Origin of the sequence: uncultured Psychroserpens sp., assembly GCF_947492715.1 — a bacterium.
Classification (GTDB): domain Bacteria; phylum Bacteroidota; class Bacteroidia; order Flavobacteriales; family Flavobacteriaceae; genus Psychroserpens.
Window position 1 is genome coordinate 57,672 of sequence record NZ_CANLNS010000006.1, and the last position, 57,671, is coordinate 115,342.

Annotated in this window: 60 protein-coding genes (2 of these 60 cut by a window edge); 38 read left to right on the forward strand and 22 right to left on the reverse strand. The window is 33.7% G+C overall.

The genetic code is table 11. The features are described 5' to 3' along the window. The 9 genes from Q0787_RS14475 to Q0787_RS14515 form a co-directional block, all read left to right on the forward strand. Window positions 1-319, forward strand: the end of a protein-coding gene (locus Q0787_RS14475) for a T9SS type A sorting domain-containing protein (protein WP_298903554.1). Its footprint begins 1,118 nt before the window's first position; 319 of the gene's 1,437 nt are visible here — the last part of the coding sequence; its start codon lies beyond the left edge, outside the window; its stop codon occupies window positions 317-319. Between the two features lie 63 nt (window positions 320-382). After that, a complete protein-coding gene (locus Q0787_RS14480; protein ID WP_298903555.1) occupies window positions 383-958 on the forward strand; it encodes a hypothetical protein in 576 nt (191 codons plus the stop codon). 116 nt (window positions 959-1,074) lie between these two features. Further along, window positions 1,075-1,734, forward strand: coding sequence for a hypothetical protein (locus tag Q0787_RS14485; protein ID WP_298903556.1), 660 nt, complete (start codon window positions 1,075-1,077; stop codon window positions 1,732-1,734). 14 nt (window positions 1,735-1,748) lie between these two features. Then, window positions 1,749-2,081, forward strand: a complete 333-nt coding sequence (locus tag Q0787_RS14490) for a hypothetical protein (RefSeq protein WP_298903557.1) — start codon at window positions 1,749-1,751, stop codon at window positions 2,079-2,081. Then, window positions 2,078-2,563, forward strand: a complete 486-nt coding sequence (locus tag Q0787_RS14495) for a hypothetical protein (RefSeq protein WP_298903558.1) — start codon at window positions 2,078-2,080, stop codon at window positions 2,561-2,563. Before Q0787_RS14490 ends, Q0787_RS14495 begins: the two co-directional genes overlap by 4 nt. 104 nt (window positions 2,564-2,667) lie before the next feature. Then, window positions 2,668-3,195 (forward strand): DinB family protein, encoded by a 528-nt coding sequence (locus Q0787_RS14500; protein WP_298903559.1) that lies wholly within the window; start codon window positions 2,668-2,670, stop codon window positions 3,193-3,195. Window positions 3,196-3,219: 24 nt separating this feature from the next. After that, window positions 3,220-4,113, forward strand: coding sequence for a tetratricopeptide repeat protein (locus Q0787_RS14505; protein WP_298903560.1), 894 nt, complete (start codon window positions 3,220-3,222; stop codon window positions 4,111-4,113). Between the two features lie 14 nt (window positions 4,114-4,127). Beyond that, on the forward strand, window positions 4,128-4,976 hold the full coding sequence (locus Q0787_RS14510) for a GNAT family N-acetyltransferase (RefSeq protein WP_298903561.1): 849 nt from the start codon (window positions 4,128-4,130) through the stop codon (window positions 4,974-4,976). 2 nt (window positions 4,977-4,978) lie between these two features. Further along, window positions 4,979-5,380, forward strand: a complete 402-nt coding sequence (locus tag Q0787_RS14515) for an ACT domain-containing protein (protein ID WP_298903562.1) — start codon at window positions 4,979-4,981, stop codon at window positions 5,378-5,380. 4 nt (window positions 5,381-5,384) lie between these two features. Here the strand turns inward: Q0787_RS14515 and Q0787_RS14520 are convergent, their stop codons facing one another. The 5 genes from Q0787_RS14520 to guaA are packed head-to-tail and all read right to left on the reverse strand — an operon-like array spanning window position 5,385 to window position 10,043. Continuing rightward, window positions 5,385-5,615, reverse strand: a complete 231-nt coding sequence (locus Q0787_RS14520; RefSeq protein ID WP_298903792.1) for a DUF3820 family protein — start codon at window positions 5,613-5,615, stop codon at window positions 5,385-5,387. A 4-nt stretch (window positions 5,616-5,619) separates the two neighbouring features. Beyond that, window positions 5,620-6,162, reverse strand: coding sequence for a DUF922 domain-containing protein (locus Q0787_RS14525; RefSeq protein WP_298903563.1), 543 nt, complete (start codon window positions 6,160-6,162; stop codon window positions 5,620-5,622). Continuing rightward, window positions 6,162-6,563: an OsmC family protein gene (locus tag Q0787_RS14530; protein ID WP_298903564.1), complete on the reverse strand. Its 402-nt coding sequence runs from the start codon at window positions 6,561-6,563 to the stop codon at window positions 6,162-6,164. Before Q0787_RS14530 ends, Q0787_RS14525 begins: the two co-directional genes overlap by 1 nt. Further along, window positions 6,560-8,470: a LysM peptidoglycan-binding domain-containing protein gene (locus tag Q0787_RS14535; protein WP_298903565.1), complete on the reverse strand. Its 1,911-nt coding sequence runs from the start codon at window positions 8,468-8,470 to the stop codon at window positions 6,560-6,562. Before Q0787_RS14535 ends, Q0787_RS14530 begins: the two co-directional genes overlap by 4 nt. A gap of 37 nt (window positions 8,471-8,507) precedes the next feature. Continuing rightward, window positions 8,508-10,043: a glutamine-hydrolyzing GMP synthase gene (guaA, locus tag Q0787_RS14540; RefSeq protein WP_298903566.1), complete on the reverse strand. Its 1,536-nt coding sequence runs from the start codon at window positions 10,041-10,043 to the stop codon at window positions 8,508-8,510. A gap of 211 nt (window positions 10,044-10,254) precedes the next feature. Here guaA and Q0787_RS14545 point away from each other — a divergent pair, with 211 nt between their 5' ends. Further along, window positions 10,255-11,229: a cadherin repeat domain-containing protein gene (locus tag Q0787_RS14545; RefSeq protein WP_298903567.1), complete on the forward strand. Its 975-nt coding sequence runs from the start codon at window positions 10,255-10,257 to the stop codon at window positions 11,227-11,229. Between the two features lie 91 nt (window positions 11,230-11,320). Here Q0787_RS14545 and bshC read toward each other — a convergent pair whose 3' ends face one another. Beyond that, window positions 11,321-12,922 (reverse strand): bacillithiol biosynthesis cysteine-adding enzyme BshC, encoded by a 1,602-nt coding sequence (gene bshC, locus Q0787_RS14550; protein WP_298903568.1) that lies wholly within the window; start codon window positions 12,920-12,922, stop codon window positions 11,321-11,323. 122 nt (window positions 12,923-13,044) lie between these two features. On the opposite strand from bshC, the gene Q0787_RS14555 reads away from it, so the two are divergent. Then, the gene (locus tag Q0787_RS14555; RefSeq protein ID WP_298903569.1) at window positions 13,045-15,543 is read left to right on the forward strand and encodes a M14 family metallopeptidase; all 2,499 of its coding nucleotides are present in this window, start codon (window positions 13,045-13,047) and stop codon (window positions 15,541-15,543) included. 70 nt (window positions 15,544-15,613) lie between these two features. Here the strand turns inward: Q0787_RS14555 and argS are convergent, their stop codons facing one another. Continuing rightward, window positions 15,614-17,398, reverse strand: coding sequence for an arginine--tRNA ligase (argS, locus tag Q0787_RS14560; RefSeq protein WP_298903570.1), 1,785 nt, complete (start codon window positions 17,396-17,398; stop codon window positions 15,614-15,616). A 508-nt stretch (window positions 17,399-17,906) separates the two neighbouring features. Between argS and Q0787_RS14565 the strand changes: the two genes are divergently transcribed. Both Q0787_RS14565 and Q0787_RS14570 read left to right on the forward strand, forming a co-directional pair. Further along, on the forward strand, window positions 17,907-19,961 hold the full coding sequence (locus Q0787_RS14565; RefSeq protein WP_298903571.1) for a tetratricopeptide repeat-containing sensor histidine kinase: 2,055 nt from the start codon (window positions 17,907-17,909) through the stop codon (window positions 19,959-19,961). Window positions 19,962-20,000: 39 nt separating this feature from the next. After that, complete coding sequence (locus tag Q0787_RS14570; RefSeq protein ID WP_298903572.1) at window positions 20,001-20,633, forward strand: chromophore lyase CpcT/CpeT; 633 nt, start codon at window positions 20,001-20,003, stop codon at window positions 20,631-20,633. Here Q0787_RS14570 and ctlX read toward each other — a convergent pair. After that, entirely contained in the window at window positions 20,630-21,562 is a 933-nt protein-coding gene (gene ctlX / locus Q0787_RS14575) for a citrulline utilization hydrolase CtlX (protein WP_298903573.1), read from the reverse strand. The two genes, Q0787_RS14570 and ctlX, sit on opposite strands and share 4 nt — an antisense overlap. A 48-nt stretch (window positions 21,563-21,610) precedes the next feature. Beyond that, complete coding sequence (locus Q0787_RS14580) at window positions 21,611-22,006, reverse strand: STAS/SEC14 domain-containing protein (protein ID WP_298903574.1); 396 nt, start codon at window positions 22,004-22,006, stop codon at window positions 21,611-21,613. 117 nt (window positions 22,007-22,123) lie between these two features. On the opposite strand from Q0787_RS14580, the gene Q0787_RS14585 reads away from it, so the two are divergent. Next, complete coding sequence (locus Q0787_RS14585; RefSeq protein WP_298903575.1) at window positions 22,124-23,857, forward strand: M14 family metallopeptidase; 1,734 nt, start codon at window positions 22,124-22,126, stop codon at window positions 23,855-23,857. A gap of 3 nt (window positions 23,858-23,860) precedes the next feature. On the opposite strand, the gene Q0787_RS14590 is transcribed toward Q0787_RS14585, so the two are convergent. After that, on the reverse strand, window positions 23,861-24,442 hold the full coding sequence (locus tag Q0787_RS14590; RefSeq protein ID WP_298903576.1) for an NUDIX domain-containing protein: 582 nt from the start codon (window positions 24,440-24,442) through the stop codon (window positions 23,861-23,863). Window positions 24,443-24,568: 126 nt separating this feature from the next. Here Q0787_RS14590 and pyrE point away from each other — a divergent pair, with 126 nt between their 5' ends. Then, window positions 24,569-25,213, forward strand: coding sequence for an orotate phosphoribosyltransferase (pyrE, locus tag Q0787_RS14595; protein ID WP_298903577.1), 645 nt, complete (start codon window positions 24,569-24,571; stop codon window positions 25,211-25,213). A gap of 33 nt (window positions 25,214-25,246) precedes the next feature. Beyond that, entirely contained in the window at window positions 25,247-25,642 is a 396-nt protein-coding gene (locus Q0787_RS14600; protein WP_298903578.1) for an SRPBCC family protein, read from the forward strand. Here Q0787_RS14600 and Q0787_RS14605 read toward each other — a convergent pair. After that, window positions 25,639-26,370: a biotin--[acetyl-CoA-carboxylase] ligase gene (locus Q0787_RS14605; protein ID WP_298903579.1), complete on the reverse strand. Its 732-nt coding sequence runs from the start codon at window positions 26,368-26,370 to the stop codon at window positions 25,639-25,641. The genes Q0787_RS14600 and Q0787_RS14605 overlap by 4 nt on opposite strands. Before the next feature lie 96 nt (window positions 26,371-26,466). Here Q0787_RS14605 and rsfS point away from each other — a divergent pair, with 96 nt between their 5' ends. The 9 genes from rsfS (at window position 26,467) to Q0787_RS14650 (ending at window position 34,646) form a co-directional block, all read left to right on the forward strand. Beyond that, the gene (gene rsfS, locus Q0787_RS14610) at window positions 26,467-26,838 is read left to right on the forward strand and encodes a ribosome silencing factor (RefSeq protein WP_298903580.1); all 372 of its coding nucleotides are present in this window, start codon (window positions 26,467-26,469) and stop codon (window positions 26,836-26,838) included. A 41-nt stretch (window positions 26,839-26,879) separates the two neighbouring features. Then, entirely contained in the window at window positions 26,880-28,838 is a 1,959-nt protein-coding gene (gene ftsH, locus Q0787_RS14615) for an ATP-dependent zinc metalloprotease FtsH (RefSeq protein WP_298903581.1), read from the forward strand. A 115-nt stretch (window positions 28,839-28,953) separates the two neighbouring features. Further along, window positions 28,954-29,559, forward strand: coding sequence for an LUD domain-containing protein (locus tag Q0787_RS14620; RefSeq protein ID WP_298903582.1), 606 nt, complete (start codon window positions 28,954-28,956; stop codon window positions 29,557-29,559). Next, a complete protein-coding gene (locus Q0787_RS14625; protein WP_298903583.1) occupies window positions 29,560-30,381 on the forward strand; it encodes a phosphatidate cytidylyltransferase in 822 nt (273 codons plus the stop codon). Continuing rightward, entirely contained in the window at window positions 30,371-31,024 is a 654-nt protein-coding gene (locus tag Q0787_RS14630) for a phosphatidylserine decarboxylase family protein (RefSeq protein WP_298903584.1), read from the forward strand. The genes Q0787_RS14625 and Q0787_RS14630 overlap by 11 nt, the downstream gene beginning before the upstream one ends. Continuing rightward, the gene (locus tag Q0787_RS14635; protein WP_298903585.1) at window positions 31,021-31,287 is read left to right on the forward strand and encodes an acyl-CoA-binding protein; all 267 of its coding nucleotides are present in this window, start codon (window positions 31,021-31,023) and stop codon (window positions 31,285-31,287) included. The genes Q0787_RS14630 and Q0787_RS14635 overlap by 4 nt, the downstream gene beginning before the upstream one ends. 23 nt (window positions 31,288-31,310) lie before the next feature. After that, window positions 31,311-32,471 (forward strand): M20/M25/M40 family metallo-hydrolase, encoded by a 1,161-nt coding sequence (locus Q0787_RS14640; RefSeq protein ID WP_298903586.1) that lies wholly within the window; start codon window positions 31,311-31,313, stop codon window positions 32,469-32,471. Between the two features lie 75 nt (window positions 32,472-32,546). Then, window positions 32,547-33,563, forward strand: coding sequence for a tetratricopeptide repeat protein (locus Q0787_RS14645; protein ID WP_298903587.1), 1,017 nt, complete (start codon window positions 32,547-32,549; stop codon window positions 33,561-33,563). Between the two features lie 3 nt (window positions 33,564-33,566). Continuing rightward, window positions 33,567-34,646 carry an NADH:flavin oxidoreductase gene (locus tag Q0787_RS14650; RefSeq protein WP_298903588.1) on the forward strand — a complete coding sequence of 360 codons (1,080 nt, stop codon included), beginning with the start codon at window positions 33,567-33,569 and terminating at the stop codon, window positions 34,644-34,646. 307 nt (window positions 34,647-34,953) lie between these two features. On the opposite strand, the gene Q0787_RS14655 is transcribed toward Q0787_RS14650, so the two are convergent. From Q0787_RS14655 to Q0787_RS14675, 5 genes are all read right to left on the reverse strand, one after another. After that, window positions 34,954-36,720 carry an alanine racemase gene (locus tag Q0787_RS14655; RefSeq protein ID WP_298903589.1) on the reverse strand — a complete coding sequence of 589 codons (1,767 nt, stop codon included), beginning with the start codon at window positions 36,718-36,720 and terminating at the stop codon, window positions 34,954-34,956. Further along, window positions 36,717-37,796 (reverse strand): DUF1611 domain-containing protein, encoded by a 1,080-nt coding sequence (locus tag Q0787_RS14660; protein ID WP_298903590.1) that lies wholly within the window; start codon window positions 37,794-37,796, stop codon window positions 36,717-36,719. Before Q0787_RS14660 ends, Q0787_RS14655 begins: the two co-directional genes overlap by 4 nt. Continuing rightward, window positions 37,786-38,001: a hypothetical protein gene (locus Q0787_RS14665; protein WP_298903591.1), complete on the reverse strand. Its 216-nt coding sequence runs from the start codon at window positions 37,999-38,001 to the stop codon at window positions 37,786-37,788. The genes Q0787_RS14660 and Q0787_RS14665 overlap by 11 nt, the downstream gene beginning before the upstream one ends. Window positions 38,002-38,043: 42 nt before the next feature. Then, window positions 38,044-38,376, reverse strand: a complete 333-nt coding sequence (locus Q0787_RS14670; protein WP_298903592.1) for a hypothetical protein — start codon at window positions 38,374-38,376, stop codon at window positions 38,044-38,046. Window positions 38,377-38,778: 402 nt separating this feature from the next. Then, complete coding sequence (locus Q0787_RS14675) at window positions 38,779-39,339, reverse strand: AraC family transcriptional regulator (RefSeq protein WP_298903593.1); 561 nt, start codon at window positions 39,337-39,339, stop codon at window positions 38,779-38,781. 304 nt (window positions 39,340-39,643) lie between these two features. Between Q0787_RS14675 and Q0787_RS14680 the strand changes: the two genes are divergently transcribed. The 9 genes from Q0787_RS14680 (at window position 39,644) to Q0787_RS14720 (ending at window position 45,270) form a co-directional block, all read left to right on the forward strand. Continuing rightward, on the forward strand, window positions 39,644-39,895 hold the full coding sequence (locus Q0787_RS14680) for a hypothetical protein (protein ID WP_298903594.1): 252 nt from the start codon (window positions 39,644-39,646) through the stop codon (window positions 39,893-39,895). 1 nt (window position 39,896) lies between these two features. Further along, the gene (locus Q0787_RS14685; protein WP_298903595.1) at window positions 39,897-40,400 is read left to right on the forward strand and encodes a hypothetical protein; all 504 of its coding nucleotides are present in this window, start codon (window positions 39,897-39,899) and stop codon (window positions 40,398-40,400) included. Window positions 40,401-40,525: 125 nt separating this feature from the next. Continuing rightward, window positions 40,526-41,173, forward strand: coding sequence for a WG repeat-containing protein (locus Q0787_RS14690; RefSeq protein ID WP_298903596.1), 648 nt, complete (start codon window positions 40,526-40,528; stop codon window positions 41,171-41,173). A gap of 156 nt (window positions 41,174-41,329) precedes the next feature. Continuing rightward, the gene (locus tag Q0787_RS14695; protein ID WP_298903597.1) at window positions 41,330-41,614 is read left to right on the forward strand and encodes a DUF5076 domain-containing protein; all 285 of its coding nucleotides are present in this window, start codon (window positions 41,330-41,332) and stop codon (window positions 41,612-41,614) included. Between the two features lie 119 nt (window positions 41,615-41,733). After that, entirely contained in the window at window positions 41,734-42,324 is a 591-nt protein-coding gene (locus Q0787_RS14700) for a contractile injection system tape measure protein (protein ID WP_298903793.1), read from the forward strand. A 667-nt stretch (window positions 42,325-42,991) separates the two neighbouring features. Continuing rightward, complete coding sequence (locus tag Q0787_RS14705; RefSeq protein ID WP_298903598.1) at window positions 42,992-43,576, forward strand: hypothetical protein; 585 nt, start codon at window positions 42,992-42,994, stop codon at window positions 43,574-43,576. A gap of 160 nt (window positions 43,577-43,736) precedes the next feature. Beyond that, window positions 43,737-44,099 carry a VOC family protein gene (locus Q0787_RS14710; protein WP_298903599.1) on the forward strand — a complete coding sequence of 121 codons (363 nt, stop codon included), beginning with the start codon at window positions 43,737-43,739 and terminating at the stop codon, window positions 44,097-44,099. 17 nt (window positions 44,100-44,116) lie between these two features. Continuing rightward, window positions 44,117-44,809: a nitroreductase family protein gene (locus Q0787_RS14715; protein WP_298903600.1), complete on the forward strand. Its 693-nt coding sequence runs from the start codon at window positions 44,117-44,119 to the stop codon at window positions 44,807-44,809. Window positions 44,810-45,108: 299 nt separating this feature from the next. Then, on the forward strand, window positions 45,109-45,270 hold the full coding sequence (locus Q0787_RS14720; RefSeq protein ID WP_298903601.1) for a DUF1737 domain-containing protein: 162 nt from the start codon (window positions 45,109-45,111) through the stop codon (window positions 45,268-45,270). Window positions 45,271-45,295: 25 nt separating this feature from the next. On the opposite strand, the gene Q0787_RS14725 is transcribed toward Q0787_RS14720, so the two are convergent. Continuing rightward, window positions 45,296-46,996, reverse strand: coding sequence for a DUF2207 domain-containing protein (locus tag Q0787_RS14725; RefSeq protein ID WP_298903602.1), 1,701 nt, complete (start codon window positions 46,994-46,996; stop codon window positions 45,296-45,298). A gap of 34 nt (window positions 46,997-47,030) precedes the next feature. Continuing rightward, the gene (locus Q0787_RS14730; protein WP_298903603.1) at window positions 47,031-47,585 is read right to left on the reverse strand and encodes a LemA family protein; all 555 of its coding nucleotides are present in this window, start codon (window positions 47,583-47,585) and stop codon (window positions 47,031-47,033) included. A 182-nt stretch (window positions 47,586-47,767) separates the two neighbouring features. On the opposite strand from Q0787_RS14730, the gene Q0787_RS14735 reads away from it, so the two are divergent. From Q0787_RS14735 to Q0787_RS14745, 3 genes are all read left to right on the forward strand, one after another. Then, window positions 47,768-48,142 carry a hypothetical protein gene (locus tag Q0787_RS14735; RefSeq protein WP_298903604.1) on the forward strand — a complete coding sequence of 125 codons (375 nt, stop codon included), beginning with the start codon at window positions 47,768-47,770 and terminating at the stop codon, window positions 48,140-48,142. 72 nt (window positions 48,143-48,214) lie between these two features. Next, complete coding sequence (locus Q0787_RS14740) at window positions 48,215-48,973, forward strand: DUF5995 family protein (protein ID WP_298903605.1); 759 nt, start codon at window positions 48,215-48,217, stop codon at window positions 48,971-48,973. A gap of 348 nt (window positions 48,974-49,321) precedes the next feature. Then, a complete protein-coding gene (locus Q0787_RS14745) occupies window positions 49,322-50,068 on the forward strand; it encodes a hypothetical protein (RefSeq protein ID WP_298903606.1) in 747 nt (248 codons plus the stop codon). Between the two features lie 73 nt (window positions 50,069-50,141). Here the strand turns inward: Q0787_RS14745 and Q0787_RS14750 are convergent, their stop codons facing one another. Then, complete coding sequence (locus Q0787_RS14750; protein WP_298903607.1) at window positions 50,142-51,056, reverse strand: dimethylarginine dimethylaminohydrolase family protein; 915 nt, start codon at window positions 51,054-51,056, stop codon at window positions 50,142-50,144. Between the two features lie 63 nt (window positions 51,057-51,119). Further along, the gene (locus Q0787_RS14755) at window positions 51,120-52,406 is read right to left on the reverse strand and encodes a citrate synthase (protein ID WP_298903608.1); all 1,287 of its coding nucleotides are present in this window, start codon (window positions 52,404-52,406) and stop codon (window positions 51,120-51,122) included. A gap of 225 nt (window positions 52,407-52,631) precedes the next feature. Between Q0787_RS14755 and Q0787_RS14760 the strand changes: the two genes are divergently transcribed. Then, window positions 52,632-53,384 (forward strand): DUF481 domain-containing protein, encoded by a 753-nt coding sequence (locus Q0787_RS14760; RefSeq protein WP_298903609.1) that lies wholly within the window; start codon window positions 52,632-52,634, stop codon window positions 53,382-53,384. 9 nt (window positions 53,385-53,393) lie between these two features. Here Q0787_RS14760 and Q0787_RS14765 read toward each other — a convergent pair whose 3' ends face one another. Continuing rightward, window positions 53,394-55,721, reverse strand: a complete 2,328-nt coding sequence (locus Q0787_RS14765; protein WP_298903610.1) for a T9SS type A sorting domain-containing protein — start codon at window positions 55,719-55,721, stop codon at window positions 53,394-53,396. Between the two features lie 28 nt (window positions 55,722-55,749). Then, a protein-coding gene (locus Q0787_RS14770) for a T9SS type A sorting domain-containing protein (RefSeq protein ID WP_298903611.1) crosses the window boundary here: on the reverse strand, window positions 55,750-57,671 show its 3' portion. It continues 841 nt past the right edge of the window; 1,922 of the gene's 2,763 nt are visible here — the last part of the coding sequence; its start codon lies off the right edge, out of view — the gene reads right to left on this strand; the stop codon is at window positions 55,750-55,752.

Here is a 57,671-nt window from a genome sequence, read left to right on the forward strand (position 1 = left end):
TATTGGTGCATCAAGAAATGACGGAAATGGAGATAATTCTGGGCACACCAGAATTTACAATTTGAGCGCATTACTGTCTGTGAACGATTTGATTCAATCCCAAATTAGTATGTTTCCCAACCCCGCTAAAGAAGAAGTTACAATTGAGTTGAATGACGCAACTACATTAAATACCGTAAATATCTATAATAGTTTAGGGAAATTAATTCGTACAGTTAACAACCTGATTATTGATACATCAAAACTTGCTTCAGGCCTTTATTATGTTGAAATTAAAACCAATTTAGGCAAGGCAACTAAAAAATTAGTGATTCAATAAAACTAACGTTCCTTTTATGGTCTTCATTCCGCATACCTTCTAAATGACCTAAACCTTAACAACATGATGTGGACATTTCAAACCGACATTTTAAACGAAGGGACTCTAAAGTTTCAAATTCATAATGATGGTAAAACCATTAGTTATCGTGATTGGATAGATCTCATTCAAAACTCGGTTGAGTTCTGTACATTTTATACAGAACTTTTAAGAACCTGTGATTTTAAAGGCTTCTTTTGGGAAGTGAAGCCAATCAATAAAAATGAACTCGATTTTGATTTCGAATTTGTTCTTGTTGAAGGCTCTAATTTAAAGTATTTGGTTGCCAATAGTTCTCGCTTCGAAAAGTACTTTACGCCACACGAGGATGTTGTTAGCTTTCCTAATCTTAGAGGTGATGCGCAACTGGTTGTACCTACGAAAATTTCAGAAGCAAAACACTACGCACATTTAGCATTATTCTTACGCCATGCACCTAAATCACAGATTTTATCATTCTGGAAAAAAGTAGGAACGACCTTTTCTCAATTTCTTGGAGAAGATAAAAAATGGCTAAGTACAGCTGGTTTAGGAGTTCATTGGCTGCATGTAAGGATAGATTCAAGCCCAAAATATTATAGGCATAAAGATTATAAATAAATTTACTTTAAGTTATTCTTCATTAGAATGACATCTCAATTAAGCTAGATTCTTTGTTTTCTTTTACTAAATTAGTAGCTATAGAAAAGAACGAATAGCCAACATTATAAAACGAAATGATAAACTTCTTCAACAAAAAAAAAGCTAATATCAACTCACTAACAATTCCTGATCTTAATTGGACAAAACAACAAGACAATAAGACTATTAAACAATGGATTAACCCAGAGCAAAGTATTGCGCTGTCTTTACATTTCTTTGACTTAGAACCCGATTTGCCAACGATAAAAAATAAAGATGCTCTTAGAAATTTCTATAGAAATCAAATAGTTCAACACAATGGCGGCTTAGTTTTAGTAGATACAACGCAGCTAAAAACACATTCTGCTGTAAAAACTATATTCAAAATTCCTCAAGAACCTACTGGGATGGTTTATTTAGCATCCTTGACGATTCCTTTTAAGACCTGCAGTTATGTGGTGAAAATACAAGCTCCTGAGATTGGAATGACTGGAATGCGAGACACTGTAATTGTAGATAAACTTCTAGGTGAAGGAAAAATTTCATTTGGAGATGATGGCATTGAAAATTGGTTTTCGGATCCTTACGATAGTTCATTCACCGAAGGAACATTAATGAACAAATCTGAAGACGCTATTTACGATGTCGATTTTCAAAATCATCCATTAACCTTAGCCAGACAATTAATCGCTCAACTAGAAGAAAATATTGGATTTAAACCTGAAATAGAAAAACTCATCCCATTCGGAAAATAATTATAATTTCAACTATGAAAACTTACAAGTCACTATTCTGGATGGCATGCCTTTCTTTTATAATACTATTGTGCTATTTCTATTTACGAAAGTTAGATTACGATTATGAAGTATCTTCAAAGACATGGGATATTCAAAATCATGAATATGACATTCGTATCATTGATGAAATCTTATCTAAATCTGATCAATCGAGGCATCAAATTGATAGTATTTTAAAAGGTCATTATCCGTCTGATGGTGATGGCTTTCGCCACGATGGAGACACCATATTTTTAAGCCAATCCAAACTGATATTTAAAAATGGACAATTAACTAACATCGCTAATCTATACGCTCGAGAATGAACGCAACCAACATAGATATTTACGACTTTAACTTCCTTATTGGAAAGTGGACCGTCCTAAATAAAAAATTAAAAGAACGCCTTAATAATTGTAATGAATGGACTGAGTTTCAAGCCGAAATGCAAACCAAACCATTTCTTAATGGATTAGGTTTGATGGATGAAATGAAATCATCACATTTTGGAGATGATTTTATCGGATTTAGTATTAGAATGGTAAACCCAAAAACCAACTCATGGACGATCTATTGGGCAGACACTGCACATCCCGAAAATTATTTAAAAGAACAGGTTGTTGGCGAATTTAAAAACGGTATTGGTGAATTTTATGGTGAAGAAACTTATGAAGGTCGTTCCTACAAATTACGGTTTACTTGGACAAAACCATCCGAAAATACAGCACTATGGAAACAAGCCTACTTTGATGAGAAAAACAGCCAATGGGAAACCAATTGGATTATGGAATTTACTAAGATGAATTAGGACATACACCATTTAATCAGGCTTTAACTAATTTTAGTAATATTAAATTTAGAAACGTTTGCGATGAATTTTTTATACTAGATTAAATATGCAATAAAGTAACTATGATAACATTCAATTTAAATGAGGCTATTAATATCCTTGAAAGAACTCCTGAAACTGTAAGTTCTTTGCTTAATGGTTTACCAGAATCTTGGATAAAATCCAATGAAGGTGAAAATACTTGGAGTCCTTATGACATTATTGGTCATTTTATTCATGGAGAAAAAACAGACTGGATGGCACGTGCCAAAATTATTTTAAGCACATCCAATACTAAAACCTTTGAACCCTACGATCGGTTTGCACAACAACGTGAAGATCAAAATAGACCAATTTCAGAATTACTAAACACATTCAAAATACTTAGAGACCAAAATCTTATGACGTTAAAATCACTTAATTTAGGTGTCGACGACCTCAATAAAACTGGTATTCATCCAGAACTCGGAGTCGTTACCTTACAACAATTGTTATCAGCTTGGGTTGTTCATGATTTGGCTCATTTAGCACAAATTAACCGTGTTATGGCAAAACAATACGCAACTAACGTTGGCGTTTGGAAAGCCTACATGGGCATACTTAATCAATAAATAATATATATTTAAATAAATAAAATGAAAAAACTCATACTTTTTTTTAGCATCATTGGGCTATCACAATTAGCTTGGTCACAAGATTTTTACAACGAATTTCTAGAACATTGTAAGACCAATGATACGGTTAGTCAACTAAAAGTTCTTAAACAATGGAAAACGTCAAACCCTAAAGACCCAGAACTTTATACGAGTTTTTTTAACTATTATTTTCTCAAATCTAAACAAGAGGTTATTGCATTAACCAACGATAAACCCAATGGAGATGGTTTGGCACTAAAAGACAGCCTTAATCAAACAGCTGGTTATTTAGGAGGTCAGATCATTTATAATGCGAAAGATATTCAAAATGCAATGGAGGCCATTGATAAAGGCATTGCTTTATTTCCTGACCGTTTAGATATGAGATTTGGAAAAGTATATGCTTTAGGGCAAACCAAAAATTGGGCAGCATTTACATCAGAAATTATTAAAACCGTAAAACATTCTTCTCAAAATGATAATCGTTGGACTTGGACTAACGATGAAAACAGAGAAGATGGTAAATCTTTACTCTTGTCATCTATTCAAACCTACCAGGTACAATTGTATAATACTGGAGATGATAAATTACTGAATAACATGAGAACCATTGCCGAAGAGATTTTAAATTATTATCCAAATCATGTTGAGAGTTTATCTAATGTTGCTTTAACTTATATGGTAACGGGAGCATATGATGAAGGTCTTGAGTCCCTCTTTAAAGCTGAAAAGATAAATTCGAAAGACGCTATTGTTTTATCTAATATTGCCCATTGTTATAAATTAAAGGGAGATGCAAAAAAATCTATTGTTTACTATGAAAAGGTCATTGCTTTGGGAGATACACAGTACAAGAGCTATGCAGAGCAACAAATCGCAGAATTAAAACAATAAATAGACCTGTTCTTATGACCATAAATGTTCTAAAAAATATATCAACCAGTCAGCTATTAGCCACATTCAATCTGGCCTTTTCAGATTATTTTATACCATTTCGGCTTACATTAGAGCAGTTACAATATAAACTGCTAGCAGATCATACCGATTTAAATATTTCAGTTGGTGCATTTGATAAAGATAAGCTCGTAGGATTTATATGTCATGGCATCCAAACCGTAGGCACTTCCAAGTTGGTATATAATGGTGGAACAGGTGTAATCCCCGAAAAAAGAGGACATGGCTTAACGGCTAGAATGTACGATTTTATCATTCCTGTTTTAAAAGAAAAAAATGTAGATGCCATTGTTTTAGAAGTCATTTCAACTAATACTCAAGCTATAAAATCTTATGAGAAAGTAGGTTTTAAAACGAAGAGAATGTTGCATTGCTATAAAGGAAATGTTACTATTTCTAAAGTGTCAAATGCTGTTGAAATTAGAGAATTATTATACTATGATTGGGAACTAATGGAATCGTTTTGGGATAGTACTCCCACGTGGCAAAATGCACCTCATGTTTTGAACAAACTAAAAAGCAACAATCATATTTTTGGAGCTTTCATTAACAAAACTCTTGTAGGCTATGTTATTTATAATGCACAAAGTAAACGACTACAGCAAATAGCTGTGAATGCACGTTTCCGAAGACAAAACATAGCATCATCAATTATACTGCATATTTCAAAAACATTTAGTCCAGACTTATCTATTATCAATGTTGATGAGCAATCTAAGTCTACCAATACCTTTTTACAAACCATTGGCCTTAAGCATCACCTAAGTCAGTTAGAAATGAGATTAGACCTTAAAAAGCAATAAACATGTCTGGAGAAACCAATTTAGTTCAACTTATAAAGGGTATGACACCACAACTGCATAAAGGCAATTATGTGTTTTGTACAGTTAAGAATTTAGACCGAATAAAAAGAGACGATACTATTTGTGAATTTCAAGAAATTGAAGGCACAACTGTTGTTCTAGAACAAAGCAAAGCAGACGCACTAGGTCTTAATTATGATTACGTATCTTCATGGATCACATTAATGATACACTCATCGTTAGATGCTGTGGGCTTAACGGCAGTTTTTTCTAACGAATTAGCCCTAAATAATATCAGTTGTAATGTCGTTGCTGGTTACTATCACGATCATATTTTTGTAGACTCTAAGGATGCTAGCAAAGCTATACACGTTTTACAGGAACTTTCTAAAACCTATAAGTGAGACTTTATTTAGGATAGCGTTTCTGAATGTCTCTAATTAAATCTTCAAGACCATTTAATTTCAACTCATATACTTGAGTAAGCATATCGCCTAGTTTCCCTTTTGGAAACCCTTTATTATGATACCATACAATATAATGCTCAGGTAAATCGATAAGGTAGCGACCTTCGTATTTACCATATGGCATTCTGGTATGCGCTAATTTTATAAGAAAGGTTTTATCAGGTTGAAGCATGACCCTACTGAGACTTGAAGTCTTCAAATTTTTTAAGTTCAGATTTCACAAACTCCGACCAAATGGCTTGCTGCTCTTTATTGATTGAATTCTGACTTTGAGTATCGTAGGCATTCTGCATTTTTGCGAGATCTTCATTAGCTTTAACATGAACACGCCTAAGATCTTCTTTAATCTGTTGTGACATTTTAAGTCTTGAAATTTGATAGCGTAATATCCTTACATGCAATTCTGTAATATCAAAGTGTAACTGTTCATGTGCTAAAATATGATCATCACCTTTGGCCTTTATATACCATGATTTTTCTGGGTAAAAATGTGCATTGGCTTGTGCTTTAAAACTCACCAATCTCTTATTACTTTCCTTAACAGAAAATGAGAATGTAATTCCAGAAGCAGTGACTGCGACGGCATCTGTATTGGTGTCTACAGGACCTCTAAAATCAGCCCAGGTTAGTTTTTTTGATTCACTCCACGGAATCTTAACCTCATTGTTTTCGGGGACAATGAGTACACTCAATACAACAATTAAAATTCTTAATAACATTAGTTCCAGTTAAAAGTGATATCCTTTTCGATATCAGGGTGTAAACTGTAATGCACAGGGCAAGTATTTGCTGTACGTTCTAAAATTGTTCTTGTTTTTTTATCAGCTTCGAAAGGGAAGTCTAATACAACTTCAATTTTAGAAATACGTCTAGGATCACTAGCCATTGTTTTGGTGACATGAGCCGTTGTGCCTGTCATATCAACGTTTAAATCTCTAGCTTTTATTCCCATAACAGTAATCATGCAACTTGCTAATCCTGTAGCAACAGTATCTGTAGGTGAAAACGCTTCTCCTTTGCCATTATTGTCTGTTGGCGCATCTGTTATAAAAGAATTGTTTGATTTAAGGTGTGTACTTTCAGTTCTTAAACCACCTAAATAGGTCACTTTTGATGTCATAATTTGGCTTCTACAATAGTTAAATTATCATATTTCACAATATACACAGCTTCGTTGTAATAGCCTCCAAATAGTTTCTTAGAATATCTAAATTTATTCTCTACGTATTCAGTTTCAATATCTCCAGAAGATGCTTGATAGAGGTCATCTGCACTAGCCAGACGTAATAACAAATCTAAAGTTAAATCAAAGCCTCTTACAGCATACCTATTAGGGCTAACATTGTATTGTCGTCTATAAGCTCTTACAAACGCATTTCTCGATGAAGAAATATCTGTTGTCTTGTTAGGAGATGGGTAATGAAATTTTAAATTAGACAAGTGGTAATTAGAAATCTCACGTCCTTCAAATGCTCTATTTTTATCTGTAGTCATTAAGACAACTTCTTTATTATCAGAAATAAAACCGTTAATCATACTAATAACATTAGATGCAAACCCTTCATTATCGGTTTCTAAGAACACGATATTTCTTCCATTTACAAATACATTTTCTAAATCGGTTTGATATACGAAATAAGCCTCTTCGCCTTTCTTATTTTTTCTAGAAAAAATTTGTTTTGCTAACGGAAATTCTTGTTTCAGTTTATCACTAATTCTCTTATGTTTAGAATCTGAAATAATAACAATATGCTTTGACAATGAATCTGACTTTACAAAATTGATAATTGTCTCTTCCAATAAATCGTTTGAAGGAATGGTTTGAAATACATTGTCATATAACTTTTCTGGCATCGTCAATGGCGATAATACAGGAACGTTATCTTTCTTCAACTCTGTGGCTACGCGATCTAGATTTTTAGACAGTAAAGGGCCTATAACGGCATCATATTCAGAAAAATCATTATCATTTAATATTTTAGATATTTCCGAAGGTTGATTTTTTGTATCAAACACTTTAAGATATGTTGATATCCCTAAACGTTTGGCAGAATCTATCGCCATTAAGGCTCCTGCATGGAAATCTAAAGACACTTTAAGTAAGGCATCTTTTCGTATGGCTTTTTTGGCCTCTTTAACAGAATCTACATCAATACGATGTGTTCTATAAGGCATCATTAAAGCAATTTTTTTACCACTAAAATTAGTTAGACTGTTTGATAAATTTGTGTTTTCTACATCTTTTATAACAAGTTCTGTCTTAGCCGTTTGAGGAACTCGCAATACCATGCCTAATTTAAGCCCGCCCGCTTTTAATTCTGGATTCAAGGCTTCTAACTGTTCTTGTGTAACCCCAAGTTTTCTATTGAGTGCCATGTATCCTTCACTCTTTAAAACCGTATAATAATTGTAATTTTCTTCAACAGTTTTTTCTTCATTATCACTAATATTAGGCACATTAACTTCTTGCCCTGGTTGTAAAACGTCTCCTAAATTTGGATTTAGCCCTTCAAGTTCTGGTACTGTAATGCCAAATTTATAAGCCACGCGCCATTTACCTTCCTTTGGTAATACTTTATATTTCTTTACAGTATTGTTAAAAGATACTTGGCTTACAATAGTTTTATATCTTGGGATTTTTATTCTGTCACCTTTACGCAAGTTTTCAGAATATAAGTACGTATTATGCTTTTTTATGTCTTCGATAGAAACGTTATAATCTTTCGAAATACTATATAAAGTCTGTTTACGCTTTACTTTGTGCTTTTTGAAACCTATAACTTCTCTTACGGTTTCTGGTATAGGTTCATTTTTAACTCTTGATGTTGGAATAATCAAAACCGTATTAAGGTCTAGTTTATTTTTAGCATCTGGGTTAAGCGCATAAATATCGAAAGGTGTGACTAAATATATCTTAGCAATATCTTCTATCGTCTCTCCTTGCTTAACTTTATGAGTTTTATAATCTTGTGCAAAAGCAGATATACTGCATAACATGACAAGAACTATTAGAATGATTTTTTTCATTTATAATCTATTTACCTAATCTATATATTGAACGTATTTATTCCCATTCAATTGTAGCTGGTGGCTTTGAACTTATATCATAAACCACTCTATTTACACCTTTTACTTTATTTATAATTTCATTTGAGGTCTTTTGTAAAAACTCATATGGAAGGTTTACCCAGTCTGCGGTCATACCATCTGTACTCTCGACAGCTCTTAAGGCAACACACTTTTCATATGTGCGCTCGTCTCCCATTACTCCTACGCTATTTACAGGTAATAAAATCGCTCCTGCTTGCCATACTTTATCGTATAGATTCCAAGATTTTAAATTATCAATAAACACTGCATCTACCTCTTGTAATATACGAACATTTTCTCTAGTTAGACTACCCAGAATACGAATTGCTAGTCCTGGTCCAGGAAATGGATGTCGTCCTAAAATGTTTTTATCCATTCCCATAGATGCGCCTACACGACGTACTTCATCTTTAAATAGTGCTTTTAATGGCTCTACAACTTTAAGTTTCATAAAATCTGGCAATCCTCCTACATTGTGATGACTTTTTATAGTTGCGCTTGGACCTCCAGTAGCCGAAACACTTTCTATAACATCTGGATAAATTGTACCTTGTGCCAACCATTTCACATCTTTAATAAGATGAGCTTCATCATCAAAAACCTCAATGAACACACGACCAATTGCTTTTCGTTTTAGCTCAGGATCGCTTATATCTTCCAAGGCATCCAAAAAGCGTGCCGAAGCATCAACACCTTTTACATTAAGCCCCATTCCTTCATATTGTTCAAGTACGCTTTCAAACTCATTTTTTCTTAGCAATCCATTATTCACGAAAATACAGTACAAATTATCCCCAATAGCTTTATGTAATAAAATTGCTGCTACAGATGAATCTACACCTCCAGACAACCCTAAAACAACCTTATCGTTGCCTAATTGGTTTTTAAGAGCCGCTACAGTTTCTTCAACAAACGAATCTGGAGTCCAATCTTGCTCTACGTTTGAAATATGAACCAAGAAATTTTCGAGCAGTTGCTTCCCATCTGTAGAATGATAAACTTCTGGATGAAATTGAATAGCATAAGTTGTTTCTCCGTCTATCTTAAATGCGGCATTTTCTACATCGTGAGTACTAGCCAGCAAAACTGCATTTGCAGGCAAGTGCTTTATAGTATCACTATGGCTCATCCAAACTTGACTACCTTTTGAAATACCAGTAAAAAAATCTTCATCTTCTTTCACAAAATTTAAGTTAGCTCTACCATACTCTCTCGTATTAGAAGGTGCCACTTCACCTCCCGAAAAATGAGCTAGATATTGTGCGCCATAGCAAACTGCTAAGAGCGGTTTTTTTCCTCGAATTTGCGATAAATCTGGATGAAGGACATCTTCTCCCCTTACCGAATTTGGACTACCAGATAATATGACAGCTTTAAAACTTTCTGAATCTGATGGAATTTTATTAAATGGATGAATTTCGCAGTAGATGTTTAACTCTCTGACGCGACGCGCAATTAGCTGAGTATATTGCGAACCGAAATCTAAAATTAGGACTTTGTTGTGTTGCATGTGCAAAAGTAATAATTGATTTTAGATTGACGATTTCTGATATGCTATTTTTTGAATATTTTTTTAACATTTAAAGTTGATGTATATGTGTTAATATTTCAACTGGTCTACCATTTGTCCACCTCCATTTTTAGCGCATCTAAAATCTTGATTATAAGTTTACAAGGTCATTAAGTTGACCCACACTTTTAAATCACAAAACCAGCATATTATGAAATCTATTTTAAAAAAAACAGTCTATTTATGCATTCTTTTTTCAACGTTTATCTTATCTAACTCATGCAGTAGCGATGATGGACCAACAACTCCTCCTATAGTTGTTTCCAGTATTAATAACACTATAAACGAACATCCGGAAAATGGAACATTCATTGGTATTATTACAACTGATATGACAGGAACTTTGTCTTTTAGCATTGCATCTCAAACGCCAATCGATGCTTTTAGCATTAACAGTACAACAGGAGAAGTTTTGGTCAATGACAATACAAAATTTGATTATGAAATCAACGCCTCTTTAAATGCAACTATATCTGTAACAAACGGCATGAACACCGCCACAAGTTCTGTAAACGTCATGCTAAACAACATTGATGATATTGCATTCTTCCTTTCTAACTCGCAAGAGGCTTATAATACTGCTGGAGTTGGAGACTGGATAACAATTACTGAAGCTGAATACAACACTTTAGCCACATCTTTAACTGATATCACAAAAACGAGTACTACAGATGAACACTATGATTACGACGTCAATATTAGTACGGCATCAAGTTCAGCCAACGGCATATCATTTGCCAATGACAATGGCGCCACTATCCCAACAAACAGTTTTCTTTTTGCCTTTAAATACTATACCGCTAACGGCCCGATTCCAAATACAACAAAGGTTAAAACATCTACCTCTAGCGCAACTACAGGATATTCCGACTTAGGTTCTGTATTACCAGAAGTGCATCAGACTGGCAACCATTATTTTGTATTAAAAGGAAATGACATCAGAACAAATAACACTGGTTATCTAGGAATATACACCAACTTAAATTTAGGTTTTAGAGTTATTGATGATCCAACCAATTATAATTTCACTTTTAGCGACAACAGTGATCTTGATAATGTAGGAGGTACAAATTCTGCCATAATAATGTATCAAGGTTTGAGTAGTACACAAAAACAATGGGATTAGATTTTAGGAGCGTTATAATCTTAAAAAAAACATTAAACACCTGTTAGTCAAAGAAGTAAATCTTCCTAATCCATAGCTGGAAGGTTTACTTTTATAGTGTTACAATAGAAAATTCTCCATTTAAAGGCTCTAATTCTTCTATTAACTTAGGAATAAGTGTTGCACCATAATCCAAATAGAATTCAGAGAAATTCATATTTCGCTCTTGAAGACTTTGAGAAGGAAATAATTCGTCTTGAAGCTCTGTAACGCGTTCTAAATAATTACTTAATTTTCGTTTTTGAGCTTTAAGCAATCGCTTTTCTAGATGCTCTAAACCTTTAATTTGTTTTCGCTCCTGAGCAGCAACTGCTCCTTTAAACGATTTATCGGTTTGCTCAGCAAGTTTATATAAAGCATCAAATTGCGCTTCTAAATGTGTTTTTTGAGAAGAAAAATCAATATCAATTTCCGATATTTTCTGTGTTACTTTTGTTTTTAAGTCATACTGATTCAAAAACAAATCTTTAATCGAAACATCTAATTTTTGAAGTTTCTCTTTATGCTTATCTGTAATGAGTAATACCGAATTACGCAACAATAACATTGGAAATGTGACGTTCTGCGCTTCAAAGTTTGACTTAAGTTCTAACCAATACGCCAGTTCCCCTCCGCCTCCAATATAGCAAAGGTTTGGTAAAATCACCTCTTGGAATAACGGTCGCATTATCACGTTTGGACTAAAGCGTTCAGGGTGTTCTGAGAGTACGTTTTGTAGCTCACTTTTACTCCAAGAAACATCTGTATTGAGCACCTGATAGTTACCTTCTGTTTCTACAATTCGTTCTCTTATCCCCTCATTAATATAAAACAAATTGATGGCTCTAGGGTTAACTTGAATTTTATAATTACCCTCTAAAGCATGAAGCTGTTCATTAGAATGGGACACTTTATTAAATGATGTTTGATGTATCAATTCATCCTCAACATACGGAATAAACAATCGTTTTAAATCAATATCGTTGCCATCTATAATAACCAATCCATAATCTTTAAATAAGGTATTAACCAAATAACGCATGGCGTCGGTTAAATTTTGATGTTCTATATATGCGTTTTCAAATAATTGCTTCAATTCTAAAGCACTGGTTGTTGAATTCAGCTGATTTGAAAACACTTCAAATACGTGATTCAACCCATCAAGTTGTAACTCTCCAACAGCTCCAGACGCCTCTCTATTCCATTGTACTTTCTGTCCTCTAAAATTAAAATAATTGATTTCATCAAAGTCATGATCTTCGGTCGCCATCCAATAAATGGGTACAAAATTTTGTTCTGGATATGCTTTTTTTAACTGCTTACATAAATTAATGGTAGAAATAATTTTATAAAAGAAATAAAGCGGCCCCGTAAACAAATTGAGTTGATGCCCAGTAGTTATTGTAAATGTGTGGTCTTCTTTGAGTGCATTAATATTACGCTGTGTTACTTCGGAAATATCAACTGATTTATATTGGCGTTCTAATGCTTTAACCAATATAGCTCTTGTATTACTGTTAAACGACTGCTGTTTTTCTTGGATTTGAGCTTTAAAATTCTCTAGCGATGGAAATCGATTGTAAAATGGTTTTAAATCTTCTTTTTCATCTAAATAATCGCACATCAGCGAAGAAAAATAATGGGTTTCTCTAAACGGAATACAGTCTGTTGGCATAGTTATGGTTCAATTCTCGTGTAAAGATAATGCTCTTAACTTTTTTTAAGTCCTAAATTTTAGTTAATTCAATGGCACTTCATATCTTTACTCATTATCACAATCAAATTAGTTAAAAATCTATGATTAAATCATTAGCTTTTCTCGTCACATTTCTATGTTCTGTCACAATTTCTGCTCAAAACCTACAATCTCCTTCTCAATTTTTAGGATACGATTTAGGCACAAAATTCTCAAGACATCATCAGGTAGTAGATTATTTCAAACATGTTGAAAGTCAAAAACCACTACAAGTTAAACTCGAAACATACGGTAAAACCAACGAAGGACGAACTTTAATGTTAGCCTTTGTTTCTTCCGAAGAGAATCTTAAAAACCTTGAAACCATAAGAACAAACAACCTTAAAAACGCAGGTCTGTTAGAAGGAAATCCTAGTTCTAACGATGTCGCTATTGTATGGTTAAGTTATAATGTTCACGGTAACGAAGCATCAAGTACGGAAGCCGCTATGAATACCATATATAAACTGCTCACTGAGAAAAAAGAGTATCTAAAAAACACAGTTGTTATCATAGATCCTTGCATTAATCCAGATGGTAGAGACCGTTATGTAAATTGGTATAATGAAACGGCAAGCCTACCTTATGATATCGATCAACAAGCTAGCGAACATCAAGAACCTTGGCCTAGTGGACGGCCAAATCATTATTTATTTGATCTTAACAGAGATTGGGCTTGGGCAACTCAAGTTGAATCGGCATCTCGATTAAAAGCGTATAACAAATGGATGCCACATATTCATGTTGATTTTCATGAGCAAGGCATTAACGAACCTTATTATTTTGCCCCTGCAGCCGAGCCGTTTCATGAAGTTATAAGTGACTGGCAGCGAGATTTTCAAACGCAAATAGGAAAAAACCACTCCAAATATTTCGATGCTGAAGGTTGGTTATACTTTACCAGAGAGCGTTTCGATTTATTATACCCTAGCTATGGTGACACCTACCCAACCTATATGGGAGCCATTGGTATGACCTACGAACAAGGCGGTCATGGACGCGCAGGACTCGGGATTTTAAACGATGAAGGCGATGTTTTAACTTTAGTAGATCGATTAACACATCATACAGTAACAGGGTTATCTACAGTAGAAATTTCTTCAAAAAATGCTAAAAAATTAAATACGGAGTTCGCTAAATTCTTTGATAATTCTAATCTCAAATATAAAAGTTATGTCCTACAAGGTCATAGAGATAAAATAAACCAACTAACAAAATTACTTGATAAACACGATATTAAATATGGCTATGGTTTAAACAGTAAAGTTAGTGGTTACAAGTACTCAACAGCAGCTCAAGGCCAAATGACGACATCTTCTAAGGATTTGATAGTGAGCACCAACCAACCTAAAGGAAAAATGGTAAAGGTCTTATTTGAACCTAATACTAAATTAAGTGATTCTCTTACTTATGATATTACGGCATGGAGTGTTCCTTACGCTTATGGTTTAGATGCCATTGCAAGTAAAACTCCTGTTCAACAAACAGAGACTGGTTCTATACGCATACCAGCTTCAATAGTAGATCCTTCACCAACGGGTTACGTTTTAACATGGAATAGCTTACAAGATGCTCAGTTTTTAGCCGATTTATTAAAAAAAGGCATCAAAGTTCGGTTTACAGAAAAACCATTTACCGCTCAAGGCGAAACATTTAATAGAGGTTCACTAATTATTGTAAGAGGCGACAACAAAAAGGTTTCTAATTTTGATGCCATTGTAAAAGACGTGGCATCATCCCATGATCGCGTTTATAAAGCGGTGTCTTCTGGGTTTTCTAAATCTGGACCAGATTTTGGTTCGCCAGATATCAAATTGGTTAATCCTCCTAAAATTGCTATGCTCTCTGGAGATTACACTTCATCCTTAAGTTATGGAGAACTATGGCACTTTTTTGAACAACAGTTAAAGTATCCTGTCACATCAATTAATACCGATGATTTAAGTGGTACTAACTTGTCTAAATACAACGTCTTAATCATGCCTAATGGTTATTATGGTGGCCTATTAAATGACAATCTAATGACCAAACTCAAAACTTGGGTGCGTTCTGGAGGAAAACTCATTGCCATAGATGGTGCCCTTAATAGTTTTGCTGATAAGGAAGGTTTTGGATTAAAAAGAAATAAACCAGCAGATGCATCTGAAACCGATAATGAAGATGCTAAACGCATCAAATATGCCGATCGAGAACGTGATTATACTAAAAACCTAATCACAGGAGCTATTTTTAAAACCGATGTAGATAATACGCATCCAATGGCTTTTGGATATGATGATAACTATTTTACCTTAAAGTTAGGAAGTTCATCATATAGCTTATTAGATGGTGGCTATAATGTGGCATATCTTGGGCAAAATCCTAAAAATGTATCTGGTTATGCCGGAAAAGACGCTCTAAAACGACTAGATAACTCATTGGTTTTTGGTGAACAGCGTATGGGTAGTGGAAGTATTATCTATTTAGTTGACAATGTAATGTTTAGAAGTTTCTGGGAACATGGAAAGCTCTTTTTTGTTAACTCCATTTTCTTTGTCAATAATAATTTAGTAGAATTATAAAATTTAGTAACGACATAAAAAAAAAGCTCAAGACTTGTTCTTGAGCTTTTTTTTATATCAACTTTTTAAATTACATACGCTCTGGCACATTAATACCAAGTAAACCAAAGGCATTTTTTATAACATTGGCCACTGTCTTAGATAATTCTACTCTAAATGCTTTTTCGGCAGTCGTATCAGCACCAAGAATTGATACATTCTGATAGAATGAACTAAACTCTTTTACCAAATCATAAGTGTAATTTGCTATAAGCGCAGGACTGTAATGATCCGCAGCATTTTGAATAACTTCTGGAAACAATTCGATTTGTTTAAGTAATTCTTTTTCCTTGACATGTAGAACCAAATCGTTTAGATCTAATGTTTTGTTTGTTTCTATATCAGACTTTCTTAAAATAGACTGTATCCTAGCATATGCCATTTGTATATATGGCGCTGCATTTCCTTGGAAATCGATGGATTCCTTAGGGTCAAATAAAATACGCTTTCTTGGATCGACCTTTAAAATAAAATATTTTAAAGCACCTAAACCAATTGTATTATAAAGTGCTTTCTTTTCATCATCAGAATAGCCATCTAATTTACCTAATTCTTCAGAAATTTCACCAGCTGTTTGTGCCATTTCATCAACCAAATCATCAGCATCTACAACAGTTCCTTCTCTACTTTTCATTTTTCCAGAAGGCAAATCAACCATACCATAGCTCAAATGATATAGGTTGTCCGCCCAATCAAAACCAAGTTTTTTGATAATTAAAAATAAAACCTGAAAATGATATTCTTGCTCATTTCCTACGGTATACACCATACCTCCAATATCAGGAAAATCCTTTACACGTTGAATTGCAGTTCCAATATCCTGAGTCATGTAAACAGCAGTACCATCACTACGTAATACTATTTTTTCATCCAGTCCTTCTTCGGTAAGATCGCACCAAACAGAACCGTCTTCCTTTTTGAAAAACACTCCTGTTTTTAAGCCTTCTGCAACAAATTCTTTCCCGAGCAAATAAGTCTGACTTTCATAATATAATTTATCAAAATCAACACCAATATTTTTATAGGTGATATCAAAACCTTCATACACCCAACCATTCATCATTTCCCATAAGGCAACAATCTCCTCGTCTCCAGATTCCCATTTTCTAAGCATGTTTTGAGCTTCAAGTAATAGAGGTGCATTCTTCTTCGCTTCCTCCTCTGCTTGACCATTTGAGATTAAGTCTTGAATTTGTTTTTTGTACTCCTTATCAAACTTTACATAGTAGTTTCCAACGAGCTTGTCTCCTTTTAAGCCAGATGATTCTGGTGTTTCACCGTTTCCAAAACGTTTCCAAGCTAACATACTTTTACAAATATGAATTCCTCTATCGTTTATAATTTGTGTTTTATAAACCTTTTTGCCAGATGCTTTTAAAATTTCAGAAACGCTATACCCTAAAATCACATTTCGAATATGTCCCAAATGCAAAGGTTTATTTGTGTTAGGTGAAGAATACTCTACCATCACAGCTTTCCCATTAGAATTCGTTTCGGCAAAACCATAAGATTCATTATCCTTTATACTATTGAAAAACTCCAAATAGTAGGCATCGTTAATTTCAACATTCAAGAACCCTTTAACAACGTTAAATCCTTTGACTTCTTGAACGTGATCTACCAAATATTCACCAATCTGTTCACCAATTTGAACAGGGTTTCCTTTTACAACCCTCAGCATTGGAAATACTACTACAGTAATATCGCCTGCAAACTCTTTGCGAGTTGCTTGAAATTCTACCGATTCTAAGTCCGCATTAAAAACAGCTTTAACTGCCTGTTTTACATTGTGTGATAGTGTTTCCTGAAGATTCATTATGATACTTTTTTATAAGTCTGCAAAGATAGGTTTTTTATTAAAATTTAGGGATGCTCCAGAGCTTTAATTGATTCGATCTTAAATCACTGGAAACATCCTATATCTCATTGCAACGCAAAAAAAACATTTACCTACAACGCACTTATAGATTCAATTAGCATAAAATATTGATAATCAATAATTTAAATTTAAATAATCTGTAACATGCATTTCATCGATAAAAGTGTCGTTTTTCTATGTTTTTTGCCGTTTATCTATTCGTCGATAATTTTGTGAATTTCAATAGTCACTTTAACTAATTTATAGGCATTAAAACCTAAAAATTAGGGTTTCAGGCGCTTTTTATTCATTTTTGGTATTGCTATTAATCAAAGTCCCAAACGTTGATGAAACTTAATAATCAATCTTTAATGAGATTGGCATTATTATTTAAACACTCTAACTATCCAACCCTAATGACGGTTTTGTGTGAAAATAGTTTTGCGATTAAAACTCTAATCAAAGTATGAAGCAGTTAATTACATTAGCTGTTTTATGTTCATCGTTCTTCTGTTTTTCACAAGCAAGCGAGATTGATAGTCTTACCCTGCGTTTATCTTTTCAAAAACAAGACTCATCTAAAGTAGACACCTCTTTGAGGTTAGTTAAAGCGCTCTATGAAGCTAAGAGTTACAAAAAGGCACTTACCTACATTGAAAATGCAGAACGTCTATCGAAATCTTTAAATCATACCAAAGGTATTGCAGATATTAATTATTATAAAGCATTAATCTATGCTCAAAAAGATGATTATTACAACGCTATTGACGGTTATAACAGATCAAAGCGTTATTACATGCAACTTGGAGATACTTTAGGTATTGCCAAAGTAAACAACAGCATTGGTTTAATAGAAATTAAGCGTGGGAATTATACTGTTGGTTTAGAAAATTCATTGTCTGCGATTCAAACCTTTGAATCTAGAAATCTAAGAAAAGAATTAAGTTCGGCATATAACAATCTGGCCGAAGCCTATTACAATACAAAGCAAGTAGATAAGTCTCTTGAATTTAATATTAAAGCACTTAACATTAGAGAGCAACTGAGAGACAGTATTGGTATAAAAACATCCACTAGAAATATTGCATCATTGTATTCTGAAAGAAAAGAACACAGAAAAGCAATTGAATACTATGAAAAAGTTCTAAAACTTCTAAACCCAAATACCGATCAAAAGTTAAAAGGTGAAATTCTGCCACGCATTGGCGCAGAGTATCTTCAATTCAAAGATTACGTAAAAGCAAGACAATATTTGGTTGAAGGGTTGACTTTTAATAAGCAAAACAAAAATCTGGACGGTACACTTAGAGCGTTAAACGCTATTGGAGACCTTAACATCCAGCAAAGAAATTATAGAACAGCTAAAGGTCAAATTGATGAGGCCTATGCTATTGCTACGACAATTGACAATAAACTCGAGTTGTTAAAAAACTACAAGCTACACAAAGAGCTAGACTCCATAAATGGTAAATTTCAAAATGCATTCTTTTGGCAGGGAAAATATTTCACCCTAAAGAGTGAACTTGACAAGGAAAATTCGCCTAAACTCCCTGTTATTACACAACCCATTGAAATTAAACCGCTCATTGAAAACCAAGAGGATTTCGATGCATTGGCTAAGCAACAAAAAGAAGATGAGGACGCTATCTTTGAAAAGCGATTGAAGGCAATTTCATATATTCTAGGAGCAGCATTCTTAATAGTATCGACCATACTTTTATTGATTTATCTAAAACGGAAAAACACTCTAAAATTTAATAGAGAACTGCAAGAAAAGAATGAAAAAATTAAAATTCAGAACACAGAACTGTCTAAAAAAACAACGCACCTCGAAGAAGTGAACAGTGTTAAAGACAGGCTTTTCTCGATTGTATCTCACGATTTAAAAGACTCCATATCATCAATTAAAGGGTTTATCGATTTACTCAAAGAAGATGGAATTTCACGTGAAGAGTTCTATGATTTAGTTCCAGAATTAAGTGAAAACGCCGATAGTGCCTCACAATTATTATACAACCTCTTAAACTGGTCTAAATCTCAAATGCAAAATTTAGAGCCTAAGCCAGAACTATTCAATATACAAGAGGTTTTTCAAAATAAAATCAACTTAGTTGAACAAAAAGTTGAACAAAAGCGTATCGTACTTATTGATGAATCGCATCGCGACTTTATTTATGCAGATAAAAGTATGATCGAAATTGTGATTCAAAACTTAATCACAAATGCAGTTAAGTTTACTCGAGTTGGAGATGTGATTACCGTATCTAATAGTGATCATGATGGTAAGAGTTTGATTTGTGTAGAAGACACTGGTGTTGGTATTTCTAGAGAAAACGTAGATAAATTGTTCCAGAATGGCACCTTTAGCACCCGAGGAACAAGTAACGAAAAAGGAACAGGTTTAGGATTAACAATTTGCAAAGAATTAGTAGAGCTCAATAAAGGTAGGATTTGGGTAGAAAGCACACTAAACGTTGGAACAAAATTTTACGTTGAACTTCCAAAAATCAAGCCAGCTTAGTAATCATTTTTTGGTATCTTTCTAAAAAATAAATCAACTATGCTACGTCAACTACTTCTATTACTTATTGCAATATCTCTATTTAATTGTAAAAATGACACCTCAAATTCACAAGACAATTTGTCTTCCGAACACTTGTCAGAACTTTTCGCTCTAATGCAAGGCTCCTATAATTCTGAAATTCAATCCCAAGTAGACTCCACTTATTATAATATCTCACTTCATATGTATCCTATATGGAAAGACAAAGGAAATTTCTTGTATGTAGAACAGGCACTTAATTCTAAACAAGATCAACCTTATAGACAACGTATTTATGAGGTTACGCAATTAAATGATAGTGTCTATAGTTCTGCCATTTATACTATTGAATACGATTCTTTATGGATAGGAAAATGGAAAACGCCAGAAGCATTTGATACGCTTAATTTAGACAAAGTCACCAAAAAGGAAGGCTGCGAAGTGCTATTAAAACGACTGGAATCTAACTTATATCAAGGTGAAACTGGAGAAAAAACATGTGAGAGTACTCTTTATGGCGCATCTTATGCCACAAGTGAAGTAGAAATTATGGAAGATAAAATCATTTCATGGGACAGAGGCTTTGATGACAAAGGTGATCATATCTGGGGCGCCGAAAAAGGAGGCTATATTTTTATAAAACTAGACTAAGCCTTTGGTAAAAATACTTCTGCCATCATACAACGTGCACTCCCACCACCACAAGTTTCGATAGTTTCTAACGAACTTGACAAGATTGGACAAAATTTTTCAATATCTGCAACTTGCTTAGGAGTTAAACTGTCATGAGCAGCTTTACTCATTACAAGATAACGCTGATTATTATGTCCTTTAACCTGCAACATATTACCCGCAAAATGATGCATTTGTGTTTCAGAAATATCTATTATGGCTTTTCCGTCGGTTTTAAGGTGCTTAATAACATTCTTACGTTCCTTTTTATCATCAATAGTATCAAGACATATTACCGAGAATTTTTCAGCTAAACACATCATAACATTAGTATGATAAATGGGTAAGCGCTTACCATCTACCGTTTGATTTGCGGTGAATACAACAGGTGTATACTCGAAATCCTCGCAAAACTCAATAAATAACGATTCATCTGCTCTTGCAGACAAGGCACAATACGCCTTAGCATTCACACGATCTAGAAGTAAACTTCCAGTACCTTCTAAAAAGATGTTCTCATCTTCAGCACTAGTATAATCAATAATGTTTTCAATTCTAAAACCTTCTTTTTCCAAGCGTAATAATACATCTTCTCGACGCTCTCTTCGTCTGTTTTCAGCAAACATCGGGTACAGACCCACATCACCATTTTCATGAAAACTCACCCAGTTATTAGGGAATATAGAATCTGGTGTATCTTGAGAAGCCACATCTTCCTCTACAATAACCTGAACACCAACGGCTCTTAATTTTGCAACAAAATCATCAAATTCCTTTTGAGCCTTAGCATTTATTTCGGCATTTTTTAAATTTAAATCTTCTTGGAAATAATTATTTACAGCCGTTTCTTCATTCATCCTAAAGTTCACAGGACGAATCATTAAAATTGTATTTGTAGTTTGTGACATTTCAAAAAATTAAAGTGCCGTAAAATTAACTAATTTTAATGTAGAATTCTACATCGCACTTTTATTATTTTGATTCATAAGTAACCAGTCTAAAGCATTCTGTCGCTCTCTAAATATTTTAATATTCCAATTGTTATGCTTATTAATATCCATAACAATTTGGGTGGCCATTTCTGCGCTCTGACTATAAACCACAACAGCTCTAAATGCAATAAAATCACTGAATTCGCCCATAGCTATCTGAGCTTCAAATGTATATGAATAGGCATTTTCTTTATTAATGAGAAGAGAAATTGGTTTGTCTTTATCTAAATGAGATTCTAATAATTTTCGGTAAGCTGCAACCATTGACGCGTCAATTAAAACGCCTTCGTTTATAATGACTTCGGCTATGTGAGACTCTAGAATAGAAATCTTTCCGAAGGGTAAAATAAAAACTTTCATTTAGCTATTAGTTTAGAGGGATAATCAAATTTAAGTTAACTTTGAATGCTTTTGATTTTATAGCTATAAAGAAATAAACAACATATTAACAATTGATCTTATTCTTAAAATTTCTGTATGAAAAAAATAGTCGTTCTACTTCTAATTCTAATGTCTTGTTCTTCGGAAAAAGATAAGCAAGATTTTGATTTCAAAACTGTTTTCGAAACGTCAAATGGTACGCAAACAGCAACCTATGACCAGGTTATTTCGTTTTATAAAGACCTAGCCGAAACTTACGATTCTGTATCCATAGAATCAATGGGTTCAACAGATTCTGGACATCCACTGCATATTGTTACTTTAAATCCTGATGAAGATTTTAACTTTACAAACATTAAAGAGCAAAAGCGCATTATTCTCATAAATAATGGTATTCACCCAGGAGAATCTGATGGTATAGATGCCACAATGATGTTGTTTCGCGATATGGCCCAAGGTAAAATTGATATGCCGAAAAAGACAGTTCTTGTCACCATTCCTATTTATAATATCGGAGGAAGTTTAAACAGAAATTCTACAACTAGAACAAACCAAAATGGCCCAGAGGCTTATGGCTTTAGAGGTAACGCTCGTAATTATGATCTTAACCGAGATTTTATAAAATCTGACACAAAAAATGCTAGAGCTTTTCATGGAATATTTAATACTGTACAACCAGATGTCTTTATTGACAATCACGCAAGTAATGGTGCAGATTACCAATATACACTTACGCATTTGTTTACACAACATAATAAATTAGGTGGTGAATTAGGCGAATTTCTTCACGCCAAAATGATGCCTCAACTTGAGCAAAAATTGGCCGATAAAAGCTGGGACATTACACCCTATGTAAATGTATTTAATAGAACACCAGAACAAGGTTTTAATCAATTTATGGATTCTCCGCGATACTCTACAGGGTATACAACCTTATGGAACACCCTTGGTATGATGGTTGAAACACATATGTTAAAACCATATAAGCAGCGTGTTGAAGGCACTTATGAGCTCATGAAAAGTATGATTGAAATTACTGAAGAAGAAGGAGAAACGATCACAAATTTACGCAGAAATGCCGTTGCCGATTTGCGTTCAAAAAAAACATATCCGTTGCAATGGAGCATAGACACAACACGTAACTCTACATTACAATTTAAAGGATATGAAGGTCAAATGATTGAAAGTAAAGTTACAGGTGCTCAGCGCCTAAAATACGACAGAGCAAAGCCTTTCACTAAAGACATCACCTATAAAAACTATATGACACCCACGTTAGAGGTTTCTATTCCAACATCTTATATTATTCCTAAAGGCTGGTGGAATGTCATTAATCGTCTAAAACTTAATGGCGTTGTTATGCATGAACTTGACCAAGACACGACATTAACAGTTCAATCTTATAAAATAAAAAGCTACGATACGAGAAAGCAGGCTTATGAAGGACATTACCCACATTATAATGTACAATTAGAAACTCAAGAAGAGCAGGTTAAATTCTCAAAGGGTGATTATTTAATAAATACGAATCAACGCAGTTTTAGATATCTTATGGAAACCTTAGAACCACAAGGTGTCGATTCGTTTTTTAGTTGGAACTTTTTCGATACAATTCTTCAACAAAAAGAAGGGTTTTCACCATATGTATGGGAAGACAAAGCACAAGAATTACTAGCACGTCACCCTAAATTAAAAATCGATTTTAATCTTAAAAAAACATACGATGAAGATTTTGCTAACAATTGGTATGCGCAATTAGATTGGATTCACAAACAAAGTGCTCATTATGAAAAGGCCCATTTACAATACCCTGTATATCGTCTAATGTAAAGGTTAAACTAAGGCTTTAATATTAGCATAACTATTTTCTAAAGCTTTTTTACTTTCATCGGGTGATAACCACTCTACCCTTGTGATGCCTTCATTTTCTTGAGGGTACAACGTGCCATTAAAAGCAGTAGTCATTTCAAACCAATAGGTGATTTTAATCTTATGTTTACCATTTCGTTTAAAAATATGGTAGGTTGTAGGAAGTGCTTTTGTAATATGCAGATCTTTGACTCCTGTTTCTTCTTCAACCTCTCTAATAGCAGTAGTTTCTATAGTTTCTGTTCCCTCAGTCTTGCCTTTAGGGAGATCCCATTTATCATTTCGGTAGATAAACAAAACATGACCTTCGTTATTAAAAACCTTTCCTCCTCCTGCAATTACATTAGGCAATAGCTTTAAAAATTTCTTTAAAAGATTTTTCTCTTTACGTCCAATAAGTCTTACTTCCTTCAACGATGTCGAATTAAGCTCCTTAATCACCTTACCAATATTAACTTTTGATAATAAATAATTTTTAAAACCATTTTCTTGCTCAACCTTTGTAGTAAGCACAATGGGTTTATCATTGACAAAAACGTGATACATGTATAAAGTCTGTAGGTTTTTCAGTAAGTAAAAATATCATTTTTATAAAGACAAGCCCTATTTTTTCTATTAATTTTATTTAAAATTTTAAAATCTATTATTACCAAAATTGTGTAGTTTTGCAACATGATTTTTGATAAAGAAACCGCTAAGCGAACTGCCGAAGTTTTATTGCAAATTAATGCCATAAAACTTCAACCCAACGATCCCTTTACTTGGGCTTCAGGATGGAAATCTCCAATCTATTGCGACAATAGAATTGTATTATCATTTCCGCCTATTAGAAATTACATTCGAGAAACTATGGCAAAACATATCGAAGTACACTACGGAAAAGTAGATGTGATTGCTGGTGTTGCCACTGGTGCTATTGGCATTGGAATTCTAGTGGCAGAATATCTAGGACTTCCTTTTATATATGTTAGACCAGAAGCCAAATCTCATGGACGTCAAAATCAAATTGAAGGTTTTGTAGAGGCTGGTCAAAATGTTGTTGTTGTGGAAGATCTGATAAGCACAGGAAAAAGTAGTTTAAATGCTGTAAAAGCCTTAGAAGAAGCGAAGGTGAATGTAAAAGGCATGGTAGCTATCTTTTCTTATGGATTTGATATTTCTAGAAAGAATTTCGAAACTGCGAACGTAGCATTACATACGTTAAGTAACTATGAAAACTTATTAGAACAGGCTCTTGAAACCATGTATATTAATAGTAAAGAACAAGAAGTTTTGGCACTTTGGAATGACAACCCGAGTGAATGGAACACTATTTGATTATAGCCAATTATAACATATAATATAAAACACATGAAATTAGAATCACCAAAAACCCTTATCAATAAATCAGCTCAAGAAACTTTTGATTTTTTGTCTGACGTAAAAAATTTCGAAAAATTAATGCCTGAAAACATTAGTAAATTTGAAGTTTTAGAAAATGATAAGTTTTTATTCGCTCTTAAGGGAATGCCAGAAATTGTGTTGAAGAAAAAAGAAGCGATCGCTCCAAATAAAATTGTTTTGGGAGCTGCTGGTGGAAAATTAGATTTTTCGCTTACCGGACTCATTTCTGAAATTGATGCTTCAAAAAGTGAAGTAGAATTAGTTTTCGAAGGTGAATTTAACGCTATGATGGGTATGATGATTAAAGGCCCAATTAGCAAATTTATAGAAACACTAGCTAGTAATATGCCAGCACAAGTTTAATATAAAAGTTTTACAGCTTTCAAATCAAATTCCTTTAGAACATTATCTTCTAGTAATATTCGTAAGTAACCAGCATTTGAAACACCATATATAAAACCTGAAAACATAGAACCTTCAGCATCTTGAAATGTTGAAGGTTTATTTTTTCTGAACAACGCCGCCTCATATAAAGATTTCAATTGGGTTTGTTGTTGGTTTTTTAATTCCTCCATATAGTCCTTTAAATATCCAATTACAGCAGTTAAGACTTCATCTAAATTAAAGGCCTTGCCCGATACTTTTTGCATTGATGTTGCATTTGGTAAATCATCAAAATGAAGTTGATTGACATTGAGTCCGAAACCAATAATAGTAGCTTGCAACTGATTGTTCTTTATGACATTTTCAATTAAAACACCTGAAATCTTTTTTTGGTCTGCCAAAATGTCGTTAGGCCATTTTACTTTCACATTTTTAATTTGAAAACTTTTCAATGCCTTCGATATAGCCAAAGATGTAGCCATACTAATATAAAAACTATCTTCAATAGATAAAAAGGAAACATCTACAAACACACTAACCATAAGGTTTTTTGAAGGTTGAGAGCTCCAAGTTGTTCCCATTTGACCACGTCCTTTAGTTTGAGATTCGGCAACAATTATGGTATAATCTTCAAGAACTTCACTAGTACTTAACTGTCTTAAAAAAGTATTGGTAGAGTCGATGGCACTAAGTTTGATTATACGCATAGTAATGAGTTAAAAAAAATTATATTTTTCTTATGATGAATAACAGTTTATAAGAAGTAAAAAAATAATAACTTTGTACAAAATTAAATCAATTTAATGGCGAAAAAAAATACGAATCCAGATCAACTAATAAGTACGGTTATCGCTGGCATTGAAGATGTAAAAGGAAAAGAAATTACAATTTTAGATTTAAGAGAGATAGAAAACACAGTATGTGACTATTTTATAATTTGTGAAGGTACTTCTAATACCCAAGTAAACGCTATTGTAAACTCCATACAGAAAAAAGTAAGTAAAGAACATAAAGATAATCCTTGGCACATAGAAGGAAGTGATAATGCAGAATGGGTTTTAATGGATTATGTTAATGTTGTTGTTCATGTTTTTCAAAAGCACATTCGCGAGTATTATGATATCGAGAGCCTTTGGGGAGACGCAAAAACAACCCAAATAGAAACAAGTTACTAAGGAATATTAAAATAAAAACACCACAATTGTGGCAACTATAGATGGCAAAAGACAACAAAAATTTAAATAAAAAACCAAAGTTTAGCCCTTACTGGATTTACGGATTCGTCATTGCTGGTATTTTAGCAATACAGCTTTTTTCTGGAGGTTTTGGTGGCTCTCAGGCAAACACAATTACTCCTGATAAGTTCAAAACATTTTTAAAAGATGGTGATGTTTCTGAGATTATGATCATTAGAAACACCCACACTGCTAAAGTTTATTTAACGAAAGAAGCATTAGATAAGGAGCTACATAAAAAGGCTAAACCTAGTAATATTGCGCTTTCTATTTCAAAGCAACCTAATTACACCTTTGAATTTGGTGATTTACAAAACTTTGAAGACGATATTGAAAAAATCATTGATGAAAGTCAGGTCAAAGTTGATGTTAAATATGATACTGAAGAAAACACATTTGGTAATCTCTTATTCTCCCTTCTTCCATTTATCCTAATTATAGGTGTTTGGATTTTTATCATGAGACGTATGTCTGGTGGCTCTGGAGGAGGTGCTGGTGGTCAAATTTTTAATATTGGAAAATCGAAAGCTAAACTCTTCGATGAAAAAACAGATGTAAAAACATCATTTAAAGATGTTGCCGGTTTAGAAGGTGCCAAAGAAGAAGTACAAGAAATTGTTGATTTCTTGAAGAATCCTGAGAAGTATACATCGCTTGGTGGTAAAATTCCAAAAGGCGCATTACTAGTAGGGCAACCCGGAACTGGAAAAACCTTATTAGCAAAGGCTGTGGCTGGTGAAGCCAAAGTACCTTTCTTCTCATTATCTGGTTCTGATTTCGTAGAAATGTTTGTTGGTGTAGGTGCATCTCGTGTAAGAGATTTATTTAAGCAAGCAAAAGAAAAATCGCCTGCAATTATCTTTATTGACGAGATTGATGCGATTGGTAGAGCTCGTGGAAAGAGTAATTTCTCAGGTTCTAATGACGAACGAGAAAACACCTTAAACCAGTTGCTTACAGAGATGGATGGTTTCGGTACAAATACAAACGTTATTGTACTCGCTGCAACCAATAGAGCCGATGTCTTAGATAAAGCCTTAATGCGTGCTGGACGATTTGATAGACAAATTTTTGTGGATCTTCCTGATGTAAGAGAGCGTAAAGAAATTTTTGAAGTTCATTTAAGACCGCTTAAACAAGCCGAAAAATTAGATATCGATTTTCTTGCGAAGCAAACACCTGGTTTTTCTGGTGCCGATATTGCCAATGTTTGTAATGAAGCGGCATTAATCGCTGCACGTAAAGGAAAGAAAGCTGTAGATAAACAAGACTTTTTAGATGCCGTAGATAGAATTGTTGGTGGTCTAGAAAAGAAAAATAAAATCGTTACTAAAGAAGAGAAAAAGGCAATTGCCTTTCATGAAGCTGGTCATGCAACAGTTAGTTGGATGCTAGAGCATGCTGCTCCTTTAGTTAAAGTGACTATCGTTCCGCGTGGTCAATCTTTAGGTGCTGCTTGGTATTTACCAGAAGAGCGTCTTATTGTAAGACCAAAGCAAATGCTAGACGAAATGTGTGCCGCTCTTGGTGGTAGAGCCGCCGAAAAAGTGATTTTTGACGAAATCTCAACTGGAGCTTTAAGTGATCTTGAAAAGGTAACGAAACAAGCTAGAGCAATGGTAACTGTTTATGGTCTTAGCGACAAGATTGGAAACTTAACATATTACGATTCTTCAGGGCAAGAATCAGGCTTCACAAAGCCTTATAGTGAGGAGACAGCTGAGTTAATTGATAAAGAAATTTCCGATATTGTTGAAGAGCAATACCAACGTGCTATTAAGTTGTTAGAACAACATAAAGACAAACTTACAGAGCTTGCCGAGGTATTACTTGAGAAAGAAGTTATTTTTAAAGATAACCTCGAAAAAATATTTGGAAAGCGTCCATTTCACAAAGAAATCGCAGAGCGAAAATTAGAAGCAAATTCTGAAGAAGAATAATCTGCTTTTATCCTTAAATAATCTTATAAAAAACTTAAATTGACTCACATTAATTTAAGTTTTTTTATATTTGATACTTACATTAATTCTATTAGGTTAATAGCAATCCCTATACATGAGTCTATTTCGTAAAATCTTCGGTTTAAAAAACACACCAGAAGACAACATAAAAAGCGAAGAGAGAGGCAAATACATGCCCGAAATAAAGCTGCCCGTTGATGAACAATTCACGATAAACTTCAAAGCTAATGGAGGGAAATTCTTGTATTGTGAAAATATGCAGGAGGTTCAAGACAGCCTAAATTCGATTTTAATAGAAAATAGTTGGGAAGATGATAAAGTACTGTTATTTGATGAGCGCTTAAATGATTTATTTAAAGATTTCGACTTTAATATGACCAAACGTATTTCAGAAAGCACCTTCTTTTTTTCAACCTGCGAATACCTTATTTCTGATGATGGCTCGCTTTTAATATCTTCAAATCAAATTGCAGAAAAGAAATTAAAAGAACTTCCAGACAACTTTGTGATTTATGCTACAACAAGTCAGTTTGTTCAAAATATCGGAGAAGGTTTACGAGGAATTAAAGGTAAGAATAGAGAGAAGATCCCAACAAACATTACCACAATAAAACATTTTAAAACAGTCGAAGATAAAGACTTTTTGACTTACGGAAGCAGCTCAAAAAACTTATATTTGCTGCTCTTAGAAGACTTATAAATGAAAGAAATTGGTACAAGAGCGATCTCAGGACTACTATATGTGTCGCTTCTTATTGGTTCATTATATTGGCAAAATGCCGTAATCGCACTCTTTTTTGTATTTGGACTTATCAGTATGGCCGAGTTTAAAAAACTCATTCAACTCAAGAGTTTCTTTCCGTATATCGTATTTACAATTCTATACTTAGGTTTTGCCTACTGGAAAGTTATTGTAGACTCCGCTAGAGGCATAGACGAAGCTGCACAAATTTTATTGGTCATAACCATATTTGTACAACTCATCTTAATAAAAGATCTATTTTCAGAAAAAACAATTCCGCTATTTAGCTCAAAACGTTTTATCATAACAACATTTTATTTATCAAGTGGTTTTGTGTTTTTATTATGCGTTGCTAATTTCAACCAAACCTTTACGCCTTTACTTCTACTTGGCTCATTTATACTTGTTTGGGTTAATGATACTTTTGCGTATCTGGTTGGGAAAAACTTTGGAAAACAAAAACTATTTCCTAGAATCTCTCCTAAAAAAACAGTTGAAGGCTTTTTAGGCGGACTCTTTTTTTCATGTATTGCTAGCTATTTTATTGCTAACTTTACAGAGACTCTAGGCTTTACCAATTGGCTTATATTGAGTATTATTATAAGTGTTTTTGGAACGCTTGGAGATTTAATAGAATCTAAGTTTAAACGCCAAGCAAACGTAAAAGACAGCGGTGTCATCATGCCAGGTCATGGTGGATTATTAGATCGTTTGGATAGTATTATTTTTGCGGCACCATTTATATTTTTATTTTTAAGACTCGTCACTTATGTTTCATAAAGAAGGTTATAAAATCATATTCATTACACTTGTAATTGTAATCATTTCGGCTTTAGCCATTGATAAATTTATTGATATCTCATGGTTACGACTATTACTAATGATAACGCTCTTAGTATTATTGGTGCTTATCTTACAGTTTTTTAGAAACCCAAAACGTCATACTAAATTAGAAAACCATACAGCTGTATCTCCTGTAGATGGTAAAGTTGTGGTTATCGAAGAAGTTTTTGAAAAGGAAGTTTTTAATGACAAGCGTATTCAGGTATCTGTATTTATGTCACCTTTAAATGTTCATGTAACACGTTATCCTATTAGCGGAAATGTGACGTACAGCAAATATCATCCTGGAAAGTATCTTGTGGCTTGGCATCCTAAAGCTAGTGAAGAAAATGAACGTACCACTGTTGTTGTTGAAAATGATAACTTTGGAAAAGTACTCTACAGACAAATTGCTGGAGCTCTAGCAAAGCGTATCGTAAATTATGCTAAGGTAGAAGATAGTGCTGTTCAGGGATCTGATTCTGGATTTATTAAATTTGGATCACGTGTAGATTTATATTTACCCTTAGATGCCGATATAAAAGTTGAACTAAATCAAAAGGTAAAAGGAGGCGAAAGTATTATTGCCGAAAAAGTATGACTTCAGAAGAATTAGACATAGCGTTTAACGAAGCAGTGGAACGTATCAATGCGCATACCGAGCCTTTTCCTGCCGATTTTTTATTACGCCTTTATGCCTATTATAAAAAAGCAAGTAACGATTATGGCAGACCAAGTAGTAGTAAACCCATCATTAATGCTTTTAAAACCAATGCACTGTTTCAGGTGAAAGATGTTAGTGAAGATGAAGCCAAACGTATTTATATTGACCTTGTAAATAATTACTTTTTATACCGAAAATAACCCCGAATAAACCCCAAACTATTATGAAAAAATTAGCCCTAACTTTATGCCTAGCCTGCTTCGTTAACCTTACCAATGGGCAAACGTTTAATCAATTTTATGCCGATGTTGTTGCAGATGTTTCAGAAACAAACATTCTGAACGACCTAACAGCCTTCGAAAATTTCGGCATTAAAACCGTTGGTTCTACTGCATTAACAAATACTCAAAATTGGATCACAGCACGCTACCAAAGTTATGGTTATACCAATGTTGAATTACAGCCTTTTACTTACGCTGCCGGAACGAGTAATAATATTATTGTTACTAAAACGGGAACTGTATACCCAAATACGTTTTTAATTATTGACGCACATTACGATACCATTAATGGGCCTGGTACAAATGATAACGGAACAGGAACTGTATTGCTTTTAGAACTCGCGCGACTTTTAAAAGATATCGACACAGAATACTCTATTAAATTTATTCATTTCTCTGGTGAAGAAGATGGTTTAATTGGCAGCAATTATTATGTAAACAATACTGTAATTCCTGAGAATCTGGATATCAAATTGGTATTTAATATTGATGAAGTTGGCGGTGTTAATGGCTTAATAAATGATACTATTGTTTGCGAACGCGATGAGTCTAATCCAACATCAAACAACGCCGCTTCAAATGCAGCGACAAATAGCTTAGCCACTTGTATGGAACTATATTCTAATCTAGAAACTGAAATTTCTAATGCCTTTGCTTCAGATTATATTCCTTTTGAAAACAATGGTGAAATTATTACTGGTATCTACGAAAAGAATATATCTCCAGTAAACCATACGGCTAATGATAATTTAGCCAATATGGATGTCAACTACGCCTTTGAAGTCACTAAAGGTTCTTTAGGTGCTGCTATGGAATTTGCTTTAGCTTTCGAATCGTTAAGCCTCGAAGAGCAAGACAACTTTAACAATCAGGTAAGCATCTCTCCTAATCCTTCTAAAAATTATTTTAAAATCGAATTTAAAAACCCTGTGCAACGCGCCATAGATTTTAAACTCGTAGATATGCTTGGTAAAGATGTTTACGAAAAACGACTTACAAAGCAAACGCAAACTATCGCTATAGATAGTATTGCCTCTGCGCAATATTTAGCCGTGTTCAAAATTAATAATAAGCGTTTTGTAAAAACGGTTGTTATCGAATAATTAAGGGTTTCTCAAATTTTGTTTTGTTACTCGTTATAGTTTTTGGATATTTAGGATAACCTTAAATGTCTAAATATGAAATTCGTAACCGCTTTACTTCTAGTACTTAGCTTTAATTTATCTCTTGCGCAATCTCCTGAGGTTGTCGACTTTATTGAAAAAGGAATAGCATTCCATGATAATGGGGATTATGCCAGTGCTATTGCCGAATATAAAAAGGCCCTAGAAATTGAGCCTAAATCTTCATTAATTCATTACGAATTATCACTAAGCTACTTCTATAAAAAGGAGTTTAAAGATGCCATAAAACATGCTGATGTCGTGATTAAAAATGACGACAAGTATGTAAAGGAAGCCTATATCACAAAGGGATCATGCTTGGATAATTTAGGAAAGACAAAAGAATCTATAAAGCTCTTTAAAAAAGGGATTCGTAAATTTCCTGATGTCCTACTCTATTATAATCTGGCACTTAATTATTACAAATTAAAAGAGTTTGAAGATGCCGAAAAGTATGTGACACTTGGTATAGCGCAAAAAGCCGATCATGCGAGTAGCCATTTATTATTGGGCTATCTCAACTTTGATAAAGACTATAAAGTGCAAAGTCTGCTAAACCTTCATTATTTTTTATTACTAGAACCAACAAGCAGTCGTTCTCCTCGTGCTGTAAAACTCATTAAAACCATGATGAGCGCCAATGTTACCAAAGACGAAGACGATCCTAAAAGCGTAACAATTAACTTGTCGCTACCCTCTAAAGACAACGAATTTGGTGCAGCCGAAATGATGCTTGGTTTGCTAGAAGCGTCCAAATCATACGAAGAAAATGAAGGGAAATCTGATGACGAGATGTTTGTTGAAAACACCGATTCTTTCTTTACCATTCTAGGTGAACTTCAAGATAAAAAGAAAAAGAAAGGCATCTACTGGGATGTGTATGTGCCGCTTTTTTATGATTTAGCAAAAAGCGATCATATGGAAGCCTATTGTAACTACATAACACAATCTGCCAATGAGAATTATGAAAATTGGGTAGATAATAACAGTGATAAGCTCGATGCTCTGGCTGATTGGTTTAGTAAAAAATAAGCCATGACACAGCAACCAGATTCTCCATTACAATTTACCTGTGGTGCTCAAATGCCCAACCGGTTTATGTTAGCGCCAATGACTAACACTCAGAGCCATGAGGATGGTTCGCTCTCTAATGACGAATACGATTGGCTTACAATGCGTGCTAAAGGTGGTTTTGGATTAACCATGACTTGTGCCTCTCATGTACAGGCTATAGGCAAAGGATTTCCTGGACAGCTAGGCATTTTTTCTGATGATCATATCGAAGGCCATACACGACTTGCCAATGGTATTAAAGCTCATGGAAGTCTGGCGGTTATTCAGTTGCATCATGCTGGAATGCGCTCCCCTTTTGAGGTGATTAATGAGAAAGCTGTTTGCCCTTCAGAACACGACAAATACAATGCGCGTGCGTTAAGTTTAGAAGAAGTCCACCAATTGCGTGACGATTTTATTGCGGCTGCCATACGTTCCCAAAAAGCGGGTTACGATGGTGTGGAAGTGCATGGCGCTCACGGCTATATCCTGACCCAATTTTTAAGCTCTAAGATCAACCTGCGCAATGATGATTATGGCGGAAGTCTCAGCAATCGTTCGCGTCTCCTTTTTGAAATTGTTGATGGTATTAGAACTGCTTGCGGACCAACATTTTTGCTTGGTGTACGTCTCTCTCCTGAACGTTTTGGGATGCAACTCCAAGAGATTACAACCGTTACGCAGCAATTGATAGACCATCACCACATCGATTTTTTAGACATCTCTCTCTGGGATGTGTTTAAGCAACCCGAAGACAGCGAGCACCAAAACCGCTCTTTACTCGAGCATTTTAGTGCACTCGATTTCAAGACTGTGAAATGGACAGTTGCAGGCAAGATTAGAACAGGAGCCGATGTACAAAAGGTATTAGACGCTGGTGTTGATTTTGTGTCTATAGGACGCTCTGCCATTTTGCATTACGACTTCCCAAAGCAAGTGCTTAAAAACCCAGACTTCAAGCCTACAGGCTTACCTGTCTCTGAAACCTACCTGAAAGCCCAAGGCTTAGGTCCAGATTTTGTGACCTATATGAAGCGTTGGGATGGTTTTGTAGCTGAATAATTTATTCTAAAATATACGTAATTCTACGTATAAATGGTATTGTATAATTTAATAGCTTTAATGGTAATAAAAACCGCGATATAATTTCTGTTTTTGGGTGAAATCTCACCGAAATCAGGACATTTTATTCGTATGCAACCAGTTGTGGCTAATAAAAAATGATAGAAAACAAGGTGACGTTTTGAGACTTTTAATGTTTTTTAGAACCTACTTTAAGTTCAAATAGGGTTATTTCAATAAGTATTTATTTCAGTTCAAATCTATAGAATAGTGTTTTAGCAACCTAGTTTTGATTAGTAAGGACTGCTTAATTTTTTATGTTAATTGACATATCCAATTTAGAGATTGACCCATAAATAGCAAATTCCTTTTCTTTTTCGATTGCCCAAATAGCATTTCCATAATCAAAATGCCAATATTCTTTTAGATCACATACAAAACCTTCACTTTGAAACAAACCTATTAATAGTGCTCTATTTTCTTTAGCTTCTTCACTAATTTTGGGATAGTAAGGATAACACTTTTTAGAAAGATTTATATCATATCCTTTGTTCGTGCCAAAATCCATTACACATTTTTTAGCATCATCATAAATTAATGCATCTACTGCACCTCCAGTAGCATGCATTGACTTTGTAGGAAAAGCAATAAAATAACTAACAATTTTTTTAACTCCGGAGAAGGATTTTTCTGGATACTCTTTTTGAAAAAATTCAAATTTAGTATCCCATAAAAGTTGTTGATGCTCTGAAGATCTCCATGCTGATCGAATAATCAACCTCTTATTTTGGGCATTTAACTTTTCACTAATTCTCCCTATTTTCCCAAGAATGTCTTCTCTAACGAGGTACATATAATCTACAGAAATAGAAGGCTCAAAAATTAAATTAAAATCTGTATTAATTAAACTTATTAATGGCGAGTTATTTTCTGAAATTCTAATTGAAGGAGTTAAAAGTTTGTTCCTACTATCTTTTGCTTCAACTGCTTTGCAGTACGCTTTACATTCATTAAAATTGATTGTATTTTTAGTTATATACGGTGAATTTAATACTCTTAATAAAGCACTATAGTTCAAGTCAAACTCTACAGTATCTCCTACTTTTAAATTTGACTTGGTGTTATCTATCACAATGTGGTCACTACTTGCACCCAAAATATCAATGTTTTGCCTTGGAGTAATTCCTGAAACATCAACATCTTGTCCTCCTATAGCTAGAATAGCTCTATCCATTAAACCTTTTTCTTTGAATTTTTTAATTTTTCCATTGGCATTTTGAGATACTTTGCCATAAGGTTTGGAAGGTTTTATTTTTGATTCAATTACTTCAACCACTAATGTAAAAATGTCTGTAAAGAGTCTAGGTATTGGCTTTCTGCAAAGTGCTTCCCTTCCTAAAAAGATAGACTCTCCTAATCGTAAATTATTTATTCTACCCACATTTTTTGAAGATTTGAACCAATGATAGTTTGCAGAATTTCCGCCAGAAATAATTGCTAATTTAATTTTAAAAGTTTTTTCTAAATGTGTCGCTATTGATGATAGCTTACTCATTTTGCTGGCATCAGGCCCTATTCCTCCAAAACAAGCAAGATTTGAACCTATCCCTATTAAGGAAAGCCCTTTTAATAGTAGTACCTCTTTTACAGTGTTATTTATTTCTAAAGGCATAATTCCTTCTCGTAAATCTCCCAGCTCCACCATAAGAATCACTTTATGTATAATTTGATTCCTTATAGCATATTTTGATAGCTCTTTTAGGACGATGAGTTCAGAATTTAAGCTTATATCGGTGTAAATAACAACTTCTTCTACTTGGCTTAAAGCAGGTGTTCTCAATAACAAATACTTTGCTTGAACACCAGCTTTTCGCATTTTCACAATATTTTCAATTCTAGAATCTGCAAGAATCTTTATGTCTTTTTTTACTAAAATTGAAGCGATTAGTGGATTGCCACCAATGACCTTTGTAACACCAGTAATTTGAATTCCTTTGGAGCCATATAGCTTTTTTAATTGTTGAATGTTATGGGCGATTTTTCCAATATCAATATCTATCCTAGGGATTTTCAAAGTAATACGGGCTCTCTCTTTAATTTCGGAAATGTTTTTAATAGTTCCTTTATCAGTTTATCACATCCATGCTTCAAGACATCTGTAGTAGGTAGGTTATAATCTATTTGATAATCTATAATAGTATTATCAATTTCTTGATCAGTCATATCTTCATGATTAATAGTAATAGCAATTACCTTTGATTTAGAAAATATTTCTATCATCTCTATCTCATCCTCTAGTGACAACATTGGGATATTAGGATAATCGCAATAATTTTCTCGCATTGGTGGATGTTGAAGAATAATTGCATCTGGCATTGCGCCACGTAAAATTGCACTTGAAGAAGTAAAAGCAGGATGGCTTAAAGCACCTTGACCTTCAACAACTATAATATCTGGTTGTTCTTTCTTACAAGCATTTAAGATAGCATTTTCAACTTCTCCCGAAGCAAAACCAGAAGTTAAAACATCTATAGCAACACCATATTTTGACCCTTGGAGTATACCAGTTTGCCCTGTGGTTACAAACACAGTATTAAAATCCCTTTCTCTCAAAGCGTTTACCAAAAGTAAAGCAGTCGTTCGTTTTCCTACCGCACAGTCAGTTCCCATTACTGCAATTATAGGAATCTTTACATTCTTTATACCTCCTGTAAAATTATGGAGGTTTTCTCGTTTTGGAGGTTTTCTCACATCCTGAATAGTAACTCCATATTTGTTGGCAATATCTCTGAATTGAACATTATCATTTAAAAATTCTGGCATACCATTAACAATATTCATTCCGTATTTGATGGCAGTAAAAATTATTTCTTTTTGTTGGTTACTCAAAAAAGAAGTGAGAGGCGCTATACCATAAATAAAATATTGAGGAATATTTTTCAATTCTTTTAAAGCACTTTCCAAGTTATTGAAAATAGGAATCCCATTTTTTACACCGTCGAGATATTCGCCTGCATCCAAACCAACTTTTGTACTATCAATAATTCCAACAATTGTATAGGTTTCCGACTGACGAACTAAACCATTTGCAACTTTTCCATCTGTATTTCCAAATTCATTTTCACAATAAACTAATGCATTACTTTTCATAGTTATTCATTTTTAAATTATTAGTTTTTAATTGATCGTCAATATATGGCATTAGTTCTCTTTCAAAATAGACAAGCTCTTTTGCAGTAGGGTCTGCCTGAATATTACAATAGTATATTTTCCTAGCATATACTCTAACAATGAGTGGCACTGAAGGCCTAACTTTGGCGAACACAAAATCGCCAGCTTTAAATCTATTTTCCATGATTTTTTTATGATTATTTCTTTAATGATAGAACAAAATTATCTAACCATTTTTTATTGTAGTACATATCATCTTGAATGGTAGGTTGGCTTCAATTGAACTGCCAACAGCCCTAGGAATAAGAACTGAATCTCCAGTTTGCATAAAGGATGAATTGTTGTTGATAACTACTTCAGCTTTTCCTTCAATAATATAAATGAATCGAGAAAAAGGGGACTTTTCATATAACTGGACTTTTCCAAAATCAAAAGCAAAGACTTGTATGACACATGTGTTTTCAACAACTATATTTTTTACTCCAATAGTATTCGTACTATAATTTAGTAAGTCCAGTAAATTAAATTTAATAGATTCTTCAAACTCACTATTTTTCATCCTTCAAATGTTCTAATGTTTCCCTTTTCTCTATTCTGAATACTTTTTTGCATTTCGTTTTAAAATTTTAGCAGCTTTTTTTTCTTTAGCTGTTTTGGCAGCAGGAGTTTTACTGTTTTTTTTCTTACCTTCTTTTTCTTTTGACATTGTTTTAAGTATTTAATTGATTGTCATTTAAGTTAATGTAAATGTTATTTATAGTATTGTAAAAAAAACTAAATGAGTTACATATATCACAGATACAGTTGTATTATAAAAAATAAAAAAGCAGACTAGTAAGTCTGCTTTCACATGCCAAATGAGATATTTCATTTGGACTTACCCTAATTGATTAATAGCAATGCAAATTTGATTGATTTATTATAGTTTCAGTTACATAGCAATAACTCTAACTTACATAAATCACAGATTCTCTAAATTATACTTTCTTTTTTTACCTATTTTCTTATAAAATGAAGGGGATTGTCCTGTTACTTTTTTGAATTGATTAGATAAATGGGCTACACTACTATAATTAAGTCTATAGGCTATTTCTGTAAGGTTTAACTCGTCATAGAGTATGAGCTCTTTGGCTTTTTCAATTTTATGCTTGATAATAAAATGCTGTATTGTAATGCCTTTGACCTCGGAAAAAATATTAGACAAATAAGTATAATCATAATTCAATTTTTTACTAATAATGTCTGAATAATTAGTTTTTGGAACTTCATCAGAATAGTGTATCATTTCAATTATAACATTTTTAATCTTATCTATGAGTATACTCTTTTTATCGTCTAATAATTCCAGACCAGATAGAGCCAAATTTGATTTCAGTTCTTGTTTTAGTCCATTAGTAATATTCTCTTTTATTTCAATCATACCAAGTTCAATACTTGTATAATGCAACCCTAGTTTTTCTAGCTCATATTTCACCATGAGTTTACATCGTAAGCTGACCATGTATTTTATATATAATTTCATAACATTTCAACCTACTTGACAATAGTTTTAAAATTAAGCTTTATTTTCTGAAGATTAACTATCTATATAACTAATAAACTAAATAGAATATTTTTGAAATAGAAATGAGATAGGATTTGCATTTCAAAACAAAAAAAGTAAGATATAACTAGCCACAACACCGTGTATAATTCATTACTAGTTCTGCCTGTACTCGGAAAATCCTGCGGATTTCCCTAATGGTTCGTTTTCTTTTGCTAACTTAGTTCATACTAACCAAACCATATACGAACACGTTGTGGTACATTTTAACAAACCTCATAAATTGAAAAGAAAAATAGTACAAATAACTATAACCATAGGAATTTTAATTTCTGCTAAGTTTTGGATTGGAGTTTATACTCATGATGAATTTGGGCGGAAAAATATATTTATTAAACATAAACCTATTTGGAAAACGTTTTTCTATTCACCAAGAGGAATGAGTGATTTAGAATTATCGGAAATGTCTACCGAACATAAGGAAGAACAGAAGATGTTTGATGAATTTGTTCTTAAGAATCAATCAATGGAATAAAATGATTCAAGCCAAACATTGTGATTTATGTGAACATCCCAAAAGAAGTCTAAAAAAGGGATTGACTTGCGGTTTGACTAATAAAAAACCTGATTTCAAGATTTCTTGTTCCGATATTAAATTCAGTAATTCATTTAAAGAGTATCTACCAGAATTATCAAATCAAATTGAAAATGTAAAAAAAAGAAAAGCATTTGCTTATTTGACATTTATTCTGGCAAGCCTTTTGGGTTTAATTATAATTGTTGGAAGTTATCCTATACTAGAAAAAGCTTTAAAAAAAGATCATCCATATTCCATTTGGAAACATTTAGAAGTTGTTCTTTTTTTTTATTTTGTTGGAAGTGGTATAATATCAATGGGATTGTGGTCTTTATATAAACATAGAAAGGCATTAAAAAAACTCGAATCCGAAAAAAGAGAGTTAAATATGGTTCTTAGCAATTATAAACTTGACATTGAATCATTAAACAGTAAAAAAACACCACCACAACAACGTGTATAACTAATTATTCGCCCAGCTTGTACTCGGAAAATCCTGCGGATTTCCCTAATGGTTCGTTTTCTTTTGCTAACTTAGTTCATACTAACCAAACCATATACGAACACTTTAACACACCTATAAAAACATTGAGAACTACAATAATTTTATTTCTAATTTTAGTTTCATGTCTTTCTTTTGGACAAGGAAATGGACTTTATAAGTTTCGGTCTGAAAATGGTAAATATGGATTTATGGACAAACATGGAAAAATTCAAATAAAAGCAGAATACTTATTTGTAAACGATTTCGATGGAGGTATTTGCAAAGTTTCCAAAGAAATTAATAACAAAAATTACAAATGGATTTTTATAAACACCTTGGGACAAATAACAAGTTCAGATAAAAAAAACTTCCGAAGTGCAAACAATTACAGTTCTGAAACAAAAGCTAAGGTCGGATTTACATCTGATACATTTGTTCCTTTTCAAAAAAATGGATTATTAGGTTTTAAAGGCGATAATGGCAGAGTAATAATTGAACCCAAATTTTATAAAGTTGATAAATTTAAGAACGGAGTATGTGCAGTGAGAGTAAATCAAGTACAATTTGAAGTTGCAGGAGATTATTTCTTTAATGCCTTGATTGACGAAAATGGAAAGGTTCTAATTGAAATCGAAATGCATTGCTATATGGGTTTCCAAGGAGAATTAATCGAATTCTATGGAGGGCCTCACTTCATTGGAGGAGTTTACTATCTGAATAAAAACGGAAAAAAAATAAATCCAACTCAATAAACAGCGTGTATAGTTAATCGCTTTTTCTGTGTGTACTCGGACACGAGCCAAGCGAACTAGTGAAGCAAACCATACACGAACATGTCGTATGCTATATAACTGATAAATAATAACAGATTTGAATAGAATTAATAATTTAATATAAAATATAATATTATGGGAATTTTTTCGTCACATGGGAATGAAATCAAAGTTAGGTCTGAAATAAAATCTAATCCGAATACATATGAATGTTTACGAATTTGGATGAATCAAGGAGCACCCGAAATCTTTGCCGAACCTATAAAAGAAACACCTGACCCAAGAGCTTGGGGTTCTGTTCTAGCGGATGCAGTTGCCCTTGTGTCTAGCCACAATGCAACAAACGATAGTGAACGCAAAGAAGCTATGAAGCAAATTCAGGGGATGTTTAATTCACTAATCGATGGTTGGGTCAAGTAAATAGGACATACAACAATTGGTATCAGTAATTGCTTGTTCACACTTACTTCTGAAAATCCTCACGATTTTTCAGTTTGGTGTGTACTTACAAAGTTAAGTGCTAAACCACGTAACTGGCCATAACACAAACACATAGCACATTACCAAATAAGCGCAACACTTTAAACAAAAAAAATATGAATACAGAATCAACTTCATTTCCGAAAGAGGGCATTCCCATTTCAAATGCAGGATTAGTCCTGCTAAATAATTATGTTTTAATGTTGCTAGAGCGCTTGGGAGCAATAAAAGACAATGCTTTTATATCAGATAGTGCGCAGTTGGATGCAGTACATTACTTGCAATATATCGTTACAGGACAAAGCCAAACAGAAGAATCTTTATTACCATTGAATAAGGTATTGGTAGGGCTCTCGCCCAATACGCCAGTAAAAAATAGTATTGATATGACTGAGACACAAAAACAACTCATTGACGGGATGATTACATCTACTATTAGTTTTTGGACAGCTATTGGAGACGCTTCTATAATGGGTTTTCGCGGAAATTGGTTGGTACGAGATGGTATTTTGAGAGAGACCGAAAACCATTGGGAACTAACCGTCGAAAAAAGAGCCTATGATGTATTATTGATCAAATCACCATTTTCGTTTTCAATAATAAAGCTACCATGGATGGAAAAACCATTGCATGTTACTTGGCCATTTTAAAACAAAGTCACAACAACATGCATAATTTGTAGCGCATTCTGTATTTACCTGTTTTCTTTTGCTAACTTAGTTCTAGCCTATGTAAACGATACCATACGCGAAGACGTTGTATCACATTTAGACTTGCTCTGACGAAATGAACAAAATTACCCTAATATTAATTATTGGCTTAATAATAATTGTTTTCAATTGGTTATCAGGTTATATAAGTACTACATTTTTATCATCAAAATATGAATCGAAAGAATCAAAAAATTATCTGGCATCAAATAGATTAAAGTTTAAAAAGTTAATTCGTGATACAAAAAAACTAAGAGTAAAAAGCGAAGTGCTTAGAGACAACAGATCTTTTTTACGTAAAGTATATTCTACTAGATGTCTACATATTCTTATCGTAACATCTGAAATAAATAATAAAGACGCAGTTTTATGGGTTGAAATACTGTGGTCTTGGAGTTTAATGCCTGCAAAAAAAAGAGAATTGAGATACTTTAAAGAAACCAATACTGACATTATAAATCATCTGATGTAGAATAAAAGTGCAACAACAACTGTATATTTAATAATTCCTTCTGTGTTTACTTGTTTTCTTTTGTTAATTTAGTTCTTACCAACTCAACTATTAATAGACTAACGCGTTAGGCGCAATAATAAAAAGTCATTGCCTGTGAGCATTATTAGACCATCAGCATCTGAAATTGAGAAATACATTCAAAAATGGCATTCACTAGATAATTATGCACTACAAGAAAGAAGTTTAAATAAGCTCTTTATTAAAACCTATCCTCTCAATAACGACTTAGATAATGTCCTTATTAAAGTCTGTTCGCTTAATGACTTCTATAGCACTAATATATTTTCTCCTTTTAAAGTTGCAAAGCATATTGTGTCATTAAAAATTGATGAACGATTAAAACGTAAGGATTTAAGTTTAGTTAATGATATTGCGTTAGTCAAAATGAAACAAAACAAAGAAATCAATTTCTATTCTTTTGCCACTAAATACTGCAGCCATCATGATCCATTAACATATCCAATCTATGACAGTTATGTAGATAAATTGTTAATGGCTTTAAAAAGACTCGATAAGTTTAGTGATTTTAGAAAAGTTGATCTAAAAAACTACAAAGAATATAATAGAATATTGACGGACTTTCAAAATAGATATTCTCTTCATAAATATACTCTAAAGGATATAGATAAATACCTTTGGCAAGCGGGTAAAGAACACTTTGGTGGTAATTACAAATAATTTTATACATCGCATAACAACGTGTATAGTCAATTACTTGTTCCGTGGGCACTACGAAAACTCTACAAATCCCCTCTGATTTGTTTTCTTTTACTAACTTAGTTCCAGCCAATACAAACGCGTTATTAACCAGTCAAAATAAAGTTTATAATTTAGAATTATGCTAACAGACATCCATCCGAAGTTACCAATGCGTGACAAAAATATTACCAAAGAATTTTATAAAAACAATTTAGGATTTAATGTATTCGGTAGTGCCGACTTTGATGGTTATTTAATGATGGAAAAAGATCAAATTCAAATTCACTTCTTTGAATTTAAAGCAATAGACCCTAAAGAAAACTATGGAATGGTATACATCAGAACTGACAACATCGATAGTTTTTACCAATCACTATTAGATAACAACACACAAATACATCCAAATGGACCGTTAGAGATTAAACCTTGGGGACAAAAAGAATTTTCTATACTCGACCCAGACAGCAACCTTTTAACCTTTGGGCAGAGCATTTCAACATAATTTAGATCAAAAAAAGTATGGAATCACCAGATCATATAATCATCAATGGATACAGACATAATTCTTTTGAAACAGAATTATTTTCTGAGCATGAATTAATCCATAAAAGTAAAACCTTTCATAATTGGCTAGACAAACGTAGGTCTGTAAGAGATTTTTCTGATAAGGCTATCCCTAAAGAGGTTATCGAAAACCTAATTAAAAGTGCGTCTACTGCGCCTTCTGGTGCTCACAAACAACCTTGGACATTCTGTGCTGTGTCTAACCCAATTTTAAAATCCAAAATTCGTAAAGAAGCAGAAATTGAAGAAAAGGAAAGTTACGAAAACAGAATGAGTGAACGCTGGAAAAAGGACTTAGAACCCCTGGCTACTGATATGCATAAACCTTTTTTAGACGTTGCGCCTTGGTTAATTATCGCATTTAAAAAAGTATACGAATTTGGAGATGACGGAACAAAGCATAATAACTACTACGTAAATGAATCTATCGGAATTGCTTGTGGTATGTTAATTTCTGCGATTCACGATGCTGGTTTAGTTACCCTTACACATACGCCTAGTCCAATGAATTTCTTGGCCAAAACCTTGAATAGACCTAGTAACGAAAGAGCATTTTTATTACTTCCAATAGGTTACCCAAAATTTCCAACATATGTGCCCGATTTGAAACGAAAAGCACTAGATGAAGTTGCCATTTTTTATGAGTAATAGAACATCATAATACTTCAGTTAAAACCTTACTGCTCATAACACTAAGACTTCTCTCTAAGTTCCGTGACTTATATAGAGGCCTGAAACAGGTTGTCCTATCCTAAAACTCTCTAAAAAATACGTAGTTCTACGTATTGTATTGCATTCACTTTCAAAGTAATTTTAAGTACAACTATTATTTGAAGCTGATAACTTCTCTTTTGGACGATTACTTATAAAAACATGAAGGAGTTATTGTTTTCACACAATTAAATACAACAGATTTAAAACAGAACCTAACATAAAAACGATAAGAAATGGAGTTACATTGTATGATAGCACAAGGAAGGTCAACTCAAGACCTTTGGGAAGAAGTGCATTCAAGGGTCCAAGAAGGTTGGACGCCTCAAGGAGGTGTCGCTGTGGCTAACGCGTCAAGTTTGATATTTCTTCAAGCATTGGTGATGAAAGTAGAATGAGTAGATGCCTCATTTAAAAACACAACTACCAGCCGCCTCCCCCGCCTCCGCCTCCGCCACCACCAGAGAACCCACCGCCACCTGAGCCACTTCCACTACTTGATGGTGGTGTAGCAGATTTGCTTATGGAATTGGAAAGTGATGAATTTAAAGTGTGATTAAATGTCGAGAAATTCCCTACCTGACCGTTATACCATGTAGGCTGATAGTCTTGATCAATTACGGATTTGTTAATTAAGTTTTGAAAATTTTGCCCCCAAACACGTTCTACTCCTAGCACGACTGCATATGGTAATAATGTTTCAAATCTTTCTGGTGTTAACTCTGGCGGATTAAAATGAGCTATTTGTTTGACTTCCGCTGCATTCATATACATCTCAAATCCATCTATCAAAGATTTAAGTCTGAGTTTTTCCACAGCAGGCTTTCTTATTAAATATTGGTAAATCAAAAAGAAAATAATATTTAATCCCAAAAATAAACCGAATATCAATCCGTCATTTTCCCCTCGAAGGTAATTAGACGAAAGAAATATAAACAAGAAGATATAAGCAATTATGGTTAATATAGGAGCAATCCAAAATTTGGCATTAAAGCCCTGATAAATGAGGCCTCGATGTTGTTTCCATAATGATGTCCTAAATGCAGTAACAGCGCTTTTTACTTTAGAATTATATTTTCCGTCTAATGCTAAAGTAGAAGTGTTCGAAAATAGTTTTTTGAACAGCACGCGTTCTTCCTTTTTGAGCTCTTTATCGACTTCCTTTAGTTTATGGATGACAAATTTTTTGCTTTTAAATAAACCAAAAACATAGTCTTGGGCATCTTCTTCAATATTAAGGTAGCCTCTTACAGCTAAATTTAAAATTGAGCCTGTAATCAAATCGCCATCATAACGCTGTTTATCTAACATACCAACAGATGCAGGCGACATGTTTTCTGGTACTTCAAATTGTGGATATACAGTTGGCTTTGGTGGATCTACACCAAATTTCAACCAAGTAAATCCGTAATAAAACAAAAGCATCAAGCTTATAAATCCACTTAAAAGAAGGGCTCCAAATTTCTCAAGAAATGTTGGAGGTGGCGGTGGAGCAGGCTGCTGTACAATACCCTTTTTAAAACCTACTGCTACAGTTAAATTCTCCCCAGGACTTAAGTTTTCGGCACTAAAACGAATGCTGTTATCAGCTATAACTTCTGCACTACAGTTGGTACTATCACTACCATATCTTCCCGTATAACAGGCATTTTGAATACTATTTCCTCCCTCTGGTAATGTGACTAGGCTTGACACTTGATCAAAAGGAAGATCCCAATCAAAACCATTTACATTCCAATAAATTTCATCGTAGGAATCAAAAAAGCGAATCTGTCTACCCATACTATATGTAATCGTATAATTGTATTCGCCTTCACTTAAAAACACATCTTTTTCACCGACATAAATGGTAATCGTACCACTTCCTTTTTTGGTATGATATTTTGAAGACCTACCATCTCTTTCAACGGATAGAATTTTAAAATCAAACAGTACTTTTTGTCCTAAACTGTCTAAACCTTCTGTTGGAATGGTACGTGTAATACCTCTTTTAAAGATGTTTCCTTGGGCATAAATTTTAATCGTCTCATCTACAATAATAGTACTTGAGGTATCCACTTCTATATCAGAATGAAATGAAAGTATGCGCTCACTTTGCGAAAACGAGGCAAAAACGTTCGACATTAATAGTACAATAAAAAAGAGTTTTTTTAACACTTTAAAATTTTACTTGTGGGTTTTCACGTTCTGCTTCGGTATCAATTTCAAAAAACGCTTCTTTAGTGAAGTTCGTCATTCCGGCTATAATGTTTGAAGGAAATGAATCTATTAAAATGTTATAATCGCGTGTCGTGCCGTTATAATATCGCCTTGATTTTTCAATGTCAGATTCAATATCTGACAATTCATTTTGCAAGCTTAAAAAATTCTCATTTGCTTTGAGTTCAGGATATTGCTCAGCTACCGCATACAAGTTTATAAGTGATTTGTTTAACCCGTTTTCAGCAGCTTGCTGTCCCTCAACTGTAGTTGCATTCTGCGCTTGGCTTCTTGCTTTTGTGACATTCTCAAACGTTTCTTTTTCATGGCTTGCATAGCCTTTTACAACTTCAACTAAGTTCGGAATTAAATTATAGCGCTTTTTCAATTGAACGTCTATACCACTCCATGCTTCGCCGACAAGCATTTTTAATTTTACTAATCTGTTGTAAATTCCAATGCCATAAAATGCAGCTAAAACAACAAGTCCTATTAATACGTATGTTCCTATCATAATCATAAAGATATTAAAATTTATATAAATATAGGTCCAATTAAAAAACAACCAAAGCACTATAACAGGTTTAATTCATAACTGTTTTACATACACACGAAAACCTTAAATATTTTCTTATAACTCATTTTCTTTCATTAACTTAGACATAGTTATCACATGATAACGATTAGATAAAAAACATGGGGTTTTTAGATAAATTTTTCAGTAATAAAAAGAATAAAGTTGCTAAATCGAACGAGTCAGCTGTTGAACATGCTGTTATCATATATTTCAATTATGAGCTTGAGGGAATGGAACATATTTACGCATTGAGAGACAAGCTAGAAACAGCTATTGAGAATAACAATTTGGGAGAATACGACGGACACGAAATGGCAATCGATTATAGTGATGGTTCCTTATATATGTACGGACCAAATGCCGAATTATTATTCAATGGTATTAAACCGATTTTAGAAACGACCACCTTTTTAAATGGAGCAAAAGCCAAATTGAGATTTGGACCACCTGAAGATGGCATCAAAGAAATTATAGTTGACATTAAAACTGAATAATCTTTTATCAAATATCTTGGAAATAAACTACCAACATCGTCACTTTCACAAGCAACCTAAAACCAAACCATCATGCCGCGTCCAACAACCATACAGCAAGTCTTAGATGAACTCGATAGCATCATTAGCGACAGTATTGCCACGAATAGCAGGTTGGGTTTGTTTGCCTATATCTATAGGCGTACTACGGCAGAAATAGCAGCGGAAATTGATCTGGGAAATTTTGAAGACAACCAACGTCTAGAGCTATTAGATGTAGACTTTGCGAATTTGTATTTAGATGCCTACAAAGCCTATAAAAACAATCAACCTGTAAGTGCGTCTTGGGCTTTTGCCTTTGAACATGCCAAAGAGCCTTTGAATATTGTACAACACATTATGTTGGGTATGAATGCACACATCAATCTAGACCTCGCGATAGCCACAGCTACAACGATGTCTGGAAAAGACATTCGAGATATTGAGCAGGATTTCAATAAGGTGAACGCTATTCTATTTCAGATCACTAATGAGTTGCAAGATCGACTAAGTCGTGTGTCTCCACTCCTATTTGTTCTAGATTGGCTAGGAAAAAACACAGATGAACAAATTATCGATTTTAGTATGCGAAAAGCACGCGAGCAATCTTGGAATTCGGCAAACTTACTCTGGCCTTTAACGGGAAGTTCCCAATTTGAAACAACCAAAAATGGAATTGATCAATTGGTACTTAAACTAAGTCAGCATATCGCAGCTCCTAAATCCAGAATCATTCGGTTTTTCCTAAAGGTCATTCAGAAGTTTGAAACGAAAGAAGTGAGTCGTATCATTTCAAAACTAAAGGCAGAATAAACACCTCGAAGCCGTTTTTATTTTAATGAACTCGTCATAAAGACTATTAGCTCCAATAGCATAAATATCAACATAATTCACACATTATCAATACATTATACGTATAACACTTTCAATATTCAGTATTAAATCAACATATAATCAGCTTATATTTAAGTCAATTTGTATGGTTTTCCCATAATAATACTAAGGCTTTCCCATAGTCTTTGGTCAAACGTTAATCTTACCTTTTTAGAAGTTACATCAATGAATGATAAAACTTTAAACCACTTATCTCATAGTAGTGAACCAAGGAGATATCTGAAAATCCTAAAAAGAGTAAGAGCCAACTTATATTTAATTTATTTTATGAAAACTCAAGTAAAAATTTTAGCCTCCTTTTTAGTAATAATCTGTATGACATTTTACGCCTGTAACTCAGATAATGACATAACCGATAATAGTGATCAACAAACTCGTGTTGTAAATGATGAGTTTAGCCAAAGAAAAAAAGGAGGAAGTCAAATTCAATATAATCCAAATGGTCCTTGTCCTATGAGTGGTCCGTTATGTATTATTCCAGGAAACACCTATACATTTACAATAAATTGTAATGGCAATAACCCATCTGGAAATGTGTACTGGACTTATAGTGGATCTGGTATAACGCCAGCTACACCTCTAGGTCCTAATGGTCTTGGGTCGTCAAGTCAGTCGTTCACGTTTAGTTCAACCTTCAATAGTACAAATACATGGATTCAAGCTGTATGTGATGGCAGTTTTGGATGTAAAGATCAAGTGCTTTTAGAAACTTGCAACATTATTCCTCCAACATGTTCAATTTCTGGACCTAATTGCGGTGTAGAAGGTGATATCTTAACGTATACTTATAATGGCGCTAGTAATGTAAATTGGACGTCCTTAAGTTCTGGTATTACCTTGATAAGTTCTAGTGGAAACACAGCAACTTTCCAAGTAAATTCAAACTTTGGACAAAATGGAGGGTCTATTAGGGGAAGCGCAATTGGATGTAACACCATCACTTTTGATATTTCTAATTGTTGTGTTCCATCTATAATAACAGTAGATTATGACAGACGTGTCTATAAAAATTAAATGTATTAGATATCTTGTATAACGATGATATTATTTTCGGCACTCAAATAAGCAAACTATTTGGGTGTCGTCTTTATTCTCTAATCAATGGCATTGTACTACAACGTAACAAGCCTTCTTGTTTAGCAATTTCGGCATAAGGTACTTCCTCAACCGTAAAGCCTTGCTCTCGTAACCATGTATTTAACCTCGTAAAGTTCCGTTCAGAAATAATGACATCTTCAGAAATAGAAAATACATTACTATTCATATTGTACATTTCATCTTTCGTAATTTCAAAGATGTTCTCTTTTCCGAAGAAATCTACCAACCATTCATATTCGCTTTCAAGGAGGAATCCGTTTTTATGAAGTATAGCTTTATCCTTACCTACAGGTTGAAAACAGCAATCTAAGTGTAGGGCATTCTCTTTAGGTTCTGTATTAGATTTACGCAATTCGAATGCTTTTACCGTTTTTTCAGGAAACAGTTCTTGAATAGCTATTACGGCATCCATATTAGTGCGAGCTGTAATAAAATCTGGGTAGTCATCACCTGAATATGTTCCAATAAAAATATAATCATTCCAAGGCATCACATCGCCTCCTTCTACATGACACTCTTCTGGTAAACGTACGCGATTCTCTTCTGGGATTTGAGACCATACATGTTCGATAGCTTCAATTTCACGATCACGATCTGGTAAAATATTGGCAAAAATAAATGTGTTGTCAATCACAAAACCAATGTCTCTAGAAAAAATCTGATTGTAATCGTTAATCACTTGAGGTCTATAAACGGTAACATCGTATTTTTTAAAGACCTCAGCGACAGCTTCCATTTCTTTAATCATATCTGCTTCTACAGGATAGGTTCCAGCTTTGATATGTTCGGCAGATTTTGGATCGTAAGTATCTTCTAAGGAAGGTGTTGGCCCTACGCTTTCTGCTGTTCCTAAAACAACAGCGCGTAAGCGAGCAGTTTCGTTTTGTACGTTAGGTTTGATCATAGATTGCAAATATAAAAAAAGCTCCATATTAATATGAAGCTTTTAGTTGGCATTTAAAGTTGCCTATCTCTTATTTATGTCTTTAAACGGTCTGTACGTTTCACCAATATAAATCTGTCTTGGACGACCAATTGGCTCCTTACGTAAGCGCATTTCTCTCCATTGTGAAATCCAACCAGGTAAACGTCCTAAAGCAAACATTACTGTAAACATTTCTGTTGGAATACCCATAGCGCGATAAATAATTCCAGAATAGAAATCTACATTTGGATATAGCTTTCTATCTACAAAGTATTGATCTTCTAAGGCTTCTTTTTCTAGGCCTTTAGCGATATCTAAAATTGGGTCTTCAACACCTAAATCGGCTAAAACCTCATCGGCAGCAACCTTAATTATTTTAGCTCTCGGATCGAAGTTTTTATAAACGCGGTGACCAAAGCCCATTAAACGGAAAGGGTCATTCTTATCTTTGGCTTTACCCATATACTTTTTAGTATCACCACCATCTTCTTTAATACCTTCTAGCATTTCCAATACTGCTTGGTTAGCACCACCATGTAATGGTCCCCAAAGCGCAGAGATACCAGACGACAATGAAGCAAATAATCCTGCATGGGACGAGCCTACAATACGCACTGTAGACGTAGAACAGTTTTGCTCGTGGTCTGCATGAAGGATTAATAATTTATCCAAAGCGTTAACTAAAATTGGGTTTTGAACATAGTCTTCATCTGGACGCTTAAACATCATTTGAAGAATGTTCTCTACATAGCCAAGAGATGTACTTCCATAATCTAACGGCATACCATGTTTCTTGCGCATTGTCCAAGCCACTAAGATTGGGAATTTACCTAAAATTCTAACAATGGCGTTATACATTTCCTCATCAGAATCGACATTCACAGACGTAGGATTAAATGCTGTAAGCGCACTCGTTAACGATGCTAATACACCCATTGGATGTGCTGCCTTTGGAAAGGCGTCTAATATTTTTTTTACGTCGTCATCAACAACAGCGTGCTTCTTAATATCTGAATGGAATTTTTCCAATTCTCCTGCATTAGGCAACTCACCAAAAATTAAAAGGTAAGCTACTTCAAGAAAATCTGCCTTTTCTGCTAATTCTTCGATAGAGTAACCTCTATATCTTAAGATTCCTTTTTCACCATCTAAAAATGTAATTGCGCTTTCGCAAGACCCTGTGTTTTTATAACCTGGATCAATAGTCGTTACACCACCTGTAACACCTCTAAGTGTTTTTATATTTATTGCAACTTCGTTTTCAGTACCTGTAACTAACGGAAAATCATGTTTTTGTCCATTAATTTCTAGTGTAGCTTTATCTGACATATATTTTGTGTATTTTATTTTGTGTGTTTGTCGAAATCGAGATTACGAAATTACGAAATATCTAAGGATTTACGAAGTCTATTTAGAAAGGTTTTAACAATTGTGATATTCATAAAATTGATATGGATTTGCCCCCTAAACATTAGCATATTCTCAATATAGAATTACATCGTCTGTCCTGAAGTTGTCAAAGTAAATCTTATTTTTGACAACAAATTTATACTCATGAAATATTTGCTGCTCATTATCTGGCTATTAAGTTTTGGTGCTAATGCTCAGGTGGTTAATATCGAAACATTACGGAAGCCATCAGATTCGGCCAAATGGACAGGTTCTGCTAGTCTTGATTTATCGCTAATTAAAAATACTAATAACATTTTCCGCATTTCTAATAAGGCTCATGTTCAGTATAACAATACCAGATCACTTTGGTTATTTGTAAACGACTTAAGTCTGCAACGTGCTGACGGATTTTCATTGGTTAATAGAGGTACACAACATTTAAGATATAATCGTCGCATATCTAATAGAGTAAAATGGGAAGCTTTTGGACAAGCGCAATACGACGCCATTTCTCAAGTAGATTTTAGAGGTTTATTAGGAACTGGTCCAAGATTTAAATTATCCAATAACGATAAGTACCGCTTCTATTTAGGAACGCTTGTGATGTACGAATACGAAAAAGCATCGAGCGACATCGCAGACCGCATTCAAAAAGACATACGAGCAAGCACTTATTTGTCGTTTAGCATGTATCCTACAGAAAAGATAAGTATTATTAGTACCAGTTATTATCAACCAAAAATAGATGCCTTTGGTGATTTTCGTTTTTCGAGTAATACAGCCCTCCTCTTTGAAATTTTTAATGATTTGGCCTTTAAAACGAGTTTCAATTACTTCTATGATGCCGTTCCTGTAAGTTCTGACATACCAAAAACCCAATATGAATTAACCAATGGGTTGTTGTATACGTTTTAGGATCTTCATTTAATCTTTGATAATTTTCTCAACACCTGTACCATTTTCGGTTTTAATTTTGAAAAAGTAAACACCATTAGTCAAACTCGCTATTTGTAAGGAGACATTTGCCTTATTAACTATAGACGTTTGTATGATTCGTCCTTGAACGTCATATATTTCGATAAATTTAATTGTTGTTTTTGCCGAAATCGTAAGGACATCACTTACAGGGTTTGGGTAAATCGTTATTGAAGGATCAATCTCATGATCGTCTATTGATAAATTTTGGAAAACGGTATTGGCATTATTAGTCACTATTGGGAAGTTATAGTCAAAATGAATATCGGCCTTTTTAGAGACCAGTTCACTAGGCTGCACATCACTGTTCGTTCTAATTCTAAGCAAAATATTACCATGTCCTCCACTAGCGCTTAGGTTTATGTCTTCAAAAATAAACTTTACTTTATCGTCTTTAACTCGGGTATCTACAGGATCTGAAGCATTTAAAACTCGCAGTGTATTGATGTCAAACTGAGTTGGGTCGATATCAATTTCTATGACAACATTTTGAGCTGCAAAATTTCCGATGTTTTCAAAGTTGACGATATAAGCCAAATATGCTCCAATCTCAGATGTTGGTAAAATATCACCTTGCAAGCATGTAATATCATTGGGATCATATGAACCGACGACTATTTGCTTATATTCAAAAATATTATCTGATGGCACCTCATCACTAGGTATAGGATTAATAAGCACATTAAAGTTCAATTGATCACCAATGTTTACGGCTGGAACTTCCATTGGCGAATTGACATTAAGTGTAATATATATACTCCTATTTTCAAAAGGTAAAAGGTCTATATAATCCCATGACAGGCTACCAAAAGTTTGATTGTCTGGTGCTGTTGTTGCTGAAACAAAATCTAAAACGTCATCATTAAAGGTCATTTCAAAATCACCAGAAAGTGTTTGGTTTCCTTTATTTCTGTATACAATTTGATACAGAGCATCAAATGCAGGAACGGCAAAATCTATAGGTGCAATATAGATCTCAACATCGTTATGGGTTCCTACTGGTGTGATACAAAAATCTTGAACTTCAACATTATTGTTATTATCTGTAAATGATACATTAGCGGTTAATGGCGTAATATTAAACCAAGATGGGTTTTCTAGGTTGGGTTCAAAATCGTAGTTACCAGTTAATGTGTAAAAATTATAAACCCCTTCATCGCTCGAAAACACAGATCCCAAACTTGTACCATCGTTAATATTCATTTTAATATGTGGTTGAGGAATATCTAAGGCATCACAACCATCTTCATTAAGATCATAAATTACGCTGCCTGTTATGGTATTATAATCACCACCAGGAGTAAAAGAACAATACGAACTTACTACTGTTGTAGGCTCTGCTTGTAGTTGCACACTATTAACTTGATCTTCATCTGCACAGATAAAATCTAATTGAGTTGAACTAAACATCAATATAGCCTCAATGCTCCCATTTTTGATATTTAACTCTGTAAGCAATCCATTTCCTGAGCAATCTAAATTTTGAAGATTAGTATTTTGACTTAGATCGAGAACCGTAAGCAAATTAACAATCCCACAGTTTAAATCTTGAAGACTTTCACAATCTGAAGTATCTAAACTAGTTAGACTATTATCCTGACATCGTAATATCGTTAGTTGGTCTTTTTGGGTAAGATCTAATTGTGCAATACTATTAACACCACAAATAAGTGTTTGAATATCAAAATTTTGAGAGACATCCAGAGTCGTTAGATTATTCATATTACAGTCTAAATAAGTTAAATTTGGACTATTAGATAAATCTAATTGAGTTAATTGGTTATTATAACATGTCAACTGCTCGAGGCTAACATTTTGAGAAAGGTCTAAACTAGATAGTTGATTATTATGAGCAGAAATATTTTGAAGGTTTGCGTTTTGAGATAGATCTATGGTCGTGAGAAAATTATCCTGAAATGTTAATAGTGTAAGATTGGTGTTTTGGGTGATATCCAAATTGGTTAATTGATTGTCAAAACAATTTAAAATCTGAAGACTTGTATTTTGCGAAACATCTATACTAGACAATTGATTAGAACGGCAATTAAGTTCCAACAGGTTTGTAAATGCTTCTATTCCTGTTAAATCTGAAATATTAGAATTTTCTACATTTATAATGGTTTGAGCTAATGCTTCACTTACCTGAATATCTCCATCTGTGTTGGTATCAACTCCTTGAGCAATTAATGTCGCTTTAAAATTAGCATCTGGAATATTCACTATTTGGGCTTTTGCAAAGCCTGTTACTAACAGTAATAAGAGCACTATTTTTTTCATAATCAATATATTAATTGTCTTATTAGGTTCAATTTTTAATTATCTTTTTTAAATGTGAGCCGATATCTGTTTTAACTTTTAAGAAGTAAACCCCTTGATTAATATGAGATATCTCTAACGTTGTCATTAAAGTGTTAGGGTAATATGACTGCACTTTTCTACCTTGAACATCAAATAGTTCGACATGCTTAATTATAGATTTGGCTTTTACGTTTACAATTCCTACTGAAGGATTTGGATAAATGTGTATCGTTTGGTTTTCAAACTCGTTTACTGATAAGGTTTGAAAAACAGTATTCGCTATATTGGTCTCTATTGGAAAATTATAATCAAAGAAAATATCGGCCTTATTATTTACAAAATCTCCAAGGACCAAGCTCTCAAGTGATCTCATTTTAAAAACTACATTTCCTTTACCTTCTGGTATTAAATTGATATCATCAAAAACAAACTCGATTGTATTATCTAGAATTCTAGCCATCATAGGATGTGAACTATATAATATTTGTAATGAACTGATATCAAATTGTGTGATATCGACCTCATCTTTCACAACGACAAAGGTTGCTGCTGCTGTTCCTGTGTTTTCAAAATTGATATTATAATGTAGGTACTCACCTATATATTCTGGACCTACAATGTCTCCTTCCAAACATGTAATATCATTTGGATCGTACGAGCCTACAACAACTTGATTAAGGTTAAATACGTTATCTGTAGGAATTTCATCTGTAGCTTGAGGTGATATATTCACTTGATAATGCAAAATATCTCCAATATTTACAGCTGGTGTTTCCATTGGTGAATTAACATTTAAAGTGACTTCTATAGTTCTACTTTCAAAAGGTAAAAGGTTGATATAATTCCATGATAAGGCACCCGTAGATTGGCTAATTGGCATTTCACTTGATAAGATATAATTGAGTACTTCATCATCAAAACTAAAGTCAATGTTTCCTGATACAATTTGATTTCCTTTATTTTTATAGACAATTTGATAGATCGCATCAAAGCCTGGGCGCGCAGGAATGATTGGAATTATAACAATTTCTACATCATTATGAACACCATTAGTCGTTACACAAAAATCCTGTACAGCAGTATTATTGTTAGCATCGGAAAAAGAAATTGTTGTTAGCTCTGGTGTAATATCAAACCAAGGAGAGTTTTCAATTCCGGGAGAGAGGTCAAAGTTTCCTTCTTCTGTATAAAACGTATAGTTTCCATTAGTATTAGTAAACATAGCGCCTTGATCTGTACCAGTATCAATATTAATTCTAACATTATACTGCGGAAAATCGTTAACATCACAACCGTTATTATTGCTATCAATAAGAGCAGTTCCGGAGATGGTATTAAAATTTCCGCTAGGTGTAAACGAACAATAAGAATTCACTTCAACACTTTCAGGAGCTTGATTGTTTATAGCATCTAACTGCTCGTCATCCACACAAATGTAAGTTAGATTTGGGTTATTACTAAAGTTTAGAAGATTTTCAATGCTTCCATTTTTGACATTAAGCTCAGTAAGTTGGTTATTAGCAGCAAAAAGTACTTTAAAAACTGGATTTTGTGAAAAATCCAAGCTTGTTATTTGATTTGAAGTACAATTAAGTTCTGTGAACTCTGGACATTGAGAAAAGTCTAATTCGCTTATTTGGTTATTACGACACTGCATTTCTTTAAGAGCAACATTTTGTGTTACATCTAAAACAGTGAGTTCATTATATAAACAATATAAATATTCTAGCTGCGTATTTTGAGAGAGGTCTAAATCTCCTATTGTATTGAGATAGAGGCTCAGTGTTGTTAAGTTAGGGTTTTGTGTAACGTCAATACTCGTAAGCAAGTTTTCTCCGCAAAACAATTCTTCAAGATTAGGGTTTTGAGTCACATTTATGCTGGCAAATTGGTTATGCCAAATATCTAACTTAATAAGGTTTGGGTTTT

What these genes read in the sequence shown, in the direction of transcription:
- Q0787_RS14480 (WP_298903555.1), top strand. Translation starts at nt 383, where the DNA reads ATGATGTGGACATTTCAAACCGACATTTTAAACGAAGGGACTCTAAAG.
- Q0787_RS14485 (WP_298903556.1), top strand. Translation starts at nt 1,075, where the DNA reads ATGATAAACTTCTTCAACAAAAAAAAAGCTAATATCAACTCACTAACA.
- Q0787_RS14490 (WP_298903557.1), top strand. Translation starts at nt 1,749, where the DNA reads ATGAAAACTTACAAGTCACTATTCTGGATGGCATGCCTTTCTTTTATA.
- Q0787_RS14495 (WP_298903558.1), top strand. Translation starts at nt 2,078, where the DNA reads ATGAACGCAACCAACATAGATATTTACGACTTTAACTTCCTTATTGGA.
- Q0787_RS14500 (WP_298903559.1), top strand. Translation starts at nt 2,668, where the DNA reads ATGATAACATTCAATTTAAATGAGGCTATTAATATCCTTGAAAGAACT.
- Q0787_RS14505 (WP_298903560.1), top strand. Translation starts at nt 3,220, where the DNA reads ATGAAAAAACTCATACTTTTTTTTAGCATCATTGGGCTATCACAATTA.
- Q0787_RS14510 (WP_298903561.1), top strand. Translation starts at nt 4,128, where the DNA reads ATGACCATAAATGTTCTAAAAAATATATCAACCAGTCAGCTATTAGCC.
- Q0787_RS14515 (WP_298903562.1), top strand. Translation starts at nt 4,979, where the DNA reads ATGTCTGGAGAAACCAATTTAGTTCAACTTATAAAGGGTATGACACCA.
- Q0787_RS14520 (WP_298903792.1), bottom strand. Translation starts at nt 5,615, where the DNA reads ATGCTTCAACCTGATAAAACCTTTCTTATAAAATTAGCGCATACCAGA.
- Q0787_RS14525 (WP_298903563.1), bottom strand. Translation starts at nt 6,162, where the DNA reads ATGTTATTAAGAATTTTAATTGTTGTATTGAGTGTACTCATTGTCCCC.
- Q0787_RS14530 (WP_298903564.1), bottom strand. Translation starts at nt 6,563, where the DNA reads ATGACATCAAAAGTGACCTATTTAGGTGGTTTAAGAACTGAAAGTACA.
- Q0787_RS14535 (WP_298903565.1), bottom strand. Translation starts at nt 8,470, where the DNA reads ATGAAAAAAATCATTCTAATAGTTCTTGTCATGTTATGCAGTATATCT.
- guaA (WP_298903566.1), bottom strand. Translation starts at nt 10,043, where the DNA reads ATGCAACACAACAAAGTCCTAATTTTAGATTTCGGTTCGCAATATACT.
- Q0787_RS14545 (WP_298903567.1), top strand. Translation starts at nt 10,255, where the DNA reads ATGAAATCTATTTTAAAAAAAACAGTCTATTTATGCATTCTTTTTTCA.
- bshC (WP_298903568.1), bottom strand. Translation starts at nt 12,922, where the DNA reads ATGCCAACAGACTGTATTCCGTTTAGAGAAACCCATTATTTTTCTTCG.
- Q0787_RS14555 (WP_298903569.1), top strand. Translation starts at nt 13,045, where the DNA reads ATGATTAAATCATTAGCTTTTCTCGTCACATTTCTATGTTCTGTCACA.
- argS (WP_298903570.1), bottom strand. Translation starts at nt 17,398, where the DNA reads ATGAATCTTCAGGAAACACTATCACACAATGTAAAACAGGCAGTTAAA.
- Q0787_RS14565 (WP_298903571.1), top strand. Translation starts at nt 17,907, where the DNA reads ATGAAGCAGTTAATTACATTAGCTGTTTTATGTTCATCGTTCTTCTGT.
- Q0787_RS14570 (WP_298903572.1), top strand. Translation starts at nt 20,001, where the DNA reads ATGCTACGTCAACTACTTCTATTACTTATTGCAATATCTCTATTTAAT.
- ctlX (WP_298903573.1), bottom strand. Translation starts at nt 21,562, where the DNA reads ATGTCACAAACTACAAATACAATTTTAATGATTCGTCCTGTGAACTTT.
- Q0787_RS14580 (WP_298903574.1), bottom strand. Translation starts at nt 22,006, where the DNA reads ATGAAAGTTTTTATTTTACCCTTCGGAAAGATTTCTATTCTAGAGTCT.
- Q0787_RS14585 (WP_298903575.1), top strand. Translation starts at nt 22,124, where the DNA reads ATGAAAAAAATAGTCGTTCTACTTCTAATTCTAATGTCTTGTTCTTCG.
- Q0787_RS14590 (WP_298903576.1), bottom strand. Translation starts at nt 24,442, where the DNA reads ATGTATCACGTTTTTGTCAATGATAAACCCATTGTGCTTACTACAAAG.
- pyrE (WP_298903577.1), top strand. Translation starts at nt 24,569, where the DNA reads ATGATTTTTGATAAAGAAACCGCTAAGCGAACTGCCGAAGTTTTATTG.
- Q0787_RS14600 (WP_298903578.1), top strand. Translation starts at nt 25,247, where the DNA reads ATGAAATTAGAATCACCAAAAACCCTTATCAATAAATCAGCTCAAGAA.
- Q0787_RS14605 (WP_298903579.1), bottom strand. Translation starts at nt 26,370, where the DNA reads ATGCGTATAATCAAACTTAGTGCCATCGACTCTACCAATACTTTTTTA.
- rsfS (WP_298903580.1), top strand. Translation starts at nt 26,467, where the DNA reads ATGGCGAAAAAAAATACGAATCCAGATCAACTAATAAGTACGGTTATC.
- ftsH (WP_298903581.1), top strand. Translation starts at nt 26,880, where the DNA reads ATGGCAAAAGACAACAAAAATTTAAATAAAAAACCAAAGTTTAGCCCT.
- Q0787_RS14620 (WP_298903582.1), top strand. Translation starts at nt 28,954, where the DNA reads ATGAGTCTATTTCGTAAAATCTTCGGTTTAAAAAACACACCAGAAGAC.
- Q0787_RS14625 (WP_298903583.1), top strand. Translation starts at nt 29,560, where the DNA reads ATGAAAGAAATTGGTACAAGAGCGATCTCAGGACTACTATATGTGTCG.
- Q0787_RS14630 (WP_298903584.1), top strand. Translation starts at nt 30,371, where the DNA reads ATGTTTCATAAAGAAGGTTATAAAATCATATTCATTACACTTGTAATT.
- Q0787_RS14635 (WP_298903585.1), top strand. Translation starts at nt 31,021, where the DNA reads ATGACTTCAGAAGAATTAGACATAGCGTTTAACGAAGCAGTGGAACGT.
- Q0787_RS14640 (WP_298903586.1), top strand. Translation starts at nt 31,311, where the DNA reads ATGAAAAAATTAGCCCTAACTTTATGCCTAGCCTGCTTCGTTAACCTT.
- Q0787_RS14645 (WP_298903587.1), top strand. Translation starts at nt 32,547, where the DNA reads ATGAAATTCGTAACCGCTTTACTTCTAGTACTTAGCTTTAATTTATCT.
- Q0787_RS14650 (WP_298903588.1), top strand. Translation starts at nt 33,567, where the DNA reads ATGACACAGCAACCAGATTCTCCATTACAATTTACCTGTGGTGCTCAA.
- Q0787_RS14660 (WP_298903590.1), bottom strand. Translation starts at nt 37,796, where the DNA reads ATGAAAAGTAATGCATTAGTTTATTGTGAAAATGAATTTGGAAATACA.
- Q0787_RS14665 (WP_298903591.1), bottom strand. Translation starts at nt 38,001, where the DNA reads ATGGAAAATAGATTTAAAGCTGGCGATTTTGTGTTCGCCAAAGTTAGG.
- Q0787_RS14670 (WP_298903592.1), bottom strand. Translation starts at nt 38,376, where the DNA reads ATGAAAAATAGTGAGTTTGAAGAATCTATTAAATTTAATTTACTGGAC.
- Q0787_RS14675 (WP_298903593.1), bottom strand. Translation starts at nt 39,339, where the DNA reads ATGAAATTATATATAAAATACATGGTCAGCTTACGATGTAAACTCATG.
- Q0787_RS14685 (WP_298903595.1), top strand. Translation starts at nt 39,897, where the DNA reads ATGATTCAAGCCAAACATTGTGATTTATGTGAACATCCCAAAAGAAGT.
- Q0787_RS14695 (WP_298903597.1), top strand. Translation starts at nt 41,330, where the DNA reads ATGGGAATTTTTTCGTCACATGGGAATGAAATCAAAGTTAGGTCTGAA.
- Q0787_RS14710 (WP_298903599.1), top strand. Translation starts at nt 43,737, where the DNA reads ATGCTAACAGACATCCATCCGAAGTTACCAATGCGTGACAAAAATATT.
- Q0787_RS14715 (WP_298903600.1), top strand. Translation starts at nt 44,117, where the DNA reads ATGGAATCACCAGATCATATAATCATCAATGGATACAGACATAATTCT.
- Q0787_RS14720 (WP_298903601.1), top strand. Translation starts at nt 45,109, where the DNA reads ATGGAGTTACATTGTATGATAGCACAAGGAAGGTCAACTCAAGACCTT.
- Q0787_RS14725 (WP_298903602.1), bottom strand. Translation starts at nt 46,996, where the DNA reads ATGTCGAACGTTTTTGCCTCGTTTTCGCAAAGTGAGCGCATACTTTCA.
- Q0787_RS14730 (WP_298903603.1), bottom strand. Translation starts at nt 47,585, where the DNA reads ATGATAGGAACATACGTATTAATAGGACTTGTTGTTTTAGCTGCATTT.
- Q0787_RS14735 (WP_298903604.1), top strand. Translation starts at nt 47,768, where the DNA reads ATGGGGTTTTTAGATAAATTTTTCAGTAATAAAAAGAATAAAGTTGCT.
- Q0787_RS14740 (WP_298903605.1), top strand. Translation starts at nt 48,215, where the DNA reads ATGCCGCGTCCAACAACCATACAGCAAGTCTTAGATGAACTCGATAGC.
- Q0787_RS14745 (WP_298903606.1), top strand. Translation starts at nt 49,322, where the DNA reads ATGAAAACTCAAGTAAAAATTTTAGCCTCCTTTTTAGTAATAATCTGT.
- Q0787_RS14750 (WP_298903607.1), bottom strand. Translation starts at nt 51,056, where the DNA reads ATGATCAAACCTAACGTACAAAACGAAACTGCTCGCTTACGCGCTGTT.
- Q0787_RS14755 (WP_298903608.1), bottom strand. Translation starts at nt 52,406, where the DNA reads ATGTCAGATAAAGCTACACTAGAAATTAATGGACAAAAACATGATTTT.
- Q0787_RS14760 (WP_298903609.1), top strand. Translation starts at nt 52,632, where the DNA reads ATGAAATATTTGCTGCTCATTATCTGGCTATTAAGTTTTGGTGCTAAT.
- Q0787_RS14765 (WP_298903610.1), bottom strand. Translation starts at nt 55,721, where the DNA reads ATGAAAAAAATAGTGCTCTTATTACTGTTAGTAACAGGCTTTGCAAAA.